Origin of the sequence: Pseudomonas sp. 2,4-D (genome assembly GCF_030418155.1) — a bacterium.
Taxonomy (GTDB): Bacteria; Pseudomonadota; Gammaproteobacteria; order Pseudomonadales; family Pseudomonadaceae; genus Aquipseudomonas; species Aquipseudomonas alloputida.
Genome location: NZ_JAUHUI010000007.1, coordinates 57,118 through 114,788, shown reverse-complemented (window position 1 = coordinate 114,788; position 57,671 = coordinate 57,118). Strand labels below are relative to the sequence as shown.

The window sequence follows — 57,671 nt, the reverse complement described above, 5'->3', positions numbered from 1 at the left end:
CTGCATGCACGCCGCAAACCCGCGTCGCGGGTACATACTGGGCTTGAGCGCCTACATCATCTGGGGCCTTTTCCCCCTCTACTTCAAGGCAATCCAGAGCGTCCCGGCGGTGGAGATCATTGTCCACCGGGTGCTCTGGTCAGCACTGTTCGGCTCGCTGCTGCTACTGGTGTGGAAACACCCCGGCTGGTGGCGTGAACTGCGCAACAACCCGCGCCGGCTGGGCATCCTGGCACTGAGCGGGGCACTGATCGCCGGTAACTGGCTGACCTACGTGTGGTCGGTGAACAACGGCCGTATGCTCGAGGCCAGCCTGGGCTATTACATCAACCCGCTGATCAATGTACTGCTGGGCATGCTGATTCTTGGTGAGCGCCTGCGCCGCCTGCAATGGCTGGCGGTGGGCATGGCTGCCGTGGGTGTGGCGCAGCAGGTGTGGCAAGTGGGCAGCCTGCCGTGGGTGTCGCTGGTGCTGGCGTTGAGCTTCGGCTTCTATGGGCTGATCCGTAAGCAGGCGCCGGTGGCTGCGCTGCCCGGCCTGGTGGTGGAAACCTGGATGCTGGTACCGCTGGCCATTGGCTGGCTGCTACTGCACCCGGCAGCGATGAGTGCCCAGGGCGCGTTCTATACCAGCAGCGAGGCGCTGTGGCTGATGGCGGCCGGGCCGGTGACGCTGGTGCCGCTGGTATGCTTCAACGCCGCCGCACGGCACCTGCCGTACACCACGCTGGGCTTCCTGCAGTACCTGGCGCCGACCTTGGTGCTGTTGCAGGCCGTAGTGCTGTTCGACGAGCATTTGTCGTCGAGCACCCTGGCGGCCTTCATGTTCATTTGGGCAGGTTTGGCGATTTACAGCGTCGATGCATGGCTGAACTTGCGCAAACGTAGCTGATCAGAAAACGATCAAAACTCTGCAGGTCATGTAGCGCCTGGCCTGCAGAGACATCTCCATAGGTTATCCACACCCTCGTCCCCGCGCTTTGTGCACAAGCCGCTGATAATTGGGCATTTTTTGAGCAAAACAGTACAGGACACGTGATACCTGGGCTGGAGAGGTACACCCCCAGGTTATCCACAGGGCCTTCCCCGTGATATCGGGATAACCGCAGATGGCCGCTTCGCGACACAAGACCGACATTTGTCCGGTGTACACAGGACCCTGAGGGAGCGGCCTTGTGTCGCGATTGGGCCGCAAAGCGGCCCCGGCAGCCTCTGTTCAATCCTCTGCCCGCAGCTTCAACTCCACCATCAAGTCATCCGCCAAGCTCTCTAGCTTCTGCTGCAGTTCATCCAGCGGCAAGGTCAGCGGCAGCGCCAGCAACGCGTCAGCGTGGAACAACGGCTCACTGCTCATCGGCGCCGGCCGCACTTCTGTGGAAAACCGCTCGACGTTTACCTGCAACTCGGCCAGCAAGCGGGTAATGTCCCGCACGATACCCGGCCGGTCGTTACCCACCAGCTCCATGGCAATTGGCCTCCAGGTGCACGACGGCTCGATCCCGCTCTCGGCAATCAGCACGCGAATGTCATACCTGGCCAGCCCCTGCAGCGAGGCCACAAGCTCGGCGTAATTCTCTGCCGGCACCGCCACCCGCAGAATCCCAGCAAACTGCCCGGCCATACGCGACATGCGGCTTTCCAGCCAGTTACCACTGTGGTCGGCAATGCACTGGGCAATACGTTCGACCTGGCCGGCCTTGTCAGGGGCAATTACAGTCAGTACAAGATGATCCACAAGCCCTTCCTCGTGTCGGACCGCGCCGGGCGGCAGAAAATCAGGGGATCGAGTCAGTATAGGCAAGGCGCGGCAACCTGCCGCAGGGCAATCTGCACAGCCAATCGTGTACTGTTTCAAGATTTATCTGGAACAATCCACCTGTTTTTTGCGAACATACCTACTCCCAGCGTGACCATACGCGACCAACGGGTCGCATAACGGCGCTTTTAGTCTGATTTTGCCCCGCCTACTGCTTCATGTAGTATCCCGTGGCGCGGACTACAAAACGTCGTTTGGATGTCTGCCAAGGCGCCTGTGAAAATACGCACACTGCCCGCCAGCCTGTCTGGCAGGCCGCACCCAGCCGCCCCCGAGCAACCCCGGAGGCATGCACTGGTGCCGTGTTTAGAGAAGCGCTACAGGCTTAATACAGAAGAGCGAAATAGCTGAGCAGAGTGAGGCAAGCAATGACTGGATACGTTCAAGTCGGTGGCCTTCAGGTCGCCAAGGTCCTGTACGACTTCGTGAACAACGAAGCCATCCCCGGGACCGGCATCGTCGCCGAGCAGTTCTGGGCGGGTGCAGAGAAGATCATCAATGACCTCGCTCCAAAGAACAAAGCCCTGCTCGCCAAGCGCGACGAGCTGCAAGCCAAGATCGACGCCTGGCACCAGGCACGCAAAGGCCAGGCCCACGACGCCGCAGCCTACAAAGCATTCCTCCAGGAAATCGGCTACCTGCTGCCACAAGCCGACGATTTCCAGGCCACCACCCAGAATGTGGACGAAGAAATCGCCCACATGGCCGGTCCACAACTGGTCGTGCCGGTGATGAACGCCCGCTTCGCCCTGAACGCCGCCAACGCCCGCTGGGGTTCGCTGTACGATGCCCTGTACGGCACCGACGCCATCAGCGATGAAGGCGGCGCCGAAAAAGGCCAGGGTTACAACAAGATACGCGGCGACAAGGTCATCGCCTTCGCCCGCGCCTTCCTCGACGAAGCCGCGCCACTGGCCGCCGGCTCGCACGTCGACTCCACGGGCTATCGCATCGAAGGCGGCAAGCTGGTTGTTGCCCTGAAAGGCGGCAGCAACACTGGCCTACGCGACGATGCGCAACTGATTGGCTTCCACGGCGACGCCGCCGCGCCCACTGCTGTGCTGCTCAAGCACAACGGCCTGCACTTCGAAATCCAGGTCGATGCCAGCACCCCGGTCGGCAGCACCGACGCCGCTGGCGTCAAAGACATCCTGATGGAGTCGGCACTGACCACCATCATGGACTGCGAAGACTCGGTTGCAGCCGTCGACGCTGACGACAAAGTCATCGTCTACCGCAACTGGCTGGGCTTGATGAAAGGCGACCTGGCCGAAAGCGTGAGCAAGGGTGGCAAAACCTTCACCCGCACCATGAACCCGGACCGCGAGTACGCTGCGCCTAACGGCGGCAGCGTGACCCTGCACGGTCGTTCGTTGCTGTTCGTGCGCAACGTTGGCCACCTGATGACCAACCCGGCGATCCTCGATGCCCAGGGCAACGAAATCCCCGAAGGTATCCAGGACGGGCTGTTCACCAACCTGATCGCCCTGCACAATCTCAACGGTAACACTAGCCGCAAGAATACCCGCAGCGGCAGCGTGTACATCGTCAAGCCGAAGATGCACGGCCCTGAGGAAGTGGCCTTCGCCGCCGAGATCTTCAGCCAGGTCGAAGACCTGCTGGGCATGCCGCGCAACACCGTCAAGGTCGGCATCATGGACGAGGAACGCCGTACCACGGTCAACCTCAAATCCTGCATCAAGGCAGCCGCCGAGCGCGTGGCGTTCATCAATACCGGCTTCCTTGACCGCACTGGCGATGAAATCCACACCTCGATGGAAGCCGGCGCCGTGGTGCGCAAAGGTGCCATGAAGAACGAGAAGTGGATCGGCGCCTACGAAAACAACAACGTCGACGTTGGCCTGGCCACCGGCCTGCAAGGCCGTGCGCAGATCGGCAAAGGCATGTGGGCCATGCCTGACCTGATGGCCGCCATGCTCGAGCAGAAGATCGCCCACCCACTGGCCGGTGCCAACACCGCCTGGGTACCGTCGCCAACTGCCGCCACCCTGCACGCCCTGCACTACCACAAGGTGGACGTACAGGCGCGCCAGCGTGAACTGGCTTCACGTACCCCGGCGTCGGTGGATGACATTCTGGCCATTCCGCTGGCTGCCGACACCAACTGGTCGGCCGAAGAGATCCGCAACGAGCTGGACAACAACGCCCAGGGCATTCTCGGCTACGTGGTGCGCTGGATCGACCAGGGCGTGGGTTGCTCGAAGGTGCCGGACATCAACAACGTCGGCCTGATGGAAGACCGTGCCACCCTGCGCATCTCCGCCCAGCTGCTGGCCAACTGGCTGCGCCACGGCGTGGTCAGCCAGGAACAGGTGCTGGAAAGCCTCAAGCGCATGGCCGTGGTGGTCGATCAGCAGAACGCTGGCGACCCCCTGTACCGCCCGATGGAGCCGAATTTCGACGACAACGTGGCGTTCCAGGCGGCTGTGGAACTGGTAGTGGAAGGTGGCAAGCAACCGAACGGTTATACCGAGCCGGTACTGCACCGCCGTCGCCGCGAGTTCAAGGCGCGTAACGGGTTGTAAGCAGCATCTGCGCCAGGGGGGCCGTTTTACGGTCCCCCCTGCGCATCATCCAATTTTCAGTTCTTTGTTCACCAGCTCCAACAGCTTGCCCAGATCCACCGGCTTGAGCAGGAAGTCCACCACCCCCAGGTGCATCACATCCACTGCCTCTTCCACATCGGTGTCGCCCGACACCACAATGATCGACAACGCCGCCCGCTCCGACGCACGAATCGTCCTGATCAAGTCCAATCCACTTTCAGGCTGCATGCGTAAATCGGTAATCATCAAACCAATACGCTTCTGATAGTGCAGGTACAACCTGGCTTCCTCGGCCCCATCCGCCCCCACCGCATCGATGCCCCGGCTTTTCAGGTACAGAATCAGCGCCTCGCGGTTAACCGCGTTGTCATCCACCACCAGCACCAACGGTCTGGCTGCCACAGGCGCATTTTGGTTTATCACAGCCAAGGCCTCGCGCTCGGCGTCGCTCAGGATGTCGGTGTGCTCAGGCATGCTCATCTCGTCAAAAAAATTCCGCTTCAGCATTAGGACCGCATTACTCGCGTAACCCGTTTCGCCTTTCGTCGGGTCTTTGACAAGGGCGCTCATAGACTTACGTCCAATGGGCACCACCCCGCCGCAAGCCGACCATGGAGGCAGAGAACAACATGGCCGGTACCTATATATAGATATATATAGTTCGGCATAGCGATACGGTCAGTTTCATGAGCAAAAAGGACGCCTACAGCCAGGCGGGCAAGACAGCGGTACTGCAAAACATTCAAGGCACATTGCAGTTCCTGCAGCGCTTTCCGCCGTTCAACCAGATGGAGCACAGCCACCTGGCCTTCTTGGTCGAGCAGTGCCAGCTGCGCTTCTACGCCTGCGGTGAAAGCATCGTCAAACCTGCCGACGGGCCGGTCGAGCACTTCTACATCGTCAAGCAGGGCCGCGTGGTTGGCGAGCGCCAGCACCTGGCCAAACCAGGTGTCGAGACCACGTTCGAGATCACCAGCGGCGAGTGCTTCCCGCTGGCAGCCCTGCTGGGTGAGCGAGCAACCCGCACCGAGCACCTGGCCGGGGAAGACACCTTCTGCCTGCAACTGAACAAGGCCGCATTCATCCGCGTGTTCTCGATGTCTGAAGTGTTTCGGGATTTTGCCCTGCGCGGTGTCAGCAGCCTGCTTGATCAGGTCAATCAGCAAGTACGCCAGCGCGCTGTGGAAACCCTCGGCACCCAATACTCGCTGAACACCCCCCTGGGTGAACTGGCCATGCGTCACCCGGTGGTGTGCAGCGCCAATACGCCCCTGCGCGAAGCCGTGCGGCTGATGCACGAGCAACAGGTGGGCAGCATCGTGGTGGTCGACCCGCAGCGCTACCCCATCGGTATCTTCACCTTGCGCGACCTGCGCCAGGTGGTGGCGACAATAGATGCAGACCTGGGCGCCGCCATCGACCGGCACATGACGGCCAAACCGTTCTACCTCCCACCCCAGGCCAGCGCCTTCGATGCCGCCATGGCCATGACCGAGCGGCATATTGCCCATGTATGCCTGGTGGAGAACCGGCGCCTGTGCGGGGTGGTTTCCGAGCGCGACCTGTTTTCCCTGCAACGGGTCGATCTGGTTCACCTGGCACGCACCATACGCCATGCGCCCCGCCTGGATACGCTGGTTTCACTGCGGGGCGAAATCAGCCAGCTTGTAGAACGCATGCTGGCCCATGGCGCATCGTCGACGCAGATCACCCAGATCATTACCTTGCTCAACGACCATACCGTGTGCCGAGTCATCGAACTGGCCCTGGCCGAACGTGGCGACCCGGGCGTGCCGTTCAGCTGGCTGTGCTTTGGCAGCGAAGGACGACGCGAGCAGACCCTGCACACGGACCAGGACAACGGCATCCTCTTCGAAGCAGTCGACAGCGCCGAGGCCGACGCCATCCGCGCTCGCCTGCTGCCGCTGGCGCAATACATCAACCAGTGCCTGGCCCAGTGCGGTTTTACCCTGTGCATGGGTAACGTCATGGCCGGCAACCCAGAACTGTGCCTGTCGCGCAGCGAGTGGGCGCGACGCTTTGCCGGGTTTGTTCGCGAAGCCAGCCCGGAGAACCTGCTGGGCTCGAGCATCTACTTCGACCTACGGGTAGTGTGGGGCGACGAGCAAGGCTGCGAGCAACTGCGCCAGGGCCTGCTGGCACAGGTAGCCGACAACCGCATCTTCCAGCGCATGATGGCTGACAACGCCCTGCGCCAACGCCCGCCAGTGGGCCGGTTGCGCGAGTTCGTGCTGACACGCCAGGGCAACGACAAGGCGGCGACTCTCGACCTCAAGGTCCAGGGCCTGACGCCCTTCGTGGATGGTGCCCGTTTGCTCGCTCTGGCCAATGGCATAGCTGCCTGCAATACCCTGGAGCGCCTGCGCCAACTGGTAGCCAAGGGCGTGATCGAACCGTTGGACGGCGCCGCCTATGAAGAGGCCTACCACTTCATCCAGCAAACCCGCATGCAGCAGCACCAGCGCCAGATACGCGACAACCTGCCTTACTCCAACCGGCTCGACCCGGACAGCCTCAACCACCTGGACCGGCGCATCCTGCGCGAGTCGCTGCGCCAGGCCCAGCGCCTGCAAAGCAGCCTGGCCTTGAGGTACCAGTTGTGAGCCTGTTCGCCTGGCTGCGCCCCAGCGCGCCCGAGCTGGACCACACCACACGCCAGCGCCTGGCCCGGTTGCCCAAGCCCGTGCCGCTGGGGGTATGTACCCTGCGCGAGCAGCGCTGGGTGGTGCTGGACCTGGAAACCAGCGGGCTCAACCCCAACCGTGATCAGGTACTGTCGATCGGGGCGGTGGCCATCGAAGACGGTGCCATCGACTTTGCCCAGCAGTTCGAACGCACATTGCACCGCCCTTTGCAGAAGACCAACGCCAGCGTACTGATCCACGGCTTGGGCCCCAGCGCCCTGGCTGCCGGTTGCGACCCGGCCGAGGCCCTGCTGGATTTGCTCGATTTCATTGGCAACAGCCCGGTGCTGGCGTTTCACGCGCCATTCGACCAGCGCATGCTGGCCCGTGCGCTGAAAGAGAGCCTGGGTTACCGCTTGCAGTCGCCGTTTCTCGATATTGCCGAACTGGCGCCGATGCTCAACCCCGACACAGTGCTGCGCGAGGCCGGGCTGGATGACTGGGTAGCGCGGTTTGGCTTGCAGGTTGAAGAACGCCATCATGCCAGTGCCGATGCCCAGGTGACCGCAGAACTGGCGCTGATCCTTTTCAGCCAGGCCCGGCGCCAGCAACTGGACAGCCCGCTGCAGCTGGAGCAACGGTTGCGCGGGTGGCGACGGCGCAAGATGCAGAGTCATGGTTTGTAGGGATAGGCACTGAAAATTCCAAGGCATACCCTTCAGCCTTTTCCATGATGGCAATCCGATAAGCGTCCATTGCACCCACCCCCTCCCCTCTGCAACAATCGCGAATAATTATCGTTAGTTAATGCATTCGTTCCGGGGGGACGCTGCTTGTCTTCTGCACAAAGCCCACACGCCGATCTGGTCGGTGCGCTGTACCGCGACCACCGCGGCTGGCTGCTCGCCTGGCTGCAACGCAGCATGGCCTGCCGCCAACGTGCTGAAGACCTGAGCCAGGACACCTTCGTGCGCCTGCTTGGTCGTGAGCAACTGGACACCCCCCGCGAACCCCGCGCGTTTCTGGCCGCCGTGGCCAAGGGGCTGATGTTCGACCACTTCCGCCGCGCTGCGCTGGAGCAGGCCTACCTGGCCGAGCTGGCACTGATCCCTGAAGCTGAACAGCCCTCGCCAGAAATGCAGCACCTGATCCTTGAAGACCTCAAAGCCATTGACCGCCTGCTCGGCAAGCTGTCGAGCAAGGCTCGCGCGGCGTTTCTGCACAGCCGTCTGGACGGCATGGGCCATGCCGAAATTGCCGAGCGCCTTGGCGTTTCGGTATCGCGGGTGCGCCAGTACATCGCCCAAGGGATGCGCCAGTGCTACGTGGCCTTGTACGGGGAGCCGACGTGAGCAACCTCCCGGTTTCGTCCCGGGTCCTGGAAGCCGCGATTGCCTGGAAACTCAGCCTCGGCGACAGCAGCGGCACGCCTGATGAACGCAGTGAATTCATGCGCTGGCATGCCGCCAGCGAAGAGCACGCACGTGCCTGGCGCCAGCTCGGCGCCATGGACCAGCGCGTTAGCGCGGCGGCTGGCCCGGCACGCCAGGCGCTGCTGCAATCGCGCGCCAGCCTGCGGCGACGCATTGGCAAGGTTGGCGGCGGGCTGGCCGGTACGTTTCTGCTCGGCGCGCTGCTGGCATGGGTCGGCGCCCCGTCGCTGGCACCCAGCTACTGGTTGGCCGACCAGCGCACCGCCACGGGAGAGTTGCGTACCTTGCGCCTGGAAGACGGCACACTGCTGAGCCTGAACACCCACACCGCCGTGGACATCGACTACGCCGGCGCGCAACGGGTGATCGTGCTGCACCAGGGCGAAATCTCGGTCGAAACCGGCCACCAGGACCCGCGCCCGCTGCTGGTACGCACTGAAGACGGTCGCTTGCGGCCACTGGGCACGCGCTTCCTGGTGCGCCGCGAAGCCGGCGGTACGCGCCTGGAAGTGCTGCAGGCCTCGGTCGCCGCCATGCCGCATGACAGCGGCGACGAACAGGTGCTGCGCGAAGGCCAGCAGGTGTTGATGAACGCCAACGGCCTCGGCGAGGTTGGCACGGTGCCTGCCGGTGCCGATGCCTGGACCCGCGGCATGCTGGTGGTCGACAACGTACGGCTGGGCGACCTGCTCGCCACATTGGGCCAGTACCGCAGCGGCTACCTCGGGGTGGATGCCAAGGTCGCCGACCTGCGCGTGACCGGCAGCTTCCCGCTGACCAACACCGACCTGGCACTCGCCTCACTGGTGCCAGCGTTGCCGGTGAAGATCGAGCGGCATACCCAGTGGTGGGTGAACGTCACTTCCAAATAGGCCGGGCCTGCTGGCCAATTTCCACCCGCCGTTCACCGTTGCCGCCACCACCGTATTCGCGGGTAAACCCGCTCCTACCACGGTGGTGGGCACACATCGGGGTCGTCGTAGGAGCGGGTTCACCCGCGAAGAGGCCGGTGCTGGCAAACCCCCTTTTAAATAATTCTCAATATTTTTCAGATTCACCCTGACACTTTTCAGATCTCGCTCGGCAAGGAAGCAGCAAGCACTTACCCGTCGAGGAACCGCCGCATGTCCCGTGCCGTTGATCATATCCTGCGCCCCAGCCTGATGGCCCTGGCCATCGGCCTGGCTGCCCCGCTGACCAGCCCTGCCTTGTTCGCCGCCGAGCAATCCACCTCGCGCGCCTACAACCTGCCCAGCGCGCCACTGGCCACCACCCTCAACCAGATCGCCAGCCAGGCCGGCATTGCCTTGGCCATCGACCCGGCACTGGTCAGCGGCCGCACCTCGGCCCCGGTCAGCGGCCAATACGACGGCCTGGGCGCCCTGCAAGCCGCCCTGAGCGGTACCGGCCTGCAGTTGCAGCAGAGCACTGCGGGCAGCTACAGCCTGGTGGCCGTGCCGGATGGCACCCTGGCCTTGCCGGAAACCACCGTGAATGCCACCAGCACCAGCGAAAGCGCCTGGGGCCCGGTTGAAGGCTACGTGGCCAAGCGCACCGCTGCTGGCACCAAGACTGACACGGCACTTGTAGAAGTCCCCCGCTCCATCTCTGTCGCCACCCGCGAGCAAATGAAAGACCGCGGTGTACACAGCCTGGATGATGCAGTGCGCTACATGCCAGGCATCGTCTCCGCCAGCTTCGGCAGCGACACCCGTTATGACTGGATGCGCGTGCGCGGCTTCGAGCCAACGCAGTTCCTCGATGGCCTGCCGCTGCCCCGCGGCGTGTACGCCAACCCGAAAGCCGAAACCTGGAACCTCGACCGCCTCGCCCTGCTGCGCGGCCCGGCCTCTTCGATCTACGGCCAGACCCCACCTGGCGGCCTGCTGGACATGGTCAGCCGCCGCCCGCAAGCGGAAAGCGCTCACGAAATCGAGCTTCAATACGGCAGCGACAACCATCGCCAGATCAACTTCGCCAGCACCGGCAAGATCGACGATGAAGGTCGCTTTCTCTATGGCGTCAGTGGCGTTATCCGTGACAGTGGCACGCAAATTGACCACATTGACAACAAGCGCTACAACATTGCCCCAAGCCTGACCTGGAACATAGACGAAGACACGACGCTGACCTTCCTGACCCAGTTCACCCGTGACGATACCGGTGCCACCAGCCAGTTCCGGCCCATCCAGGGCACCAAGATCGACATGCCGTTCGGCAAGATCTCGCACCACAAGAACCTGGGTGACCCGGATTACGAGTTCTACGACCGCACTTACTACGCGCTGGGTTACGCCTTCGAACACCGCATCAATGACGTCTGGCAATTCCGCCAGAACCTGCGCTACACCAAGTCGGACCTGTCGTTCCAGACCATCACCCCTGGCAGCTACAACAAGAGCTCGCCGCCGGTGCAGGACGATGGCACTGTCAGCCGCATGTCCACCAACACCGATGAAGACATCAGCCAGTTCGCGGTGGACAACAACTTCCAGGCGGACTTCGCTACCGGGGATATCGACCACACGCTGTTGATCGGCCTGGACCACCAGCGCATCAACACCAACTACCTGTCGATCTTCGACTTCAACGTGCCGGACAGCAACGTCAACAACCCGGTCTACGGGCTGCCGATCACTCGCCCGGATCGCTCGACCGCGTTTTACGACTACAACCAGAAAACCCGTCAGACCGGCCTGTACGTGCAGGACCAGATGGCGCTTGGTAACTGGCGCCTGACCCTGGGCGGTCGTGAAGACTGGGTGCACACCGGCACCAAGTTCTTCAACCAGGGCGATGCCACCAATACCCAGCGGGACAAGAAGTTCAGCGGCAACGCAGCCATCAGCTATGTTTTCGACTCGGGCTTTGTGCCGTACCTGTCCTATGCCGAGTCGTTCCAGCCGTCCAGCAATGCCAGTGTGTCGGCCTCGGACTCGTTCAAGCCCACCGAAGGCAAACAGTGGGAGCTGGGCGTGAAGTATCAGCCGCCGGGGTCCAACACCCTGTTGTCGGCAGCCGTGTACGACCTGACTCAGAAAAACGTCTCGGTCACCAACACGGTCGGTGGTGTGACCATCACCAGCCAGACCGGTGAAGTGAAAGTCCGCGGCCTTGAGCTGGAAGCGGTTTCCGATGTGACCGACAACCTGAAGGTCATTGCCGCCTACACCCTGGCCAAGTCCGAGGTGCAGGATGGCGATTTCAAAGGTAACCGCCTGCAACTGATGCCTAACCAGCAAGCGTCCATCTGGGGCGACTACACCTGGCACTCAGGCGTACTCGACGGCTTCGGCATCGGCCTGGGCGCGCGTTATACCGGTAATACCTACGGTGACCAAGGCAATACCTACCTGGGCAAGGCCAAGGCCTACACCGTCTTCGACGGGTCGGTGCATTACGACCTGGGTCGCCTGAACGGCAGCCTGAAGGGCGCGTCGGTAGCAGTCACCGCCACCAACTTGCTGAACAAGGACTACCTCTCTACTTGTGACTCGTACTACTGCTACTACGGCGATGAGCGCAGCGTTGTCGCCAGCGCCACTTACAAGTTCTGAGTGAGCTGGGGTCGCCTTGCGGCCCCGGGTTCCAACCGACAACAATCGGTACCGTGATGAAGAGCCCCACCATCCGCCGCTGGTCCTTGATCCACACCTGGAGCAGCCTGGTCTGTACCCTGTTCCTGCTGTTGCTGGCAGTCACCGGCCTGCCCCTTATCTTCCACCACGAACTCGAACACCTGCTAGGCGACGCCCCTGAACTGCGTGAGATGCCGGCAGGCACCCCGCACCTCGACCTGCAGCAACTGGTGCTCAAGGCCGAACAACATCGCCCCGGCGAGGTCATGCAGTACTTCGGCTACGATGAAGACGAGCCCAACGGCGTGGTCGCCATTACCGCCGCCACGGCCGGCACCGACCCCAACCTGTCGCACACCTTCATGCTCGATGCACGCACCGGCGAGGCGGTGGCCATGCCGGCCGCCAATGGTGGATTCATGATGGTGATGCTGCGCCTGCATGTGGACATGTTTGCAGGCCTGCCGGGCAAGCTGCTGCTGGCCTTCATGGGCGTATTGTTCATTGTCGCGATTGTCTCCGGCACCGTGCTCTATGCGCCATTCATGCGCCGCCTGGAATTCGGCACCGTACGCCACAAGAAATCCCGCCGCCTGCGCTGGCTCGACCTGCACAACCTGATCGGGGTGGTCACCCTGGCCTGGGCATTGACGGTGAGCGTGACCGGGGTAATCAGCGCCCTGTCCGACCTGGTCATCGCGGCCTGGCGCAACGACAGCCTGGCTGCGATGGTTGCCCCCTACCGCGACGCCCCGCCGCTCGTCGAGCGCGCCCCAGCCACTCGCCTGCTGGACATTGCCGAACAGGCCGCGCCGGGCATGCGCCCGGACTTCATCGCGTTTCCTGGCACGCGTTTCTCCAGCGAGCACCACTATGCGGTGTTCATGAACGGTGCCACCCACCTGAGTTCGCACCTGTTCACGCCGGTACTGATCGATGCTCGCACCCTTGCAGTGACTGCCGTAGGCAACCGTCCCTGGTACATGGATGCCATGGGCCTGTCGCAGCCACTGCATTTCGGCGATTACGGCGGGCGACCGATGCAGATCCTCTGGGCGTTACTGGACGTGCTGACAATCATCGTGCTCGGCAGCGGCCTCTATCTGTGGTGGGGCAAGCAGCGCAAACCCAGGGAGGCACGCGCATGAGCCACAGGTCACAAGCCACTGCACGCCTCTTCGCCTGGCCAGCGTTGATTGCCCTGCTTGGCTTCCTGGGCCTGTTCGCCGCACTGCTCGGCGACGGTGGCTGGGACGTTCTGGCATGGGCAGGCCTGGGCCTGCCGGCCCTGCTGAGCCTGCGCGGGCTGCTCTGGCGTCGGGGGCGCTAGCCCGCTACCACCCCGCAACCGCAGGTATTGCCAAGCATGGGGTTTTCCTCAACCAAGAAACCACCCCATGCGCCCCCTCGAACAACTGGAACAGATCGACCGACAAATCGGTGACCTGCTCGACGGCATTCCGACCCTCGCCCTTCAACACCCCATCAACCCCGACACACGCACCTGGCTGCACGGCGAACTGGCCAGCTTCTGGACCACGGCCGATGAGCATGGTGAAACCCCCAGACAAAAACTGCTGGCACTGCGCAAGGCGCTGATGCTGGCCGAGGTTGAACTGCGCCTGGGCGACGAGACCTTGGGCTACCGCTCAGCCGATCAACTATGGGCCTGCCTGCAACAGCCACTCCCCTCCCAGCGCAGGCATATGCCCCTGGCCAAAAGGCCACAGGTCTACCGCGTTCTGCTGGAAGGCCTAAGGCCCAACTGGCGAAGCTACCTGCCAGGCACACTGATCATCGTTGCCGGTACCGCCGAAGGCCATATGCTTACGCCTCAGGATGCCGCAGGCGCTGCCTTGCTGTGCAGCCTGTCACAAGGCATAGAGGCTTTCGACTCCCTTGGCGCACTGCACCAGGAGCTTTGCGAACGCCTGGAAGACCCACTCCAGAGCAGACCGCTGCTGCATCTGTACACTGACACGCAGGCGGACCGCGCTCGCCGGTCACAGCGCCTGCGCTATGACTGGTACGCCGACAGCCTGCTGGAGGCCCAGATCGACAGTGTGATAGAAACCCAACGCCAACGCCTGAGTGACACCAGCTTGTGGAGCAACGGCTCACCCGACCAGCACACCCGAATACATAAAGCCCTGGCGCTATGGCCCGAAGTCGGCGCCAAACCCATCCTGCAAACACGCTACTCCCAATTGCTTGAGAAGAATCTGCCCAACTGGCTGCGCAATACATCTGCGCAAGGCCTGAGCCATATGATGCAGGCCATGCAAACGCTGGTGGCAATCGCCGAGCAGGCTGCTGCCCCGGGAGTGCTGAGCCTTAACGACTTCAAGCAACGCAATAGCCTGTTGGCCTGGGCCAACGCACGCCTTCGCGAGCGCCTGAGCCATGACCTGGGGTACGACACAGATCCTCGCGAGATCAAGATCGTCGTCGTACGCGCCCGCCGCACGGGCGCCATCATGCATCCCTTCGCCCTCTCATCCTATGTCACCTATGCAGGCATGCGACGCGTGGGCCACGAGATGGTGGAAATGGTCGAGGAAATCAACACCCTCGAAGAGATCGCCCTCAAGAACTTGCCGTGGTTCGACACCGACTACTGGCTGACTGCCCGGGTAATCCATGCCCACGGCAAAGCCATGCCCGCCGGGCTCACGCCGCAGTATGTCAAGCACATGGTCCGGGAACTGAACGTGGGTGACAGCTACGCAAAGTACCTGCACACCCAACTCATCAGTTCCAGAGCGGGCAAATGGCGCCTGACTGCGCATAGCAAGGTCAACCGTGCACGCATGCACGCTGAAGCAGTCAAGGCGCGCTACGCCGGACACTTTGGCGAAGACCCTTTCGAACATGGCTACAACTGGGTGCGCGCAGTGCTGGACCAACCACACAATGCCTTGCGTGCGCCAGTAGCAGGCTACCCGGTCACTGTTCGGCAGTTGAACATCATGGGCCATACCCTGCAGGGCGTGCTTCTGCTCAACAGCCTCCCCTACAAGTCTCCGGCATGCGTGCTGTACACCCCGGATGCCCCGGATCGCAGGGCCTGGCGCCGTTTTCGCACAACCCGCGAACTACTTCGCACATTGCGCCAACAGCCCGCGTTGAGAGCATACGTAGCCCAGCGCCTGCCATTGCTCCCTGCCGCCACGGTGCAGCGGCTGCTGGACAAGGGGCGCCTGAGCACGCATTTGACCACGCCCGAGGTCAAAGACGACCTTTTCTTCGACTACTACATGGCCGAGGCCCGGGCGCTGATCGCCCAGGCCGATGCCGACAGCATGACGACCAGCGAAGTGAATGCGGAGTCGGTCATGGCGCTGAGCTGGCGTTTGCTGGATTTCATCAGCCTGCTGCTGCCCAACCGCGCGTTGCTGGTGCTGTCGATTGGCCGCATGGCAATCGATATCCTGGACGGCATCGAGGCCTTCAACCAAGAGGATGTTGAAGGGGTGATGCGGCATTCCTATCAGGCGCTTAGCCACCTCAACGATGCAGGTACCAGTTTTCTCGGTTCCAGAGTGCTACGCCGGTCCCTGCGCGGAATACCCAAACAACCGCCACTGCCGCTGCCCGCACGCTTCCAGGCTCAACCGGACAGCAGCAGCCTCCGGTATCGCATAGACGGTATCTACGGTGAGGGTGTATACGAGCAAAGCTCGGCGTTTGGTGGGCTGTCGCTGTATTTCGTCAAGGACAGCAACAACCGCTACTACCAGGTCAGCTTCGACGGCTACCGCTGGCGGGCCATCGACCCTGACCAGCCAGATGCCTATCTGCAGCAACCGCTCAAGCGCAAAGCCGACGGGCAGTGGGTCATCGACTCACCGGTGCTCTGGTACGACGGGCTGCCCGACCTGACGCAATTACTGCAGGACTGCTATCTGCAAACGCCTGTAGCCGGCTTGCCGGTAAACATCGAACAAGGGCTTTTTCAGGCTGACGAGCAGCTGTACCTGGCGCTCGAGAACGGGCAGTTGCCTGTGCGCCGCCACTTGCTGCCGGATCATTACCACTTGCAGATTGCCGTTGCCAGCAACGCCGGCGTGGTGCCGTGGGCGGTGCTGCGCCACGAAAACGGCCAGTGGCTGATACGCGTTCGCCAGGCAGGGCGCAGCAGTGACTGGCTGACACTGCCAGATCAACCACCGCCGGCCCACTGACAGCCGGAACCGGCGGCCTCAGTCGACCAGTTTTGGCAACAACCGATCCAGCCGCTGATGCAAGGCACTGCCATTGGGCCAGTTGCGCAGCAGCCGTGCCCGGTCACGGGCATAGGCCGGGGCGAAGCTGAGCTGGGTGGCGTGCTGGCACATGGCATCGAGGTCGATCAGCGACCACTGGCCGTTGTGCCAGAACAGGTTATGGCCTTTGAAGTCGCCGTGGCTGATGCGTTCGCGAATCAGCTGCTGCATCACGTGCACCAAGGCATCCACCTGCTCCTCGGGCGCATCGCCGCTTTCGACGTAGGGCGCGAAGCATGCCGTCAGGTCCGGGCCGTCGACAAACTCGGTGACCAGGTAAGCACGGCTGCGCAGGCCCAGCACCCGCTGCTCCAGCACCGCGAGGGGGCGTGGCGTGGCGATGTCGAGGAATTCCAGGCGGTGGCCTTCAATCCAGGAATGCCAGGCTCGGCTCGGGCGCCAGAAGCGCTTGAACCAATGTGCGGTGTTCTTGATGTTATAGCGCTTGATCACCAACTGGCGACCATTGACCTCGATGCGCGCCACGCTGGCAGCGCCACCGGTCTTGTACAAATGGCCCTTGTCGATCAGCGCATCGGCCTGCTCCAGTACAGGCTGCATGGCCTGGACCTCACTGCGACGGATCGCCTGCAAGCCCGAGAGGGTGCGCTGGACGCTGAACAGGCTGCACTCGCGGCCAGCCTTGTCCAGATAGTCCTTCTGGCGCCAGTTGCGCACCTTGTCCACCTGTTTCTGCAGCGCTTCCAGCGGCAACGCATGCTCGGCATTGGCCAGCAGGTAATGCACCAGCAGCTCTTCGATGAACGGCTCCAGGCGCTTGGGCAACTGGGCGAAGAACACGCCGAGGTTTTCCAGCACCCGTGGACGCGACAACTGCTGACCGGGTGTTTCCGCCCTGATGCCCGCACCGTCGATCAGGTACAGCTTGCCGGCATGGCGCAGCAGGTTGTCCAGGTGCAGGTCTTCCTGCCAAAGGCCTCGGGCGTGCATGTGCGCCACAGCCGTGAGCGCTTCGCCCAGTACCAGGTGCTGCTCGTCCGCCAGCACAGGCAGGTTTTCCACTGCGGCCCAGGCATCGGCCAGGCTTTGGGCACCGTCAAGGAACTCGAACAGCAGCCAGCCGCCCTCGCCTTCCTTGAGGCCGTCGGCCAGTAGCGTCGGTGTGGTCAGGCCTTGTTCGGCCAGCAACTTCACACCCTGCAGTTCGCGCTGGAAATGCCGCGCGGCGTTACCCCCGACCAGCAACTTCGCCAGCACCGGTGTGCCACGCCAGACACCAGCGCCCACATAACGCTGGCCCGGCAGCACGCGCAGCAGGCTGAGCAATTGCAAGTCGGCGCTGCCGGCGGCATCAACCAACGTGATACTCAGGGGCAGCGCCGGGCTGCGCCCGGCATCCTTCAGTTCAGACAAACGCATCAGCGGGCCTCTTTTTCACGACGGCGTTGCGTCAGCCGTTGCAGCCAGGTGTCGACCAGCGCGCCGTCAGCCGGCTGCCCCAGGTAGGTAGCCAGCAAAGTACGTACATCCTGCACGCGCCAGGCCTGCGCGCGGCGCAGCAGCGGTTCCAGGTCCTTGAGGCGGTCACGCATGCCGAACAGCAGCGGCCGGGTCTTTTCCAGGTCGATCAATTGCGCGTCCCAACCCTCGCGGCGTTGACGCAGGAAAATGTGCTTGGGGTAGAAGCAGCCATGCACCTGGCCGGCGCTGTGCAGGGTACGCGCCAGCTGACCACAGGCCTGCAGGATGCCAGTGCGCTCGGCTTCACCCAACCGCGGCCACTGCGCCAGCAGGCTGTCGAGGTCGGCCCACTCGTCCAGAGCGCGGGTCATCAGGATGGCCCGGTGCTTGCCGCCCTGCTTGCGCTCGCCGTAGAACACCGCCTGCAATGCCGGAATGTGCAGCCTCTGGTAGCGACTGATGTTGCGGAATTCGCGGGCGAAGGTGGGCTCGCCGAACGGCCGGTGCAAGGTACGGGTCAGGTAGTCGCTCTGGCGCTTGAGGTAGTAGCCCTTGCCTTCGAGTTCCAGACGGAAGACGCTGCTCCAGCCACCACGGCCGGTGTTGGGTTCGTCCACAGCATCAAGTTGCAGTGCCCACAGCGCCTCGAAGTTGTCCAGGCCATGGCGCTTGAGCAGCGCGAGGTCCGCGCTGGCCAGGTAATCGGTCATTCCCTTCCCTCGAAAAAGCCCAGTACCCGATGAATGCGCTTCTTGTCACGCACATTCAGGCGGTCGCGGCCACGGTATTGCAGATAGAAGCGCAGACGCTGAGTAGCTGACAGGTGGTATTTGGCCACTTTGTCCAGGCATGCCAGGTCCTTGATCATCCGGTGGCGCCACATGAAACCGCGCCAGAAGTCGCCGGTGGGGCAGTCGATGAAGAATAGCGTGCCTTGGTCATCGACCAGCAGGTTGCGCCACTTCAGGTCGTTATGGGCAAAGCGGTGTTCGTGCATGACCCGGGTATGGCGCGCCAGTTGACGGCTGACATGGTCAACCCAGGCGCGGTCGGCCAAGCGCGCATCGTTGTGTTCGGCCAGGGCCGACAGGTCTTCGGTGCGCGGCAGTTCACGGGTGATCATCGCGCCACGGCCAAAGGCCAGGCCGTTGCGCTCCAGGCCCCAGGCCACGACTTCGGCAGTGGGGATACCCCATTTGGCGAACTGCTTGAGGTTTTGCCATTCGGCCTTGATGCGTGGCCGTCCCAGGTACCGGCGCATGTGCTTGCCGGCCCCGGTGTAGCGCTTGACGTAGTAGTTGATCCCGTCACGCTCGATGCGTACCACCTCACTGAGCGGGTCGCGGGTCAGCCGTTCGCCCTGGAGGGCGAACACCGCGTCGAGGCTGCCGAAGTCCGCCGCCAGGTGTTCGTACCCCGGCGCCAGTGTCCAACTCGCCATCAGAGTGCATCCCCATAGCGTTGCTTGCGATCGTAGAGTTTCTGGGCCTTGCGCTCCAGCCAGGCGAGCAGCGCGGCTTCGTCCTTCAGCACCTGCCGCAGCGGACGCTGGAAGTAACCGCGCAGGAAGCGCAGCTTGTCGCGTTGGGTCAGGCCGATGTCCAGGGCCGAAAAGTACAGCGCAGCCAGGTCTTTGTCGCGCCAGCGGCGGCTGATTCTGGCACGGGTTTGCGCGCGGTGCAGGTCGATCACCGACAGCTTGAAGTCATCCGCCGTCACCGGTCGGTCGGTGTGCAGCAGGAAATGGCAGATGTAGCAATCGCGGTGGTTGACCCCGGCGCGGTGCATGCCGCCGGTCATCTTCGCCACCTCGGCGATAAGTGCACGCTTCAGGCGCGGCTCGGGCGGCTGTTTGACCCAGTCGATGCTGAAGTCTTCCAGGCTGATGGTCGGCGCCAGCTCTTCGGTGATGATGAACGAGTGCTGCGCGGCCGGGTTATTGCCGCGCTCGCCGTAGGCGACTGCGGTCATTGTCGGCACGCCCACTTCATGCAGGCGTTGGATCGCCCGCCATTCCTGGCCGGCTCCGAGCACCGGCAACTTGGCGGTGAACAGGTTCTTGAAGATCTCGCCCCAGCCGATGCCACGGTGGATCTTGACGAAAAAGCCCTCGCCAGCCACTTCGGTGCGCAGCGTGCGGCGCCCTTCCAGCTCGCGATAGACCTCGCCTTGCAGCGCCTCCACGGCGTCGAATGCATCACGCCCGGCCCACAGGCGTTTGAAGGGTTCGGCCAATATCAGCTTCATGCGGTTTTTTGCCCCAGGATCACGTCGGCAGCATGCTGCGGCATGCTGTACAGATCGGCGCTATCAGCAAACGCCAGGCCATTGCGCGACCAGCTGGCACGCGCCTGCGGGTCTTCGAGCATGCGCTGCAGATAGCCGTTGAGCTGGTCTTGTTCGAACGGCTCGTCCAGCACCAGGCCGCTGTCGGCCTCGGCAATGTAGTGGGCATAACCGCACACCTTGGACACCAGCACCGGCAAGCCGGCGACCAATGCTTCGAGCAGCACCGTACCGGTATTCTCGTTGTACGCCGGGTGAATCAGCAGGTCGGCGCCCAGCAGGAAGCGCGGGATGTCGCTGCGGCCCTTGAGGAACTGCACTTGGTCGCCCAGGCCCAGGGTAGCGCTTTGCAGCTGGAATACCTTGGGGTCGTCTTGGCCGATCACCATCAGCCTGGTGCGTTTGCGCAGGGCCGACGGCAGCGCAGCCAGTGCCTTGAGGCTTCGGTCCAAGCCTTTGGTCTTGAAGCCTGAACCAATCTGCACCAGCAGCAGGTCGTCATCGCCCAGGTTGAATTCCTTGCGGAACTCAGCGCGGATCTCGGCGGCATTGGCCGGCGCACGGCGATCCTGGGAAATGCCTGGCGGCAGCAGGTGGAAGCGTTCTACCGGGGTGCCGTAATGCTTGATGAACAGCGGCTGCTGCACTTCGGAAATCATCAGCACTTCGGTATGGGCGTCCTTGGCGAACACCGCACGCTCGTACTCGGCAAAGTGCCGATAGCGGCCCCAGCGACGGTACAAGCCACCGCGCAGGGTCTGCGCCTTGTCCTCGAAGCAGCCGTCGGCGGCGTAGTACACGTCCAGCCCTGGCATCTTGTTGAAGCCGATCAGGCGGTCGACCGGGCGCTTGGCCAGGTCGGCGGCCATCCAGGCGCTGAGCTTCTCGTTGCGGCGGTGGTTGAAAATCGCCTTCACCGGCGCCACCAGCACTTCGAAGCCCGGCGGAATGTCACCCTCCCAGATCAGCGTATACACACGGATCTGGTGGCCCCGCTTCTGGCATTCCAGGGCAATGCGCATGAAATCGCGCTGCAGCCCGCCGAAGGGGAAATATTTGTAAAGCACGAAAGCCAGTTGCATCAACGGACATCCTCAGCCAGCAGCAACGCGCTCAAACGGCTCGCCACATGCTCGGGATTCAGGCGAGTGAAGCACAGCGGCCACTCGCGTTTCAGATCGAACCGGGCCAGGTCATCGGCGCGCGGTTTGTAGGTGCACTTCTTCTGCAGGCAGGGAGCGCAAGGCCAGTCACTGGCCTGGTGAATCTGGGTCCGTCCGTAGGCGCCAGTCAGGCCCGGGTTGGTTGGGCCAAACAGCGAAATGGTGGGCACATCGAGTGCCGCCGCCAGGTGGCCAAGGCCGGTATCGACCGCCACGCAGGCCTTTGCCGCCGCCAGAACACGAGCGACGCCGGCAAGGTTCAATTTGGGGAGCACCTGGCAGTTGTTCAAGCCTTGGGCAATTCGCTCGGCCCGCGCCTTCTCAGCCGGATTACCCCAAGGCAGGCGCACTTCCAGCTTGCGCCGGCCCATGCGCTCGGCCAGTTCGCGCCAGTAGGCTTCGGGCCAATGCTTGGTCGCCCAGGTGGTGCCATGCAGGAACACCACATAGGGCGCGGCCGGCGGCAGTTGCAGGCGGTCGAGGTCCAGGCCGTAGTTGCCGATGCCTTCTGGCAGGTCATAGGCCAGGGCCATGGCAAACAGTTGGCGTACCCGCTCCACCGCGTGCTGGCCGGTAGCGACCGACAGAGGCCGGTCGTAGAAGCGGCTGGCCCAGCCTTCGCGCGCCGAGTAGCGGTCCAGGCCGGCTACGGGTGCCTTCACGTAACGGGTCAACCAGGCCGACTTGACCAGGCCCTGGGCGTCGATCACTAGGTCGTACTTGCGCTCGCGCACGCGCTGCTTGAACGCCTTCCACTCGCCACTCTTGATGGTTTGCCAGAGGTTCTTGCGCCAGCGACGGATCGCCACCGGGATGACCTGGTCGACCGCGGGGTGCCAACTGGGGATTTCAGCGAAGCCTTCTTCCACCACCCAATCGAAACGGATGCCGGGAATGGCATGGGCGGCATCGGTAAGCGCCGGCAGGGTGTGGATGACATCCCCCAGCGACGAGGTCTTGATGATCAGTACCCGCACTTAGTCGACCTCGGCCACGGTATCGATCAGGTCCGGTCCGCTGAGGCTGTGCAGGGCGGCAATCACTTTGCCCGGTTCCAGCAGACGCAGGCAATTGTAATGGCCGAAGCGACAGGTGCGGTCAAAGCACGGGCTGCACTCGATACCGGTGCGCACCACTTCCACCTGTTCAGCCAACGGTGGGGTAAAGCCGGGTGAAGTCGAGCCGTACACCGCCACCAACGGACGGTTCAGCGCAGCGGCCACGTGCATCAGGCCGGAGTCGTTGGACACCACGGCATGGGCGCAGGACATCAGGTCGATGGCCTCGGCCAGCGAGGTCTCACCGGCCAGGTTGGACGACTCTTCACGGAGCCCCGGAATCAGCCGGTCGCGGATCTGCTCACCGACCGGGTGATCGTTCTTCGAGCCAAAAAGCCACACTTGCCAGCCTTGGCGAATCATCGCATCGGCCACAGCGGCATAGTGCTCTGCCGGCCAGCGCTTGGCTTCGCCAAACTCGGCGCCAGGGCACAGCGCCAGTACCGGACGGTCCAGTTCCAGGCCGAACTTGGCCAGGGCGGCGTCACGGCTTTGCGCTTCGATCTGCAGGTTGGGGCGCGGGTATGGCTGCGGCAGCTCGGCGCCGGGTGCGTAAGCGAGGGCCATGAAGCGCTCGATCATCAGCGGATAGCGGGCCTTGTCCAGCTTGCGCACATCGTTCAGCAGGCCGAAGCGCATTTCACCACGCCAGCCGGTGCGTTTGGGAATGCCGGCAAAAAAGGGCACCAGCGCCGACTTGAGCGAGTTGGGCAGCAGGATGGCCTGGTCGTACTGGCCGGCCAGGGACTTGCCGATGCGCCGCCGCGTGGCCAGCTCCAGCGCGCCGTGGCCGAGCGGGAAGCTCAAGGCCTGACGCACCTCAGGCATGCGCTCGAGGATCGGCCGGCTCCATTCAGGGGCCAGCACGTCGATCACGCAGTCGGGGTGCTGCTGTTTCAGGCACTGGAACAGAGTCTGCGCCATCACCATGTCGCCGACCCAGCTGGGGCCAATGATCAGTATTCTCATGCTTAGTCCAGAAACGCTCGGGGAGGCTACAGGCTGCGGTACAGCCTGGCCTCCCCTCTTTATATTCAGGCTATGTGGCGGACAGTGTACCACTCACATGGCCTATTCGCGGGCAAGCCCGCTCCCACAGGGATTGCACACTGCTCAGGGCCTTTGCAGTACCTGTGGGAGCGGGCTTGCCCGCGAATAAGCCAACACGGTATCAGCTTAAACCCAACTCACCCCAGATCCGCCGCACTTCACGGCGTTCATCGGCAAACTGCGCCGCATCGATCACCCCGGCCTCCTTCTGCAGGGCCTGGCGGTGGGAGGCCGAGCGGAACGCCTTGTACACTTCACGCAACAGCACCGCGTCACTGGCCGGCATCAAGTTCGCCTGCTCCAGCTCTTCCAGAATGCGGATGTTATCGGTCCATCGAAGTATGGCCGGATGGTCATGGGACCAGGCCAAAGCGGCGTATTGCACCATAAATTCGATATCGACGATACCGCCGGCATCCTGCTTGATATCGAAGGGTACGCCGGCGTCGAAGGCGTTCGCCGCGGTACCGGCAGCCGTAGCCTTGGTACCGAGGTTGTCACGCATCTTGGCGCGCATTTCACTCACCTCGGCGCGCAGTTTTTCCAGGTCGCGGGCCTGGCCCAGTACCTTGGCACGCACACCTTCGAATGCCGCACCCACCTGCTTGCAACCCACCAGCACACGGGCCCGCACCAGCGCCTGGTGCTCCCATGTCCAGGCTTCGTTCTGCTGGTAGCGCTCGAAGGCGCCCAGCGAGCTGACCAGCAGGCCCGAGGCGCCGGACGGGCGCAGGCGCATATCCACGTCGTACAGTTGGCCCGAGTTGGTCTGGGTGGTCAGCAGGTGGATGATGCGCTGCCCCAGACGCGTGAAGAACTGCGCGCTGTCGATAGGCTTCGCACCGTCGGTTTCCGCCTGCGGATCGCCATCATGGATGAAGACCAGGTCCAGGTCCGAACCGTGGCCTAGCTCCAGGCCGCCCATCTTGCCGTAACCGATGATGATGAAACCCGGGTCGCACAGGCTGCCGTCGCTGCGCTTGGGTTGGCCGTGGCGAGCCACGGTCTGGCGCCAGGCCAAGGCCAGCACCTGATCGAGGATGGCTTCCGCCAGCCAGGTCAGGTAGTCGCTGACTTTCATCAACGGCAGGTTGCCGCTGATTTCCGAGGCGGCCACGCGCAGGCTGTGGGCCAGCTTGAAATGGCGCAGCGCCTCCATCTGCTGCTCCAGGTCGTCCTCGGGGATGCGCGTGAGGCGCTCGCGCAGCTCGCTGGCCAATTCTGGCGCCAAGGGCGGGCTGAACAAGCGGCCCTCATTGAGCAGTTCGTCGAGCAGCAGCGGGTAAAGGGCAATCTGCTCGGCAATCCACGGGCTGGCGGCGCACAGTGTCAGCAAACGGCGCAAGGCACCGGGGTTTTCGGTCAGCAGTACCAGATAGGCAGAACGCCTTGCCACAGCCTCGACCAATGGCAACACCCGCTCAAGCACCAGGTCAGGGTTGTCATGCTCCACCGCCTGGGCTAGCAGCCGTGGGATGAATGCGTCAAGTCGCTCACGGCCGATGCGCTGCATCGAGCGCAACTGCGGGCTGGAGCGCAGCCCGGCCAGGCGCCTCAAGGCTTCAGCGGGTTGCTTGAAGCCAGCCTCTTGCAATTGCCGGCCGGCGGCTTCTTCATCCTGCGCCTGCTCCCACAACGGCGACCACTCACCACCCACCACCAGTTCGCCTTCGCCGTCTTCATCATCCGGGTCGGCAATGACCTGGCGGAAATGCCAGTCGATACGGCCACGCCAGTACATCAACTGGTCGTGGAAGCTCTGCCAGTCGGCAAAACCGAGCACATAGGCCACACGTGCCTGATCGGTCTCACCTTCCGGCAACATTTGCGTCTGGCGGTCGGCAATGGCCTGGATGGCGTGCTCGGTATAGCGCAGGAACTCATAACCCTCGCGCAGCTCGGCGACCACTGCCGGCGGCAGGTAACCCTGGCCTTCGAGGGTGGCCAACACCTTGAGCAACGGCCGCTGCTGCAGGCTGAGGTCACGCCCGCCGTGGATCAGCTGGAAGGCTTGGGCGATGAACTCCACTTCGCGAATACCACCGGCACCCAGCTTGATGTTCTCGGCCATGCCCTTGCGCCGCACTTCCTGCTGGATCAGCTGCTTCATGGTGCGCAGCGCTTCGATTGCGGAAAAGTCCAGGTAGCGGCGGTACACGAACGGGCGCAGCATCTCCTGCAACTGCGCGCCGGCCGCCTGGTCGCCGGCCACCACCCGCGCCTTGATCATCGCGTAACGTTCCCAGTCACGGCCCTGGTCCTGGTAGTACTGCTCCAGTGCATTGAAGCTGAGCACCAGGGCACCCGCCGAACCATAGGGACGCAGGCGCATGTCTACGCGGAACACAAAGCCGTCGACGGTAACCGGGTCCAGTGCCTTGATCAGCCTTTGGCCCAGGCGCGTGAAGAACTCCTGGTTGTCCAGCGAGCGCTTCACCCCTTCGGTTTCACCGCCCTCGGGGAAACCGAAGATCAGGTCGATGTCCGACGACAGATTAAGCTCTACCGCTCCCAGCTTGCCCATGCCCAGCACCACCATGTGCTGCGGCTGGCCGCTGCGGTTGCCGATGGGCGTGCCAAATTGCTGGCAATGGCGCGGGTACAGCCATTGGTAGGCTTCGTCGATGGCCGCATCGGCAAGGTCCGACAGGTCACGGCAGGTTTCGCCAAGTTCCGCCTGACGGGTAATGTCGCGCCAGATAATGCGCAGCTGCTGGCGGTTGCGCGCGCGGCGCAGATTGCGCGCCAACTCGTCCTCGCTCTGTGCCGCCTGCGCTGTTGCGGCGATTTGCCCGCGCAGCTCGCCCGGGGCGTAACGCCGCTCCAGCTCGCCGCTGGCCAGCAGGGCGAACAGCATGGCGGGCTCGCGCTGGGCCAAACTGAGCACGAATTCACTGGCAGCAGCCACCTGGTCGAACTGCTGCCGGTGCAGCGGGCTCCAGGCCTGCAGGTCGAGTTCGGGGTGGCCGGCCACGGCGTCGCTGATGAACTGCTGGTTGCGAGTGACCAGCGGCTGCAAGGTGGCAGGCAGATCGGAGGGCAAAGGTAGGCGCATGGTCTATCCTTGATCGGCGTGAAATAGAGGGGAAAAAGCGGCCAAGGGGAAGCCGGACCACGGTTGGACTGTCGTACAAAAGTTGGAAATAGCTGAAAAAAACGAAAACTTGGCAACAAACATCAAGAACCACCCGTTCGCGACACAATGCCAACCAACATGAACGTTTTTCCTCACAAGCCAAGGTGCGACTAAACGTCGCAGAAATGTAGTTTTACTACTACTCGTGTCGTGTAAAAGCATGAAATGCGAAAGCAAATGTAGTAAAACTACAACGCGCCGGAAGACACCCCGGTAATCCAAGAATTCACGACGTCTGCCCATAAGGCCAGTCGCAATCTCAGGCAATCGATTCTGGTTGCCTTTCCGCCCTGGAGCAAGCCATGCAAGACCTCGATCCAATCGAAACCCAGGAATGGCTGGATGCCCTGGAGTCGGTCCTCGACAAAGAAGGCGAAGACCGCGCTCATTACCTGATGACCCGTATGGGCGAGCTGGCCACCCGTAGTGGCTCCCAGCTGCCATATGCGATCACCACGCCATACCGCAACACCATCCCTGTCACCCACGAAGCACGCATGCCTGGCGACCTGTTCATGGAACGCCGCATTCGCTCGATGGTGCGTTGGAACGCGCTGGCCATGGTCATGCGTACCAACCTGAAAGACTCGGACCTGGGCGGACACATCTCTAGCTTCGCCTCCAGTGCCACCCTGTACGACATCGGCTTCAACTACTTCTTCCAGGCCCCTACCGAAGAACACGGCGGCGACCTGATCTTCTTCCAGGGCCACGCATCGCCAGGCGTCTACGCCCGTGCCTTCATGGAAGGCCGTATCAACGAAGACCAGATGAACAACTTCCGTCAGGAAGTGGACGGCAACGGCCTGTCTTCGTACCCGCACCCATGGTTGATGCCTGACTTCTGGCAGTTCCCGACCGTTTCGATGGGTCTGGGCCCGATCCAGGCGATCTACCAGGCACGCTTCATGAAGTACCTGGAAGCCCGTGGCTTCATCCCGGCCGGCAAGCAGAAGGTCTGGTGCTTCATGGGCGACGGTGAGTGCGACGAGCCGGAATCCCTGGGTGCAATCGCCCTGGCCGGCCGCGAGAAGCTGGACAACCTGATCTTCGTCATCAACTGCAACCTGCAGCGCCTCGACGGCCCGGTTCGCGGCAACGGCAAGATCATCCAGGAGCTCGAAGGCGTGTTCCGTGGCGGTGGCTGGAACGTCAACAAAGTCGTCTGGGGCCGCTTCTGGGACCCACTGCTGGCCAAGGACACCAACGGTGCCCTGCAGCGCCGCATGGACGAAGTCATCGACGGCGAATACCAGAACTACAAAGCCAAAGACGGCGCGTACGTTCGCGAGCACTTCTTCAACACCCCGGAACTCAAGGCCATGGTCGAAGACCTGTCCGACGAAGAGATCTGGAAGCTCAACCGTGGCGGTCACGACCCGTACAAGGTCTACGCGGCGTATCACCAGGCTGTTAACCACAAAGAGCAGCCGACCGTCATCCTGGCCAAGACCATCAAGGGTTACGGCACCGGTGCTGGCGAAGCCAAGAACACCGCGCACAACACCAAGAAGGTCGACGTCGACAGCCTGCGTCACTTCCGTGACCGCTTCGACATCCCGGTCAAGGATGCCGACCTGGAGAACCTGCCGTTCTTCAAGCCGGAAGAAGGTTCTGCCGAAGCCAAGTACCTGGCCGAGCGCCGTGCCGCCCTGGGCGGTTTCGTGCCACAGCGCCGTGCCAAGAGCTTCAGCGTGCCGACCCCGCCACTGGAAACGCTGAAAGCGATCCTGGACGGCTCGGGCGACCGCGAAATCTCCACCACCATGGCCTTCGTGCGTATTCTGGCGCAGCTGGTCAAGGACAAGGACATTGGCCAGCGCATCGTTCCGATCATCCCGGACGAAGCCCGTACCTTCGGTATGGAAGGCATGTTCCGCCAGTTGGGCATCTACTCGTCGGTCGGCCAGCTCTACGAGCCAGTCGATAAAGACCAGGTGATGTTCTACCGCGAAGACAAGAAGGGCCAGATCCTCGAGGAAGGCATCAACGAAGCCGGCGCCATGTCGTCGTTCATCGCTGCCGGCACCTCGTACAGCTGCCACAACCAGCCGATGCTGCCGTTCTACATCTTCTACTCGATGTTCGGTTTCCAGCGTATTGGCGACCTGGCCTGGGCCGCTGGCGACAGCCGCACCCGTGGCTTCCTGATCGGCGGTACCGCCGGCCGTACCACCCTCAACGGTGAAGGCCTGCAGCACGAAGACGGTCACAGCCACATGATGGCGGGCACCATCCCGAACTGCCGCACCTACGATCCGACCTACGGCTACGAGCTGGCGGTGATCATCCAGGACGGCATGAAGAAGATGACCGAAGAGCAACAGGACATCTTCTACTACATCACCGTGATGAACGAATCCTACCAGCAGCCAGCCATGCCGGCCGGTGTCGAGGAAGGCATCATCAAGGGCATGTACCTGCTGGAAGAGGACACCCGCGAAGCCGCACACCACGTACAGCTGATGGGCTCCGGCACCATCCTGCGCGAAGTCCGCGAAGCTGCGAAGATCCTGCGTGAAGAGTTCAACGTCGGAGCCGACGTGTGGAGCGTCACCAGCTTCAACGAACTGCGCCGCGACGGCCTGGCCGTGGAACGCGCCAACCGCCTGAAGCCTGGCCAGAAGCCACAGCAGACCTACGTCGAGCAGTGCCTGAACGGTCGCAAAGGCCCGGTCATCGCCTCTACCGACTACATGAAGCTGTTCGCCGAGCAGATTCGCCAGTGGGTACCGAGCAAAGAGTTCAAAGTCCTGGGTACCGACGGTTACGGTCGCAGCGACAGCCGCAAGAAGCTGCGTCACTTCTTCGAAGTCGACCGCCACTTCGTGGTGCTGGCTGCCCTGGAAGCCCTGGCTGACCGTGGCGAGATCGAACCCAAGGTTGTCGCAGACGCTATCGTCAAGTTCGGTATCGACCCGGACAAGCGCAACCCACTGGACTGCTGAGGAGTATTTTTAAGTGAGCGAACTCATTCGCGTACCTGACATCGGCAGCGGTGAAGGTGAAATCATCGAGCTGTTCGTCAAGGTCGGTGATCGTATCGAGGCTGACCAGAGCCTGCTGACCCTGGAGTCCGACAAGGCCTCCATGGAGATCCCGGCGCCCAAGGCCGGCGTCATCAAGGAGCTGAAGGTCAAGCTGGGCGACCGCCTGAAAGAAGGCGACGAGCTGCTGGTCCTGGAAGCCGAGGGCGCCGCTGCTGCAGCCCCTGAGGCACCGGCCGCTGCCGCAGCTCCGGCTGCGGCGCCAGCGCCAGCCGCTGAAGCCGCTCCTGCTGCTCCAGCCGCAGCCCCGGCTGCCGCCAGCGTGCAGGACATCCATGTGCCGGACATCGGTTCGTCGGGCAAGGCCAAGATCATCGAAGTGCTGGTCAAAGTCGGCGACACCGTCGAAGCCGACCAGTCGCTGATTACCCTGGAGTCCGACAAGGCCTCCATGGAAATCCCGTCGCCGGCCGCCGGCGTGGTCGAAGAAGTGCTGTGCAAGCTGGAAGACGAAGTCGGCACTGGCGACCTGATCTTCAAGCTGAAAGTGGCGGGTGCCGCCCCGGCTGCCGCGCCGGCACCGGCTGCTGCTCCTGCACCAGCCAAGGCTGAGGCTGCTCCGGCTGCCGCACCTGCCGCTGCCGCCCCGGCTGCTGCCCCTGCACCGGCTGCTACCGCACCGGCCGCTGGCAGCAATGCCAAGGTTCACGCAGGCCCTGCTGTTCGTCAGCTGGCCCGTGAATTCGGTGTCGAGCTGGGCGCAGTTGCTGCCACCGGTCCGCACGGTCGCATCCTGAAAGAAGACGTGCAGGTCTACGTCAAGGCCATGATGCAGAAGGCCAAGGAAGCGCCGGCAGCCGCCGGTGCGACCGGTGGTGCCGGCATCCCGCCAATCCCTGCCGTGGACTTCAGCAAGTTCGGTGAAGTGGAAGAAGTGGCCCTGACCCGCCTGATGCAGGTCGGTGCTGCCAACCTGCACCGCAGCTGGCTCAACGTGCCGCACGTGACCCAGTTCGACTCTGCCGACATCACCGAGCTGGAAGCCTTCCGCGTTGCGCAGAAGGCCGTGGCCGAGAAGGCGGGGGTGAAGCTGACCGTGCTGCCACTGCTGCTCAAGGCCTGCGCCTTCCTGCTCAAGGAACTGCCGGACTTCAACAGCTCGCTGGCACCAAGCGGCAAGGCCATCATCCGCAAGAAGTACGTGCACATCGGCTTCGCCGTGGACACCCCGGACGGCCTGCTGGTCCCTGTGATCAAGAACGTCGACCAGAAGAGCCTGCTGCAACTGGCTGCCGAAGCCGCTGCACTGGCCGAGAAGGCGCGCACCAAGAAGCTGTCGGCTGACGAGATGCAAGGCGCTTGCTTCACCATCTCCAGCCTCGGCCACATTGGCGGCACCGGCTTCACGCCGATCGTCAATGCGCCGGAAGTGGCTATCCTGGGCGTCTCCAAGGCGACCATGCAGCCAGTCTGGGATGGCAAGGCCTTCCAGCCAAAGCTGATGCTGCCGCTGTCGCTGTCCTACGATCACCGTGTGATCAACGGCGCTGCCGCCGCGCGCTTCACCAAGCGCCTGGGCGACGTGCTGGGCGATATCCGCACCATGCTGCTGTAAGCCAGCACACTGCCCCTCCTTGCGAGGGGCAGTACCCTTTTCGAGCTGCCACGCTCGTACCTCAACCCCGTCGAATGGCGGGGCTTTTTTTTGCCTGGAAAAAGCTCGGAGGGCTTCGCCCTCCTTTCGCGACACAAGGCCGCCCCCCAGGCAATCGCAGTCTATTGTGGGAGCGGCCTTGTGTCGCGATGGGCCGCAAAGCGGCCCCAAAAGCTCCAGCCAAACTACAGAATCGGCCACGTCAGCCGATAACCTGTCCACAGCATCAAGCATGGCCGCTTGCCAGCCCTCGGGACATGATGCAACCTTGCCAAATCCGCCGCAGCCACAAGGCAGCGTTCCCTCTTCAAGCGAGTCTTCGATGAAAAGCCAACCCGATGCCGCCAGCCGTGTGGCGGCCGAGGTCGTGACACAGTTACCCGTGCCCTCGCGGCTCGGCATGCTGCGTTTCGAAAGGCTCAACGAAGCCAGCTGGGCCATGCTCTACCTTGACCCAGCCTGTGAGCGCCAGTTCGGCCTGCAAACCGGCGAGCTGTGTGCCCTGATTGACGCGCCCTACGCCAGCCTGATGGAACCCGAAGCACGCTACCGGCTGCACGACGAAATCCAGTTGCAACTGGCCCAGCGCGGCTACTACCGCGTGCGCTACACCCTGCACACACCGAGCACCTCGCTGCGCCTGCTGGAAGCGGGTGAAGCCTACAAGCAACACAACCGTCAGCTGTTGCGCGGCTACCTGAGCGTGCTCGACGACCAGCAGGAAGAGACCGGCGAAACCGGCGCCAGCGACCTGGAGTCACGCAACAACCGCCTGCAGCTGGCCCTGCAGCTGAACCAGCGCACGCAGCAAGAACAGTTGGAGCACCTGGAGCGGGTGCGCGGCCAGCAGGACCTTATCCTGCGCCTCGCCCGCCATCGCTACAGCGCGGACAACTCGCTACTCGAAGCGGCCCAGCTGATCACCCAGAGCGCCTGCGAAATCTACAAGGTCGACTGCGCCAGCATCTGGCACCTGGAAGACCAACGCCTGGAACCGATCATCGCCTGGTACCGCGACGCACAGGAGCACCGCCAGCCCGAAGCCATTGATGCCAGCCGCTTCCCCGACTACCTGGATGCACTGCACGCAAGTCGCGCCATCGACGCTCACAACGCCGGCCACGACCCGCGCACCCGCGCCCTGGCGCAAAGCATGCGCCCGGAAAACAAGGCCATGCTCGACGCCAGCATCCGCGTCGATGGCCAGGTGATCGGCGTGTTGTGCCTGGAGCAAAGCGGCCAGCCAAGGGCCTGGCAGTCGGACGAGATTGCCTTTGCCGGTGAGCTGGCCGACCAGTTCGCCCAAGTGATCACAAACCACAAACGACGGGCCGCGGCCAGCGCCCTGCACCTGTTCCAGCGTGCGGTCGAGCAGAGCGCCAGTGCCTTCCTGCTGGTGAACCGCGACGGCCGGGTGGAGTACGTCAACCCCAGCTTCACTGCCATCACCCAGTACAGTACCGACGAAGTGCAGGGCCGCCAGTTGGGTGAGCTACCGGCACTGGAGAATCTCAGCGAACTGCTGTTCGACTCGCCGTCGAGCCTGGCCATGGGCAACAGTTGGCAGGGCGAATTCAAGAGCCGGCGCAAGAACCTGGAGCCGTACTGGGGCCAGTTGTCGATTTCCAAGGTGTACGGTGACAACCGTGAGCTGACCCACTACATCGGCATCTACGAAGACGTCACCCAGACCAAGCTGGCCCAGCAACGCATCGAGCGCCTGGCTTACACCGACAACCTCACCAACCTGGGCAACCGCCCGGCGTTCATCCGCAGCCTGGACGAGCGCTTCGCCCGCGATGGCGAAAGCTCCATGTGCCTGCTGCTGGTGGACATCGACAACTTCAAGCGCATCAACGACAGCCTTGGCCACCAGACCGGCGACAAGCTGTTGATCAGCCTGGCCAGGCGTCTGCGCAACAGCCTGCACAGCGGTGGCATCCTGGCGCGCTTTGCCAGTAACGAGTTCGCCGTGCTGCTCGACGACACCAGCCTTGAAGATGGCCAAGGCGTCGCCCAGCAGTTGCTGTGCACCCTCGACAAACCGATGTTCGTCGACAACCAGCTGATCAACGTCACCGCCTCGGTAGGCCTGGCCTGTGCACCGTTGCACGGTGTCGACCCGGCCAGCCTGATGAAGAATGCCGGCCTTGCATTGCACAAGGCCAAGGCCAACGGTAAACACCAGGTACAGGTGTTTACCGAAGTGCTCAATGCCGAAGCCAGCTACAAGCTGTTCGTCGAAAACAACCTGCGCCGTGCCCTGACCCAGAATGAGCTGGACGTGTTCTACCAGCCCAAGCTGTGCCTGCGCAGCGGTCGCCTGCTGGGCCTGGAAGCGCTGCTGCGCTGGAACCACCCCGAACGCGGCATGATCCGCCCGGACCAGTTCATCAGCGTGGCCGAGGAAACCGGCCTGATCATCCCTATCGGCAAATGGGTGGTGCGCCAGGCGTGCTGCATGAGCCAGCAACTGCGCAAGGCCGGCCTGGGCAACCTGCATGTAGCCATCAACCTGTCGCCCAAACAGTTCTCCGACCCGGACCTGGTGGCATCAATCAGCACCATCCTCAAGGAAGAAGCCCTGCCCCCGCACCTGCTGGAGCTGGAGCTGACCGAAGGCCTGCTGCTGGAAGCCAGCGAAGACACCCACCGCCAGCTGGATGAACTGAAGGCCCTGGGCCTGACCTTGGCCATGGACGACTTCGGCACCGGTTATTCGTCGCTGAGCTACCTGAAGAAGTTTCCGATCGACATCCTCAAGATCGATCGCAGCTTCATCAACGAAATCCCCGACAACCAGGACGACATGGAAATCACCTCGGCGGTGGTGGCCATGGCCCACAACCTGAAGCTGAAGGTGGTGGCCGAAGGGATCGAGACGCCGGAGCAGCTGGCATTCCTGCGCCGTCACCGCTGCGACGTGGGCCAGGGCTACCTGTTCGACCGGCCGATTCCCGGGCGCGAACTGGCCGAGCGGCTGAAGCGCTATCCGCGTGGCCCGGTGGCCTGACAGCTGCGTAATCCTCGGGCACTATAGAAGCCATTCGGGCCCTTTCGCGGGCACGCCCGCTCCCACAGAAACACCACAACCTTTGAAACCTGTGCTGTACCTGTGGGAGCGGGCATGCCCGCGAAGGCCCAAACCCCTACCCCACTGAATAAACACAGAGGAACGGCCATGGTCCTGCGTTCGGAAATCCTGGTGAACAAAAACGTCATGCCCACTGCGGAACAGGCACTGCCTGGCCGCGACACGCCAATGAGCCTGCCCGAGTTCCACTACGTCTTCAAAGACACCCCACTGCTCGGCCCGTTCTTCGAAGGCGCCATCGACTTCGCCATCTTCGGCCTGGGCTGTTTCTGGGGCGCGGAGCGCCGCTTCTGGCAGCGTGAAGGTGTGGTCAGCACCGTGGTCGGCTACGCCGGCGGCTTCACCCCGCATCCTACTTACGAAGAAGTCTGCTCGGGCCTGACCGGCCACACCGAAGTGGTGCTGGTGGTGTTCGACAAGGACAAGGTCAGCTACCGCGAACTGCTGGCAATGTTCTGGGAGCTGCACAACCCCACCCAAGGCATGCGCCAGGGCAACGACATCGGCACCCAGTACCGCTCGGCCATCTACTGCACCAGCCCGGAACAGCTGGAACAGGCCAAGGCCAGCCGCGACGCCTACCAGGCCGAGCTGAGCAAGGCCGGCTTCGGTGAGATCACCACCGAAATCGACCAGGCACCGACCGTATATTTCGCCGAGGCCTACCACCAGCAGTACCTGGCCAAGAACCCGGACGGCTACTGCGGCATCGGCGGCACCGGCGTGTGCCTGCCACCCAGCCTGCAAGGTAACTGAAGCATGAGCACGATGACCCTGTTCCACTCGCCGTTGTCGCCTTTCGTGCGCAAGGTCATGGTGGTGTTGCACGAGACCGGCCAGCTTGAGCGTGTGCAGCTGCAGCCGGTGAACATCAGCCCGGTGAGCGGCGACCCGCAGCTCAACCTGGACAACCCGATCGGCAAGATCCCAGCCTTGCGCCTGGAAGACGGCACCGTGCTGCATGACAGCCGGGTAATCTGCGAGTACCTCGACATGCAGCACGTTGGCTTGCCGCTGCTGCCACGAGAAGGCTCGGCGCGCTGGCGGCGCATGACCTTGGTCTCACAGGCCGATGCGATCATGGATGCGGCGGTGTCGAGCCGTTATGAGAGCTTCCTGCGGCCAGAAGACAAGCGCTGGGATGGCTGGCTGCAGGCGCAGGGTGACAAGATCCGCCGGAGCCTGGCCAACCTTGAGCAGGAGCACTTGCCGGAGCTGATTTCCGGCTTCGACCTGGCGGCGATTGGCGTGGCCTGTGCGCTGGGCTATCTGGATTTGCGTCAGCCCGGGTTTGGCTGGCGTGAGCGCCAGCCTGGGTTGGCGGCGTGGTATGCCGAGGTGGTCAAGCGGCCATCGATGGTCGCTACAGCGCCAGTGGCCTGACAGGGCCCCTTCGCGGGTAAACCCGCTCCTACAGTTTCTCCACAGTGTTCGCTATCTGTGGTGGGCTTGTGGGAGCGGGCGTGCCCGCGAAGGCCTCACCTCGGTATCACAGGAAACAACAGCCCGATCCTGAGCGCCAACCAGCGCCCGATCTCTCTATCCTCCCTCATGCCGCCCTCCCCACACGCGCCCAGTCCAGCCGCCGGGTCATCACCATGAACACCCCAAGCAAACCGAAACACAACAGCGACCCCATCAGCAGCGCATAGTCTTCGGCACTCAGCAGCCCGTAGAGCAGCGCGTACAACGCCGCCAAACCCGCAGCAAAACCCACCCCTCGCCCCCGGCTGCGCAACACATGGCTCAGGTAGAAGCCGATCAGCAGCACACACGCCGAAGCTGACAACCCATAGGCCAGGCCAAAGCCAATGTGCTCGGACAACGACAACAGCAGCAGATAGAAGAACGCCAGCGCCACGCCCACCAGGATGTACTGCACCGGGTGCACACTCAGGTTCTTCATTACCTCGAACAGGAAAAAGCCGGCAAAGGTCAGGGCAATGAACAACAACGCGTATTTGATTGCCCGCTCACTCTTCAGATATTGGTCCACCGGGTCAACGAAGCTCACGCCGAAGGTGCGTTCACTGAAGTCTGCACACTGCCCACCGACAGCGCACTGGCGCAGGGCGTCTTCAAGGTTGGTAGCAAAGAACGAGGTCTGCCAGTGGGCGCTGAAGCCTTGAGCATCGATCTCGCGGCGGTTGGGCAGGTAACTGCCAACGAAGCTCGGGTGCGGCCAGTTGGCGCGCATGTTCACGCTGCTGGTACGGCCCACGGGTACCACGTGCAACTGGCCGGTACCTTGCAGCGCCAGGTCAAAGCCATAGCTGAACGCTCGCGCCTGTAGCCCGTCCAGCCCCGGCAGGCTGGCGTGCACGCCGCCGCGCATCCAGTCGAGCTGGGTGCCGGGCTCAAACGGCACTTTTTGCTCGTCCATGCTCAGCTCCAGAGCACTTTTGATACCGCGGATATCACTGATGCCCACCACCAGGAACGGCTTGTCGAAGCGGTAGTCGTCAAAGTCCTTGTCGATGCCCCAATGCGCCGGGAGCTTGAAGCGGCCGCTGATACGGCCTTTGGCGTGGAACAACCGCGCCTGGTAGATGCCGCGGGCGCGCAGTTCGGTGTCCACACCCAGGTCGGCGTCGAAGGTTTCCGGCAGGAAGTACAAGTGGCCGGTGATGGTGCTGGTTTCCTGGGTACGCGCACCGTCCTTTTCGATCCAGCGGCGCTGGTACTTGCGGTACGGTACCACCAGCAACGGGCCGCTGAGTTGCTGATCGAAGCTGGTGCTCTGGGCGATATCACGCAGCACGCCGTCGCGCATGGCCTGGCGGTCGTCAATCAGGCCGTTGATCAGCAGTAACGGGATGAGCAACAGCAACATCAGCATGGCGATCATGCCGAGTTTGAAACCGAGGGTCTTGTTCATGTGGCCTCCTGTGGCAGTGGGCGCAGTGTCTGCGCCTTGCGTGGAGGCTTTGTGGAGCGCGTGTGTGATTTACGTGTATTTGGGGTTGCTGTGCAGCCCCGGCTATCTCAGCTAATGCGCCGCAGCGGCAGCCATAACCGCACCCGTACCCCGCCATCGACGTTGTCCACCGCCAAGGCCCCGCCGTGCAGCTGCATCACCTCGGCCACGAAGTTCAGCCCCAGCCCGGTGCTCTTGCGCCCGCTCCCGGGCCGCGGCAGCGAGTAAAACCGCTCGCTGACCCGCCCGATGGCATAGGCCGGTATCGCTTGCCCCTGGTTGAACACACTCAACGCCACGCGTTCGCCAGCGCGCTCCAGGTCGAACAGCAGCGTGCCCCCTTCCGGGGTGAAGTCCAGTGCGTTGTCGAGCAGGTTGGCCAACGCCTGGCGCATCAGGAACGGATCGCAAAGCAAACGCAAAGTGGCAGGCACCCGCTGACGTACCTGCAAACCGGCGCCTTCGATACGCGCCGCATGGGCCAGCAGCAACTCATCGACCAACGCCGCCAGCGCCACCTGCTGCTCGTCCTCCAGCGCCTGCATCTGTTCGACCCTGGCCAGGTTGAGCAGCCGCTCGATCATCTGCTGCAAACGCTCGCTCTCGCGCTCGATATTGCCGGCAAAGCGCGCCCGCTGATCAGCGGGCATGTCCTCGCCCTGCAACAGCTCGGAAGCACCACGGATGGCCGCCAGCGGGCTTTTCAGCTCGTGAGTCAGGGTGTGCACGTAGCGCTCGACATAGGCCTTGCCTTCCAGCTGGGTGCGCATGCGCTCCACTGCCTGTGCCAGGTTCGCCAGCTCGCCGCCCTTGTAATGCGGAAGCTCCGCACGCTCACCTTCGCTGACCGCCTGCGCATAACCTGCCAACTTGCGCAGCGAGCGCGCAAGCCACCACGACAGAGCCGCGCCGATCAGCAAGCCCAGGCCGATCAGCCCCAGCCCCAGGGTGAGCAGGCGTCGCTCGGAGCGGTCGATGTAGGGTTGCAATGAGCTATTGGGCTTGGCGACGGTGACAACGCCGATGATCTTGCCGTTGTCGATGATCGGCGCGCCAACGTGCATCACCGAGGTGCTTTCGTCGTTGGGGTCGCTGCGGGTAGAGCGGGCGCCATACTGGCCACGCAGGGTCAGCAGCACGTCATTCCACTGCGAGTAATCCTTGCCCAGGGCCTCGCCGCTGGAGTCCAGCAACACGATGCCCTTGGCGTCAGTGACGTAGATGCGGTGGCTGACCTGGTTCTTGGCCAGCCCCCAGATCTGTGCGCCCGGGCTGCGCGAGCCGTAGGCCTCGAGCACCTCGGGCAGGCGGCCCTGGTTCAGGGTGCCGGCCTTGACGTCATCCCGCAGGATTTCTGCCAGCAGGTTGGCAGTGTCTACCAATGTTTCTTCGGAAGATTGGCGCACTACCGGGCGAATCTGTTCGCGTACGGTATTGAGCAAGAAGTAACCGGCCAAACCGACGAACAGGAAGTACACCAGGAAGATGCGAATACCCAAGCGCATCAGGCGTGCTCCGGGCTATAGCTGTAACCGAGGCCGCGATGGGTCTGGATCGGCTCGGCATCACCCGCTACCTGGCGCAGTTTGGCGCGCAGGCTCTTGATATGGCTGTCGATGGTGCGCTCATAGCCCACGTCGGAGGCCACGCCCAAAGCGTCGAGCAGCTGTTCGCGGCTGAACACCCGCTGCGGTTGTTCGAGCAGGCATTGCAGCAGGCGGAACTCATGCCGGGTCAGCGTGAGCGGCTGGCTGCGGTAGGTAATCTGCATGCGCAGGGTGTCGAGCTGGAACAAGGTGGTTCCGCCGGCAGCCTCGGCCCTCGGGGCCATGCGTTTGAGGATCGCCCGAACGCGCGCTGCCACTTCACGAGGGCTGAAAGGTTTTACTACGTAGTCGTCGGCACCGATTTCCAGGCCCACTACGCGGTCGATTTCACCGTCCCGGGCGCTGAGAAACATCACCGGCACCTCGGTGAACCGTCGCAGCTGGCGACAGGTTTCGAAGCCGCTGATGTCGGGCAGGCCGATGTCGAGGATGACCAGGTCGGCCGGGCGCTGGCGCTGCTGGTCGAGGGCGGCACTGCCCAGGGTTACCCACTCGGTGCTGTGACCGTCGGCCTGCAGGGCGTAGACCAGGGTGTCGGCGATGGCAGCTTCGTCTTCGACGATGAGGATATGGGGCATGGCGTCCGGCCTTGCGGTTTTGAAGGTTGGCACATCTCAGTGTAGGAGCGGGCTTGCCCGCGAACACCGGCGAAGCCGGTGCCTGACACCACATTATGTGTGTTCGCGGGCAAGCCCGCTCCTACATTGTATGGCGCACGCTTCAGATCAGCAGCCTGGCTTGCCAGCAGTGAACTTCTTCGCCGGGTTGACCGCCGCCTTGAACTCGCGCAGCGCCTTGGAACCCACCAGCAGCGGGTAATTGAAGCTGCTGCGGTCCACCAGATTCACCTCGACGGTGCGCTTCACATCCCCCAGGCACAACTCCAGGTCGACCACCGGGCGCTTGGAGACCTCTGGCGCATCCCCTTCGTCCTCTTCATCGGCACGGCCCTTGATCTTGCTGATGCGCGAGACCTTGTGCTCGTACACCTTGCCGTCCGAGTCCTTGGTCGCCAGGCGGAAGCGCACCCACTCGTCGCCATCGCGGGTGAACAGCTCGATATCCTTGGCCGACAGCGACGCGGTGAAGGCGCCGGTGTCCATCTTGGCTTTCAGGGTTTCGCCCAGCTCGGGCAGGGCGATGTTTTCGTAACGGCCGTAGAGGGTGGGCTCGGCGGCCATTACCGGCAGCGCCAACAATGACAACAGGGCTAGCAGTGGTTTCACAGGCAGGCTTCCTTGAAAAGGGTCAGTGCTTAGACTGCACTGGCAAGATAGGTTCGCTTTCACAAGACTAAACAACATAACGTGAAACATTTGTTCCCGCCGCCGGGCATTGGACATTTGGCGTAGACGACCGCCCTGCTTATCATTGCCAACCGTTTATCTCCCACAACAAGAGTCTTTTTATGCGTCGCCTGCTGACCGGCATTCTCACTACCACCCTGCTGCTGCTCAACACCGTGGTGTTGATCTGCCCGCTGCTGGTCTTCGCCCTGCTCAAGCTGGTGTTGCCGGGCCGTGGCCGCGACTACGCGTCGTGGGCGGTGATGTGGGTGGCCGAAACCTGGTCGGAAATCGACAAAGCCATCTTCGCCCTGTGCATCCCTACCCAGTGGGACATCCGCGGTGTGGAAAACCTGCGCAAGGACACCTCGTACCTGGCCGTGAGCAACCACCAGACCTGGGTCGACATCCCGGCGTTGATCGAAAGCCTCAACCGCCGTACACCGTTCTTCAAGTTCTTCCTGAAAAAGGAACTGATCTGGGTACCGTTGCTGGGCCTGGCCTGGTGGGGGCTGGATTACCCGTTCATGAAGCGCTACAGCAAGGCGTTTCTGGAAAAGCACCCGGAGCTCAAGGGCAAGGACCTGGAAATCACCAAGGCGGCCTGCGAGCTGTTCAAGCGCCAGCCGGTGACCGTGGTCAATTACCTGGAGGGCACCCGGTTTACCGAAGCCAAGCGCCAGGAGCAGCAGTCGCCGTATCGCTACCTGCTCAAGCCCAAGGCGGGTGGTGTGGCGTTTGTGCTCGCGGCATTGGGCGAACAGCTGGATGCCCTGCTGGATGTGACCATCGTGTACCCCGGTAATAAGGCGCCGGGGTTCTGGGACCTGCTCAATGGCAGCATTAGCCGGGTGATTATCGACATTCAGGTGCGGGAGCTGGACCCGGCGTTGTGGGCGGGGGATTACGAGAATGATCCTGAGTTCAGGCAGACGGTACAGGCCTGGGTGAACCAGTTGTGGGTGGCGAAGGACCAGCGGATCGAGCAGCTGCGGGCGGAGATGGGCTAACACCTCTGCCGCCTGAACTGGCCCATTCGCGGGTGAACCCGCTCCTACAACCGCTACATTCAGGCATGCGCTGCCCCTTGTAGGAGCGGGTTCACCCGCGAAGAGGCCGGACCTGCCATAGCCAGAATCCGATCAAAACCCAGGCTAATAATCAGCATAAGGATTACTTTTTTGTCTTCCACCACCTAAGTGGATAAAAATCGACCACAGCACAACTACAAAAATGCCTGGATCGATCAATGGCCAACCCACCCAGCTCTAACCCCGCCCAGCTTCGCCGTGTTCTCGGCCTCCCCGCCCTGGTGTTCTTCGGCCTGGTGTACATGGTCCCGCTGACCATTTTCACCACCTACGGCATCGTCACCGAACTTACCGGTGGCCGCACCGCCGGCGCCTACCTGGTCACCCTGGTGGCCATGCTGTTCACCGCCGCGTCCTACAGCTTCATGGTCAAGCGCTTCCCGGTCGCGGGCTCGGCCTATTCCTACACCAACATGGCCTTCGGCCCCAATGTCGGCTTCCTGGCCGGCTGGTCGCTGTTGCTGGATTACCTGTTCCTGCCGATGATCAACTACCTGCTGATCGGCCTGTTTCTCAACATTGCGTTCCCCGCAGTGCCTGCCTGGGCCTTCGTGCTCGCATGCATCGCTTTGGTGACAGTGCTGAACGTGGTCGGTATCAACTCGGTGGCCAAGACCAGCAACCTGATCGTCGGCGCGCAGATCGTGTTCATTGGCGTGTTTGTCGCGCTGTCCTGCCAGACATTGGCTGGCCAGCCGCTCGACCTGCTGTCGCCGCTAATCGGCGATGGCAGCAAACCTGGCTTTGGCCACCTGATGGCTGGTGCAGCGGTGTTGTGCTTGTCGTTCCTGGGCTTCGACGCCGTATCGACCCTGGCCGAAGAATGCCGCGACGCACGCCGCGACGTGCCACGGGCGATCATCCTCACCACCCTGTTCGCCGGGTTGCTGTTCACCGTGCTGGCTTACGTCAGCCAGTTGGTGCTGCCAGGCAGCAGCTTCGCCAATGCCGATGCAGCGGCCAACGAAGTGATGTTCAAGGCTGGCGGGCAGTTTCTCACCAACTTCTTCACCGCTGCTTATGTGGCGGGCAGCCTGGGTTCGGCGCTGGCCTCGCAGGCCGCGGTGTCGCGTATCCTGTTCACCATGGGGCGTGACAACGTGCTGCCACGGCGCAGCTTTGGTTACCTGTCGCCGCGCTTTGGTACGCCGGTGTTCGCCATTGCGCTGGTGTCGGCGTTCTCGCTGCTGGCGTTGGTCATCGACCTGTCTACCCTCGCCTCGCTGATCAGCTTTGGTGCGCTGGTGGCGTTTTCGGCGGTGAACCTGACGGTGGTGAAAACGCACCTGATGGATGATGCCTCGCAGCGCAACTTCATAGGCCTGCTGAGCTATGGTCTGGTGCCGCTGGTAGGGCTGGGGTTGACCTTGTGGCTGTGGACCAGCCTGTCGGCGCTGACGCTGGTGATTGGCCTGTGCTGGTTTGCCTTGGGCCTTGCGTACCTGGCAGTTCTGACAGCAGGCTTCCGCCGCCCCGTCCGCCTGGTGGATTTCTCCGAAGCTGTCTGACCAGATGCAATTTCGCTTTTGTGGGGGCAGCCCTTTCGCGACGCAGGGCCGCCCCTACAGCGCTCAGCTCATGGCTTGAGGGCTGTCGCTAGAATCCTCAGACCGAAGGCTGGGCCAATGGCGCTGGGGTAGTCCACAAACTCCCCAGATTCTGCAACAACGACCCGGCAATGCCCTGCTGCCCCAGATACTGCAGAATCAGTGGCGCAAACTGCCCGATCATCCCGGTATCCATCCCCAGCGCCTTGAACGCATTGTCCAGGTCGCTACGGTTTTCCACGTTGTTGCCCAGTGCGTTGCTCAGCGCTGACTGGCTCTCGCTGTTCTTGCCGAGCAAATCCCCCAAACCACTCAACCCGCCCAGCGCATTTGCACCGGCCAGCAGGTCCAGGCCCGGCACCGCCTTGGTCAGTTGCCCATAGTCATCGCTGCTAAGGTTGTTGCGCGCCAGCCCCAGCATGGCTCCTGCTCCGCCTACCGCCTGTTCGGGGGTGATGTTCAGCTGGCTGCCCAGGGTGTTGAGCAGATTGGCCTGCGCTTCGGGTGCCTGTACCTGGCCCTGCTGTTGCTGGTTCTGCATGGCGGACACGGCATTGGCGGCGTCGCTGAGGTTGAAGGCGAACACCGGGCTTGCAGCCAGGGTCATCAGGGTTGCCAGGGTGAATGCTTTCATCGGGAGGGACCTCGTTGGCCGGGATGGCCGGGAAACAAGGCATTCGACTGAATGTTTGGAGATTCGTTCCAAGCCTCCTGCTCTTGTCCCTCCTGGAAACCGCACGTTAATGCTCCGCTGCACCCAGCAATCTGGGAGTGTTCAAAGCACCATCTGCGACCTATATACCTATTCTGCATACCTATCATTTTTGCCAGTAGCCTGGCTATTGATTCTTGGTTAATCCTGTTGCGGTAGCGACCAGCAATGCTCGACTAACGGGAGTGACCCGTGAAAAGCACATATAAGCCTCTTTTCTATTTTATCCGGACGGCAGGATCTTCATCGTGATCCTAGGAGTAAAGCATGCATAAGACGGCGGCTGTACGTTTATTCCTCACGCTCCAGTACTCCAATCGAGGTGAGGACACCTGCTATTTTCACTACTAGCCGCACAGACAATCATCGAGATGCTACCACTGAAACAGGTAAACCGGCGCTCGAAAAAGGAGCCACCACATGAAACAACAAACACCCACTCAATTTTTTTACAACAAACAAAATCTAAGCACTTTAACAACTGAACCTCACACAACTACCCTTTTCCGCACGACGGACTTAGCGCTAGGCGAACTAGGCCCTGAAAAAAAGGTGTTCTTGGCAGTGAATGATAGCAGCTCCGTGCTAGAAGCTGGCAAGATCAACGAAACCCAAAAAAACTCTTATTCAGCTTATGGCTACAATTCCGCCCCAGCCTCAGCGCTAGGATTTAATGGTGAATACCTGGATCATTTTCTTGAGAACTATATACTGGGGAGCTATCGAACATTTAGCCCGGGTTTGATGCGCTTCTGCTCACCGGATAGTTATAGCCCATTTGATAAAGGTGGAATTAACGCTTATGTATACTGCCTAGGCGACCCTATAAACAGAATCGATCCATCAGGCCACATGGGGCTTATAAAGTTTTTAACGGGAGGTTACAGTCGCAAGACTTTAATATCACGTTTTTCCTCCGTGGTGAGACCCCTCAAAACGCTTGGGCAGGCGAAAGATCTATCACTAAGCCAAAACGAATATAGCGCCGCTAAAAAGATGGTCAACGCCGAAGTGGACTTTTTCACCGGGAAGGTCGAAAAGTACAAAGCAAAGACTGCGGCCAACTACGATAGAAAGACAGTTGCCCAGAACTCTTACGAAGACGAATTAAAGTATGCGCAATATACAGAACACCTGGAAAACATCACGATAATTAGAGATGACTTATATAGCTTCACCGAAGGGACAGTTGATGGTAAAACTCGACTCTTCACAAAAGCTAACCAGACAAAATATCTGGAACTACTTTTCAATGAGCCTAACACTACGTCCTCTCCAGATACCCTCTCCAAGGGAGGCACTCGAAGGTAATGCAGAGACGTGCAATAGTAAATTAAATTCTGAGCCTATAATGCGGCTCCGCCCCCTTTCCAATTGCCTGCATCCGTTACCGGTTGTACTTAATGGTTAGAGCCTGGCCGGTTTGCAAGCTTTGCGAGTTGGCGGAGCTCAAGCCAAAGCGGATATCGGCTCCAGGTAGGAGCAGAGGCTTTGAAATCTGACATTCAGCCTAGAAAAAGCCCCTCAAATTGAGGGGCTCTTGTCAGACAACTGCTTTTTACGCCGCACCCCACATCTTGTGCGGGTCAATCACAAACTTCTTAGGCACACCCGCATCAAACTCGCCATACCCTTCCGGCGCCTGATCCAGGTTGATCACCTGCACACCCACCACTTCAGCAATGTTGATGCGATCCCACATGATCGCCTGCATCAGCTGGCGGTTGTATTTCATGGTCGGGGTCTGGCCGGTGTGGAAGCTGTGCGACTTGGCCCAGCCCAGGCCAAAGCGGATGCTCAGCGCGCCGATCTTGGCTGCAGCATCCACCGCGCCTGGGTCTTCGGTTACGTACAGGCCCGGGATACCGATGTTGCCGGCCACGCGGGTCACTTGCATCAGCGAGTTAAGCACGGTGGCCGGGGCCTCGTGCTTGGCACCTTCATGGCCGTGGCCACGGGCCTCGAAGCCTACGGCGTCGACAGCGCAGTCCACTTCCGGCTCGCCGAGGATGTCGACGATCTGCTCGTGCAGCGGGGTGTCCTTGGACAGGTCGACCACTTCGAAGCCTTGCGACTTGGCGTGGGCCAGGCGGGCCGGGTTGAGGTCACCGACGATTACGCAGGCGGCGCCCAGCAGGCGCGCCGAGGCAGCGGCGGCCAGGCCGACCGGGCCGGCACCGGCAACGTAGACAGTGCTGCCTGGGCCTACGCCTGCCGTTACGGCACCGTGGTAGCCGGTGGGCAGGATGTCGGACAGGCAGGTCAGGTCACGGATCTTTTCCATGGCCTTGTCGCGCTCAGGCAGCTTCAGCAGGTTGAAGTCGGCGTATGGCACCAGCACGTATTCGGCCTGGCCACCGGTCCAGTCGCCCATGTCGACGTAGCCGTAGGCACCGCCGGCGCGGGCCGGGTTGACGGTGAGGCAGACACCAGTATGCATCTCTTTGCAGGAACGGCAGCGGCCGCAGGCGACGTTGAACGGTACCGATACCAGGTCGCCGATCTGCATGCGCTCGACGTCGCGGCCCTTCTCGACGATTTCACCGGTGATTTCGTGGCCCAGGACCAGGCCGACCTGGGCAGTGGTGCGGCCACGGACCATGTGCTGGTCAGAACCGCAGATGTTGGTGGAGACCACCTTCAGGATGACGCCGTGTTCGATTTTCTTGCCGCGCGGGTCCTGCATTTTCGGGTAGTCGATGTGTTGCACTTCGACCTTGCCGGCGCCGAGATATACCACTCCACGATTGCCAGACATTGCTTGTACCTCGCTTGATTATTATTTATGCAGCGTTGGTTGAAGCGCCGCCATCCGTGGGCGGCATGTACTACTGGAATGCAGGGAATTGTGGGCCGGATAGGGCCGGACGCACTGACTGGAAGCGACAGGGAGATGCCTTTTAGCGGCAGGGTTGTCGTTGGGGAATATGGGCAAACAGAGGGGCGGCCTGTGCGGGCCTCTTCGCGGCTAAAGCCGCTCCTACGGGGACCGCACCCATCCAAGGGCTGTGCAGTACCTGTAGGAGCGGCTTTAGCCGCGAAGAGGCCGGTACCGGTTATTACAGAACGACAGTCCGGTTGGCGTTCAGGAACACCCGCCGCTCGATGTGATAACCCACCGCGCGCGCCAATGTCAGGCATTCGATATCCCGCCCTTTGGCAATCAGGTCTTCGGGATAGTGGCTGTGATCCACCACCTCGACACCCTGGGCAATGATCGGCCCTTCATCCAGGTCGTTGTTGATGTAGTGCGCCGTGGCACCGACCATTTTCACGCCCTTGTTGTACGCCTGGTGATAAGGCTTGGCGCCCTTGAAACCCGGCAACAGCGAGTGGTGAATATTGATCGCCCAACCATCCAGACGGCGGCAAAGCTCGGGCGACAGTACCTGCATATAGCGGGCAAGAATGACCAGCTCAGCACCAGTCTCCTCGATCACCTGCAGCACCTTGCGCTCTTGCCCGGGCTTGTCCTTGGGGTCGAGGGCGAAGTGGTAATAAGGAATCTTGTGCCAATGCGCCAAGGGTTCGAGGTCCGGGTGGTTCGACACCACCGCGACCACATCCATACCCAGTTGCCCAATACGCTGGCGATACAGCAGGTCATTCAGGCAATGGTCGGCCTTGGACACCATTATCACCACCTTGGGGCGGTGGTTGGGTGCGGTCAGCTCGAAAGCCATGCCGAACGCTTCGCTGCGCTCGGCGAGGCCGGCCCGGAAGCCCGCCTCGTCGAAATCGTCCGGCTGACGGAACTCGACGCGAATGAAGAAGCGTCCCGACTGCCGGTCATCGAAGGAGTGGTGCTCCGTCACGTAGCAGCGTTGCTCGAAGAGGTAACGCGTCACCACGTCGACGGTGCCGAGCATGCTCGGGCAGTCGGCGGTGAGAATCCAGGTATCCGGTGCCCGACTCATGTTCTTGCTCCTTAGGCTTCGATGCTCAGGCCGTATTCGGCAGAAGCGTCCTGCAGCCACAGCCACCAGTAATCGGCGAAGCTGCGGCGAATCACCAGCTCCCAGGTGTCTTCTGCAGTGCGGCGGATCACCAGTTGCGACTTGGCGAACACGGTGCCCACGGCCTTGCCCACCGGGAAGTTGTTTGGGTGAACATCATAGCTGGTGGACTTCATCAGCACGTCGCGCACGTTCGGGCCGCGCAGTTCCAGCAGGCTTTGCCCGCCACTGACATTGACGACCTGAATGTGCTGGCCTTCAAGGGCCGCGCGCAGCTTTTGCTCGACTGCCAGCTCCTGACCGCCGGGCACGATCAGCAACCACTCGTCGGGGCCGACCCATTGCAGCGACATGTCCTTGTTGGCGACCACGGTCAGCGCCACGGGCAGCTCCAGGCCAAGGGCCTTGTGCACGCCGGCGGCGAATTCCGGGTTGTGGCCATCACCGCGCAGGGTGAGGTGGCCGAGGAACTTGCGTTCACGCAGGGTCACGCCTGCGTTCTTGCGGCCTTTGCCTACCAGGCTGGCCAGGTCGGCATGGTGCAGTGGCGACTGGGCTTTGGCCTCGGCGCCGGGGTTTTGCTGGAAGACGTTGATAGCGCTCATTTCTTACCTGCCTTGAATTCTGGATTCGACCACGATGCCTGCGGGAGGCGGCCATCCTGTGGGAGCGGGCATGCCCGCGAATGCGATGTTGAATTCACCGCCCTCTTCGCGGGCACGCCCGCTCCCACAGAGACCTCATTCCACGCCTGACACCGGTTGGACCGGGGCCTTAGACGTTCTGCCGCTCACCCTTCGGATCGAAGAACACCGAAGACACGATTTCCGCCTCGATCACGCTGCCATCCGCCTGCGGCGAGTAGACACGCTCGCCCATGCGCTTGAGGCCGCCTTTGACCACACCCATGGCGAACGAGTAGCCCAGGGAGTTGGACGCGTAGCTGGAGGTGACGTGGCCGACCATGTCCATCGGGATCGGCTGTTTCGGGTCGAACACCAGTTGGGCGCCTTCCGGCAGCCACTGGGTCGGGTCGACCGGCTTCAGGCCCACCAGCTGCTTGCGGTTCTCACGTACGCAGTCTTCGCGGTTCATGCCACGCAGGCCGATCCACGAGAACGGCTTGTTGCGGCCAACGCACCAGCTCATGTTCAGGTCGTCCGGGTTCATCGAACCATCGGTGTCCTGGCCAACGATGATGAAGCCCTTCTCTGCACGCAGTACGTGCATGGTCTCGGTGCCGTACGGGGTCAGGTTGTACTTCTTGCCGGCCTCGATGATCTGTTCCAGCACGCCCATGGCGTAGTTGGCCTGCACGTTCACTTCGTACGACAGCTCGCCGGTGAACGAGATACGGAACACGCGGGCCGGCACGCCACCGACGTTGCCTTCCTTCCAGGTCATGAACGGGAAGGCTTCCTTGTCCATGTCGATGTCGGTCAGCTCGCTCAGCAGCTTGCGGCTGTTAGGGCCGGACAGGGTCATGGTGGCCCAGTGGTCGGTGACCGAAGTGAAGTACACCTTCAGCTCTGGCCATTCGGTCTGGTGATACAGCTCCATCCACTGCAGCACGCGAGCAGCGCCGCCGGTGGTGGTGGTCATGATGAAGTGGTTGTCGCCGACGCAGGCGGTTACGCCGTCGTCGAAGACCATGCCGTCTTCCTTGCACATCAGGCCGTAGCGGGCCTTGCCCACGTCGAGCTTGGTCCAGGCGTTGGTGTAGATGCGGTTGAGGAATTCGCGCGCGTCCGGGCCCTGGATATCGATCTTGCCCAGGGTCGAGGCGTCCAGCAGGCCCACGCTGTCGCGCACGGCCTTGCATTCACGCGTGACGGCAGCATGGATGTCTTCGCCGGCTTTCGGGAAGTACCACGGGCGCTTCCACTGGCCGACGTCTTCGAACTCGGCGCCGTTCTTCACGTGCCAGGCATGCAGGGCAGTGAAGCGCACGGGCTCGAACAGGTGACCACAGTGACGGCCCGCTACCGCGCCGAAAGTGACCGGCGTGTAGTTGGGGCGGAACATGGTGGTGCCCATTTCCGGGATGGTGATGCCGATCGAACGGGCGGCGATGGCCAGGCCGTTGATGTTGCCCAATTTGCCCTGGTCGGTACCGAAGCCCAGTGCGGTGTAGCGCTTCACGTGCTCGACCGACTCGAAGCCTTCACGGGTGGCCAGCTCGATGCCGGCGGCGGTCACGTCGTTCTGCTGGTCGACGAACTGTTTCGGCCCCTTGGTGCCTTTGTCGTGCGGCACCAGGAACAGTGCCACGGTGGCCTCTTCCTTGCGCGCCACGGTTTTTGGCAGGGTGCCGACAGTGGCCTTGAAACCGGCCTCGGTGGCTGCGCGAACGCCGCCTTCGAAGCCATCGGCAATCACATCGCCCAAGGCATACACGCCGTTGATACCACCGACGCACTCGCGCTTTTGCGGGGCATCGCCCGGCACGAAGCCAAGGATATCGTCACGCCATACCGGGCGACCGCCCAGGTGCGAAGCCAAGTGCACGATCGGGCTGTAACCGCCCGAGGACGCGATCAGGTCGCACTCGAGGATTTCGCCTGGGCTAGTGACTTTGTGCGCCTGCACATCGATCGCTGCCACACGGGCACCCGTGACGTGCTTGCTGCCTTTTGCCTCGATCACGGCGCTGGAGGTGAGGATGCGAATACCTTTGGCACGCGCTTCTTCAACCAGCGAGCCACGTGGGTTGTGGCGGGCGTCGGCGATGGCGACCACTTGCAGGCCTGCGTCGTGCCAGTCCAGCGCGGCGCGATAAGCATGGTCGTTGTTGGTAGACAGTACCAGCTTGCGACCCGGCGCCACGCCATAGCGGCGAACATAGGTGGAAACAGCACCGGCCAGCATGTTGCCCGGCACGTCGTTGTTGCCATACACCAGCGGGCGCTCGTGGGCGCCAGCAGCCAGTACCACGCGCTTGGCGCGAACGCGGTGCACGCGGTGGCGAACCTGGCCAATCGGGGCGCGGTCGCCGAGGTGGTCGGTGAGGCGCTCGTGAATGGTCAGGAAGTTATGGTCGTGGTAGCCGTTGACCGTGGCACGTGGCAGCAGGGTCACTTCCGGCAGGCCTTCCAGCTCTTTGACCACGGCGTTGACCCAGTCGGCAGCAGGCTTGCCGTCGAGGGTTTCGCGGGTGTCGAGCAGGCTGCCGCCGAACTCTTCCTGCTCGTCAGCCAGGATCACGCGGGCACCGCTGCGCGCAGCAGCCAGTGCGGCAGCCAGGCCAGCAGGGCCGGCGCCGACGATCAGCACGTCGCAGTGCCGGTTCATGTAGTCGTAGCTGTCAGGGTCGTTCTGCAGCGGCGCACGGCCCAGGCCGGCGGCTTTACGGATGTACTTCTCGTAAGTCATCCAGAACGATTTGGGGTACATGAAGGTTTTGTAGTAGAAGCCCGGCGGCATCATGCTGCCGCCAACCTTGCCGAGGATGCCCATGACGTCGTTGTTGACGTTCGGCCAGCCGTTGGTGCTGGTGGCGACAAGGCCCGCGTACAGTGCCTGTTGGGTGGCGCGCACGTTGGGGATCTGGGTAGCTTCGCTGGAGCCGATCTGCAGGATGGCGTTCGGCTCTTCGGTACCGGCGGCGATGATGCCGCGCGGGCGCGAGTACTTGAAGCTACGGCCGACAATGTCGACGCCGTTGGCCAGCAACGCGGCGGCCAGGCTGTCACCGGCATAACCCTGGTAGGTTTTGCCGTTGAAGGTGAAGTTCAGGACCTTGCTGCGGTCGATACGGCCGCCGCTGGCGAGGCGATAGGTCTGGCTCATACTTTTTCCCCTTGGCCTTTGACGGTCGACGCGGCGCTGGTGGCTTTGCCGCTGGCGGTCACTTGCGGCTTCTCGCCAATCTTGTAGGTTTCCAGAATTTCGTAGGTCACGGTGTCACGGGTGACGTTGAAGTACTGGCGGCAGCCGGCAACGTGGTCCCACAGTTCATGGTGAATACCGCGCGGGTTGTCACGGTAGAACATGTAGGTACCCCACTCTTCGTCGGAGCAGGCGTTAGGGTCCAGCGGGCGGGCGATGTGCGCCTGGCCAGAGGCGTGGAACTCTTCTTCGGAGCGCAGCTCGCCGCAGTGGGGACAGAAAATATGCAACATGACGGTGTCTCCGGTTAGTGGGCGACGGCGGCGGCGCCGTGTTCGTCGATCAGTGCGCCGTTGTAGAAACGGTCCATGGAGAACGGCGCGGCCAGTGGGTGCATTTCGCCCTTGGCCAGGCTCGCGGCAAAGACGTTGCCCGAGCCCGGGGTCGCCTTGAAGCCGCCAGTACCCCAACCGCAGTTGAAGAACATGTTCTTGACCGGGGTTTTGGTGATGATCGGGCAGGCGTCCGGCGAGGTGTCTACGATGCCGCCCCACTGGCGGTTCATGCGAACACGCGACAGGTTGGGGAACATCTCGACGATGGCCTGCAGGGTGTGCTCGATCACCGGGTACGAACCGCGCTGGCCGTAGCCGACCCAGCCGTCGATACCGGCACCGATCACCAGGTCGCCCTTGTCGGACTGGCTGATGTAGCCGTGTACGGCGTTGGACATGATCACGCTGTCGATGATCGGCTTGATCGGCTCGGATACCAGTGCTTGCAGCGGGTGCGATTCCAGCGGCAGGCGGAAGCCGGCCAGCTTGGCCATGTGCCCGGAGTTACCGGCGGTGACCACGCCGACGCGCTTGGCGCCGATGAAGCCCTTGTTGGTTTCCACACCGATGACCGCGCCGTTTTCCTTGCGGAAGCCGATCACTTCGGTTTGCTGGATCAGGTCGACGCCCAGGGCGTCGGCAGCGCGGGCGAAGCCCCAGGCCACGGCATCGTGACGGGCAACGCCGCCACGGCGCTGTACGGTGGCGCCGAGGATCGGGTAGCGGGTGTTCTTCGAGCAGTCCAGGTACGGGATTTCGGCCGCAACCTGGGCAGTGTTCAGCAGCTCGCCATCCACGCCGTTGAGGCGGTTGGCGCTGACCCGACGCTCGGAGTCACGCATGTCCTGCAGGGTGTGGCACAGGTTGTAAACACCGCGCTGGGAGAACATCACGTTGTAGTTGAGGTCCTGGGACAGGCCCTCCCACAGCTTCATGGCGTGCTCGTACAGGTGCGCCGACTCGTCCCACAGGTAGTTGGAACGCACGATGGTGGTGTTACGGGCGGTGTTGCCGCCGCCCAGGTAGCCCTTCTCGATCACGGCAACGTTGGTGATGCCGTGCTCTTTGGCCAGGTAGTAGGCCGTGGCCAGGCCATGGCCGCCACCGCCGACAATGACCACGTCGTAAACCTTTTTAGGGGTTGGCGTGCGCCACATGCGCTGCCAGTTTTCGTGGTGGCTGAGGGAGTGCTTGAAAAGGCCGAAGCCCGAGTAACGTTGCATGGTGTGTGACTCCACTCAGCGGTAGACAGGGAAATCTGCGCACAGGGCCGCGACGTTCTTCGCCACATCGGCTTCGACGTCTGCGTCACCGAGGTTGTCGAGGATGTCGCAAATCCAGCCAGCCAAGGCCACGCACTGGGCGACCTTGAAGCCGCGGGTGGTGACGGCCGGAGTGCCGATACGCAGGCCCGAAGTGACGAACGGCGACTGCGGGTCGTTCGGCACGGCGTTCTTGTTGACGGTGATATGCGCACGACCCAGGGCGGCGTCGGCGTCTTTGCCAGTCAGGCCCTGACGGATCAGGCTGACCAGGAACAGGTGGTTGTCGGTGCCACCGGAAACCACATCGTAGCCACGGTCAATGAACACCTGGGCCATGGCCTGGGCGTTCTCGATCACTTGCTGCTGGTATGCCTTGAATCCAGGCTCCAGCGCTTCCTTGAAGCACACCGCCTTGGCAGCGATCACGTGCATCAGCGGGCCACCCTGGGCACCCGGGAATACAGCGGCGTTCAGCTTTTTCTCGATCTCTTCGTTCGACTTGGCCAGGATCAGGCCGCCACGCGGACCGCGCAGGGTCTTGTGGGTAGTGGTGGTGACCACGTCGGCGAACGGGATCGGGTTCGGGTACAGGCCAGCGGCAACCAGGCCGGCAACGTGGGCCATGTCGACGAACAGCAGTGCGCCCACCTTGTCGGCGATGGCGCGGAAGCGTGGGAAGTCGAGGGTCTTGGAGTAGGCCGAGAAACCGGCAACGATCATTTTCGGCTTGTGCTCGACCGCCAGGCGCTCGACTTCGTCATAGTCGATCAGGCCGGTGTTGGTGTCGATGCCGTACTGGACTGCGTTGTACAGTTTGCCCGAGGACGACACTTTGGCGCCGTGGGTCAGGTGGCCACCGTGGGCCAGGCTCATGCCCAGGATGGTGTCACCGGCTTGCAGCAGGGCCAGGTAGACCGCGCCGTTGGCCGACGAGCCGGAGTGCGGCTGGACGTTTGCGTAGTCGGCACCGAACAGCTGCTTGGCGCGCTCGATGGCCAGGGCTTCTACCTTGTCTACGTGCTCGCAGCCACCGTAGTAACGCTTGCCAGGGTAGCCTTCGGCGTACTTGTTGGTCAGGCCGCTGCCTTGGGCCTGCATGACGCGCTTGCTGGTGTAGTTCTCCGAGGCGATCAGCTCGATGTGATCTTCCTGGCGCTGTTCTTCGGCATTCATCGCCGCCAGCAGTGCATCGTCGTAACCCTGGATCTGGTCTTGCTTGCTGAACATTGTGTATCTCCCGGCAGCGATCGTTTTTTGTCGTGGGGCACTGTGGCCCTTTGTGGCGATGTTATGACTGGCGGGGTCAGGTCAGATGCCTGCGCACGCCTTGCAATGGCGCGTTTACGACATTCTCTTTGTGCCGCCCATGCGGGCCACTTCGCGGGCGCGCCCGCTCCCACAGTGATTGGCGTTTGCAGGACCATTGTGGGAACGGGCGTGCCCGCGAAGAGGCCGGCACAGTAATGAACAGAAATCGCTGCACGGGTTGTATAGGCAAGTGCTGAATCGATGGTTTAGAGTGCTGATCTGCGTCGTTCACAGGACCGTGCCATGACAGACAAGAGCCAACAATTCGCCAGCGACAATTATTCCGGCATCTGCCCCGAAGCCTGGGCGGCGATGGAGAAAGCCAACCGCGGCCACGACCGCGCCTACGGCGACGACCAGTGGACCGAGCGTGCATCGGAGTACTTCCGCAATCTGTTCGAAACCGACTGCGAAGTGTTCTTCGCCTTCAACGGCACCGCGGCCAACTCCCTGGCCCTGGCATCGCTGTGCCAGAGCTATCACAGCGTGATCTGCTCCGAGACCGCCCACGTCGAAACCGACGAATGCGGTGCACCGGAGTTTTTCTCCAACGGCTCCAAGCTGCTGACCGCGGCCAGCGTCAACGGCAAGCTGACGCCACAGTCGATCCGCGAAGTGGCGCTCAAACGCCAGGATATCCACTACCCCAAGCCGCGGGTGGTGACCATTACCCAGGCTACCGAAGTGGGCACGGTGTACCGCCCCGACGAGCTGAAGGCGATCAGCGCCACCTGCAAGGAGCTGGGCCTGAACCTGCACATGGACGGCGCACGCTTTACCAATGCCTGTGCGTTCCTGGGCTGCAGCCCGGCAGAACTGACCTGGAAGGCCGGTGTGGATGTGCTGTGCTTTGGCGGCACCAAGAACGGCATGGCGGTGGGCGAGGCGATTCTGTTCTTCAACCGCCAGCTGGCCGAAGACTTCGATTATCGCTGCAAGCAGGCCGGGCAACTGGCGTCGAAAATGCGCTTTCTGTCGGCGCCATGGGTCGGGCTGCTGGAAGATGGCGCCTGGTTACGCCATGGCAACCACGCCAATCATTGCGCGCAACTGCTGGCATCGCTGGTCAGTGACCTGCCGGGAGTAGAGCTGATGTTCCCGGTGGAGGCCAACGGGGTGTTCCTGCAAATGCCAGAGCACGCCATCGAGGCGCTGCGGGGCAAGGGCTGGCGCTTCTATACCTTTATCGGCAGCGGTGGCGCGCGCTTCATGTGCTCTTGGGATACCGAAGAAGCGCGGGTGCGTGAGCTGGCGGCGGATATCCGCACGATCATTGGGGGCTGAGCGAGTGCCGGGCCGCCTTGCGGCCCGGCGATCTAGAGCCTGAACCCACCCATCTGCCGCGCCAGGTCATCAGCCAACCCACGCAACGCCTGGCACTCCTCGCGGCACCCTCGAACCTCCGCCGCCGTCTCACGCGCCAAATCGGAAATCCCCTGCACCGTGCGGTTGATTTCCTCGGTCACCGCCGACTGCTCCTCGGTAGCCGTGGCCACCTGATGGTTCATGTCGCTGATGTGCTCCACCTGGTCAGTAATCGCGCTCAGCGATGCCCCGGTGCGCTGGCTCGACTCCACGCCACTGCCGGTCGCCTGCTGCCCTGCCTGCATTGAACTCACCGCCGAACCTGCACCCAGCTTCAGGCGCTGGATCATCTGCTGCACTTCATCGGTGGACAGTTGTGTGCGCCGGGCCAGCGTACGTACTTCATCGGCCACCACAGCAAACCCGCGCCCCATCTCCCCTGCCCGCGCGGCCTCGATGGCAGCGTTCAGAGCGAGCAGGTTGGTTTGCTCGGAAATGCTGCGGATTACCGCGAGCACTTCATCGACCGAGGCGACTTCGTCGGCCAGCTGGCTGACCGCATCGGCCGCCTTGCCAATGTCGCCCGACATGCCCTCGATGCCACGAATGGATCGTTGCACCACCTCGCGGGCCTGCAACGCCTCGTCTCGTGCCGACTGGGACGCCTGGGCCGCATCGCCGGCATTGCGGGCGATGTCCTGCACGGTCAGGCCCATCTCGTGTACAGCAGTGGCGACCATCTCGGTCATCTCCTGCTGGCGCCCTGAACGCTCGGCGGTGTTGTCCACCACCTGGGTTACCTGCTCCACGGCCCGCCGCAGCCGCTCGGAGGTACTCAACACCTCGCCGATCAGGCTGCGTTGGCTGTCCAGAAAGCGGTTGAAACCACGTGCCAGGTCACCCAGCTCATCCTGACGCGTATCGTCCAGCCGATGGCTGAGATCACCCGCCCCACCGCCAATCTGAACCAATGCGGCGGTAACGCGGCGGATCGGCCGCACCAGGCCACGCGCCAGCAGTACCACCAACAGCAGTGACACCAACGCTACGGCGCCACCGATCAGGCTGGTCAGCCAGACGGCCTGATGCATTTGCGCGTAAATTTCTGACTCTGGCACTTCGGCCACAAGGGTCCAGTTGAGGTCGCGCAGCGGCAGGCCGAGCGCCAGGTAGCGCTCACCGTCACGGCTAAAGCGGCTGCTACGCAGGCTCTCGTCTCCGGTCATGACGCCTTTGGCTGCGTCCGCGCCAAGCTGCTCGGCAAGCTGGCGCTTGCCACTGAAAGCAGCATCGGGATGCACCTGGATCAGGCCATCGTTGCGCACCAGGAATACCTTGCCGTGCTCGCCAAAGCTGAAGTCGTGGATCAGCTTCGATAACTCGGTCATGCGCAAGCCCATGCCGGCCACACCCACCAGCTTGCCTTCCTTTTCCACGCGATAGTCGATGAACAGAGCCAGTTCGCCGGTGGCACCATCGATGTCGATGTTGATGAACCGTTCGGCGCCGCTGTCGATGTAACCGTAAAACCACTTGTCCTTGGGGTTGCTGCGGCTGAGGGTGCGGTCCAGGCCGTTCTCGTTGTAGTAGTGGCCGGTTTCAGTCGAGGCAAACAGCGTAGTAAAGGCGTGGTTGCGTTGTTTGGCGGCGGTCAGGTATTCGATGAATTGGGGTACCTGTGCGGGATCTTCACCGGCAGCAAGCCAGTCGCGCAGCAGGGTGTTACCGGCAATGTCCGCGGCAGCGACCAACGGTTGGCCCAGCATGCGCTCGATGTCGTTGCGGATAGCCTCGATGCTGGCTGGCAGGGCAGTGTCGACCAGGTAGCGGTCGGTGAGGCGATTGAGCGCCACGGTGAAGATAATGACCACCACCAGGATGCTCGCCAGCAGGGCAGCGCCCATGCTGGTGATCAATTGCAACTGGATGCTCTTACGCCAGATACGCATGCCCCTACTCCCCGCACATTATTGTTTTGCGGAAAGTGTATACACTTGCGTATCCAGTTAATCCAGTGATCTGAAGCAATCAGATGCACCGTGTAGGAGCGGGTTTACCCGCGAATGCGGTGTTCAAGCCACTGACGCATTCGCGGGTGAACCCGCTCCTACGGGGGGGCGGTGTACGGGCTTATTGTTGAGCGATGGCCGCACGATGGCATCCACCGTGGCGTCGATCTGCGCTTGAGTTCGCGCAAGGGTCTGCTGATGCTCTTTCTGCAGTTCGACCTGTTTGGAGCACAGGTTAAGGGCAGCCAGCACCAGCAGTTTGTCACCGATCAAGGTCGGGTACTGACGCTTGGTCTCGTTAAGGGCTTTGTTGAGCATCCGTACCGCCTGGGCCAGGGTTTCTTCCTGGCC

The 57,671-nt window shown here is 62.4% G+C and carries 43 protein-coding genes (1 of these 43 running past the window's edge); 19 read left to right on the top strand and 24 right to left on the bottom strand.

The features are described from left to right. Positions 1-4: 4 nt before the first annotated feature. On the top strand, positions 5-892 hold the full coding sequence (gene rarD, locus QYE47_RS08030) for an EamA family transporter RarD (RefSeq protein ID WP_014589418.1): 888 nt from the start codon (positions 5-7) through the stop codon (positions 890-892). A 324-nt stretch (positions 893-1,216) separates the two neighbouring features. On the opposite strand, the gene QYE47_RS08025 is transcribed toward rarD, so the two are convergent. Next, positions 1,217-1,735: an ACT domain-containing protein gene (locus QYE47_RS08025; RefSeq protein ID WP_070383366.1), complete on the bottom strand. Its 519-nt coding sequence runs from the start codon at positions 1,733-1,735 to the stop codon at positions 1,217-1,219. A gap of 449 nt (positions 1,736-2,184) precedes the next feature. Here QYE47_RS08025 and QYE47_RS08020 point away from each other — a divergent pair, with 449 nt between their 5' ends. Then, on the top strand, positions 2,185-4,362 hold the full coding sequence (locus QYE47_RS08020) for a malate synthase G (protein ID WP_070383365.1): 2,178 nt from the start codon (positions 2,185-2,187) through the stop codon (positions 4,360-4,362). Between the two features lie 45 nt (positions 4,363-4,407). Here QYE47_RS08020 and QYE47_RS08015 read toward each other — a convergent pair whose 3' ends face one another. After that, positions 4,408-4,953: a response regulator gene (locus QYE47_RS08015; protein ID WP_019437059.1), complete on the bottom strand. Its 546-nt coding sequence runs from the start codon at positions 4,951-4,953 to the stop codon at positions 4,408-4,410. Between the two features lie 116 nt (positions 4,954-5,069). Here QYE47_RS08015 and QYE47_RS08010 point away from each other — a divergent pair, with 116 nt between their 5' ends. The 8 genes from QYE47_RS08010 to QYE47_RS07975 all read left to right on the top strand — a co-directional run bounded on the left by QYE47_RS08010 (position 5,070) and on the right by QYE47_RS07975 (position 16,223). Continuing rightward, entirely contained in the window at positions 5,070-7,007 is a 1,938-nt protein-coding gene (locus tag QYE47_RS08010) for a putative nucleotidyltransferase substrate binding domain-containing protein (protein WP_014589414.1), read from the top strand. Beyond that, positions 7,004-7,714, top strand: a complete 711-nt coding sequence (locus QYE47_RS08005; protein WP_010951705.1) for a PolC-type DNA polymerase III — start codon at positions 7,004-7,006, stop codon at positions 7,712-7,714. The genes QYE47_RS08010 and QYE47_RS08005 overlap by 4 nt, the downstream gene beginning before the upstream one ends. A gap of 147 nt (positions 7,715-7,861) precedes the next feature. Next, entirely contained in the window at positions 7,862-8,380 is a 519-nt protein-coding gene (locus tag QYE47_RS08000) for an RNA polymerase sigma factor (protein ID WP_010951704.1), read from the top strand. Then, a complete protein-coding gene (locus tag QYE47_RS07995) occupies positions 8,377-9,333 on the top strand; it encodes a FecR domain-containing protein (protein ID WP_014589412.1) in 957 nt (318 codons plus the stop codon). Before QYE47_RS08000 ends, QYE47_RS07995 begins: the two co-directional genes overlap by 4 nt. Positions 9,334-9,585: 252 nt before the next feature. Further along, the gene (locus QYE47_RS07990; RefSeq protein ID WP_070383364.1) at positions 9,586-12,018 is read left to right on the top strand and encodes a TonB-dependent siderophore receptor; all 2,433 of its coding nucleotides are present in this window, start codon (positions 9,586-9,588) and stop codon (positions 12,016-12,018) included. A 56-nt stretch (positions 12,019-12,074) separates the two neighbouring features. Then, complete coding sequence (locus tag QYE47_RS07985) at positions 12,075-13,187, top strand: PepSY domain-containing protein (protein WP_014589410.1); 1,113 nt, start codon at positions 12,075-12,077, stop codon at positions 13,185-13,187. Then, the gene (locus QYE47_RS07980; RefSeq protein WP_011953272.1) at positions 13,184-13,369 is read left to right on the top strand and encodes a hypothetical protein; all 186 of its coding nucleotides are present in this window, start codon (positions 13,184-13,186) and stop codon (positions 13,367-13,369) included. The genes QYE47_RS07985 and QYE47_RS07980 overlap by 4 nt, the downstream gene beginning before the upstream one ends. A gap of 67 nt (positions 13,370-13,436) precedes the next feature. Next, positions 13,437-16,223, top strand: coding sequence for a DUF6543 domain-containing protein (locus QYE47_RS07975; RefSeq protein ID WP_014589409.1), 2,787 nt, complete (start codon positions 13,437-13,439; stop codon positions 16,221-16,223). Between the two features lie 18 nt (positions 16,224-16,241). Here QYE47_RS07975 and QYE47_RS07970 read toward each other — a convergent pair whose 3' ends face one another. From QYE47_RS07970 to glnE, 8 genes are all read right to left on the bottom strand, one after another. Then, entirely contained in the window at positions 16,242-17,684 is a 1,443-nt protein-coding gene (locus tag QYE47_RS07970) for a lipopolysaccharide kinase InaA family protein (RefSeq protein ID WP_014589408.1), read from the bottom strand. After that, entirely contained in the window at positions 17,684-18,436 is a 753-nt protein-coding gene (locus QYE47_RS07965) for a lipopolysaccharide kinase InaA family protein (protein ID WP_070383363.1), read from the bottom strand. The genes QYE47_RS07970 and QYE47_RS07965 overlap by 1 nt, the downstream gene beginning before the upstream one ends. Further along, positions 18,433-19,167 carry a lipopolysaccharide kinase InaA family protein gene (locus QYE47_RS07960; protein ID WP_014589406.1) on the bottom strand — a complete coding sequence of 245 codons (735 nt, stop codon included), beginning with the start codon at positions 19,165-19,167 and terminating at the stop codon, positions 18,433-18,435. Before QYE47_RS07960 ends, QYE47_RS07965 begins: the two co-directional genes overlap by 4 nt. Beyond that, entirely contained in the window at positions 19,167-19,973 is an 807-nt protein-coding gene (gene rfaP / locus QYE47_RS07955) for a lipopolysaccharide core heptose(I) kinase RfaP (RefSeq protein ID WP_014589405.1), read from the bottom strand. The genes QYE47_RS07960 and rfaP overlap by 1 nt, the downstream gene beginning before the upstream one ends. Then, positions 19,970-21,094, bottom strand: a complete 1,125-nt coding sequence (locus QYE47_RS07950; RefSeq protein WP_070383362.1) for a glycosyltransferase family 4 protein — start codon at positions 21,092-21,094, stop codon at positions 19,970-19,972. Before QYE47_RS07950 ends, rfaP begins: the two co-directional genes overlap by 4 nt. Continuing rightward, on the bottom strand, positions 21,094-22,152 hold the full coding sequence (gene waaC / locus QYE47_RS07945) for a lipopolysaccharide heptosyltransferase I (RefSeq protein WP_014589404.1): 1,059 nt from the start codon (positions 22,150-22,152) through the stop codon (positions 21,094-21,096). The genes QYE47_RS07950 and waaC overlap by 1 nt, the downstream gene beginning before the upstream one ends. Further along, positions 22,153-23,202, bottom strand: coding sequence for a lipopolysaccharide heptosyltransferase II (gene waaF, locus QYE47_RS07940; RefSeq protein WP_010951695.1), 1,050 nt, complete (start codon positions 23,200-23,202; stop codon positions 22,153-22,155). Between the two features lie 202 nt (positions 23,203-23,404). Then, a complete protein-coding gene (gene glnE / locus QYE47_RS07935; RefSeq protein WP_014589403.1) occupies positions 23,405-26,338 on the bottom strand; it encodes a bifunctional [glutamate--ammonia ligase]-adenylyl-L-tyrosine phosphorylase/[glutamate--ammonia-ligase] adenylyltransferase in 2,934 nt (977 codons plus the stop codon). 383 nt (positions 26,339-26,721) lie between these two features. On the opposite strand from glnE, the gene aceE reads away from it, so the two are divergent. The 5 genes from aceE to QYE47_RS07910 all read left to right on the top strand — a co-directional run bounded on the left by aceE (position 26,722) and on the right by QYE47_RS07910 (position 35,537). Next, positions 26,722-29,367, top strand: coding sequence for a pyruvate dehydrogenase (acetyl-transferring), homodimeric type (gene aceE / locus QYE47_RS07930; RefSeq protein WP_019437055.1), 2,646 nt, complete (start codon positions 26,722-26,724; stop codon positions 29,365-29,367). A 13-nt stretch (positions 29,368-29,380) separates the two neighbouring features. Beyond that, entirely contained in the window at positions 29,381-31,021 is a 1,641-nt protein-coding gene (gene aceF, locus QYE47_RS07925; RefSeq protein WP_003255652.1) for a dihydrolipoyllysine-residue acetyltransferase, read from the top strand. A gap of 361 nt (positions 31,022-31,382) precedes the next feature. Then, positions 31,383-34,073 carry a bifunctional diguanylate cyclase/phosphodiesterase gene (locus QYE47_RS07920; RefSeq protein ID WP_014589401.1) on the top strand — a complete coding sequence of 897 codons (2,691 nt, stop codon included), beginning with the start codon at positions 31,383-31,385 and terminating at the stop codon, positions 34,071-34,073. 168 nt (positions 34,074-34,241) lie between these two features. Next, positions 34,242-34,910: a peptide-methionine (S)-S-oxide reductase MsrA gene (gene msrA, locus QYE47_RS07915; protein WP_014589400.1), complete on the top strand. Its 669-nt coding sequence runs from the start codon at positions 34,242-34,244 to the stop codon at positions 34,908-34,910. A gap of 3 nt (positions 34,911-34,913) precedes the next feature. Continuing rightward, complete coding sequence (locus QYE47_RS07910; RefSeq protein ID WP_019437095.1) at positions 34,914-35,537, top strand: glutathione S-transferase; 624 nt, start codon at positions 34,914-34,916, stop codon at positions 35,535-35,537. A gap of 166 nt (positions 35,538-35,703) precedes the next feature. On the opposite strand, the gene creD is transcribed toward QYE47_RS07910, so the two are convergent. The 4 genes from creD to QYE47_RS07890 all read right to left on the bottom strand — a co-directional run bounded on the left by creD (position 35,704) and on the right by QYE47_RS07890 (position 39,904). Continuing rightward, the gene (gene creD / locus QYE47_RS07905) at positions 35,704-37,032 is read right to left on the bottom strand and encodes a cell envelope integrity protein CreD (RefSeq protein WP_014589398.1); all 1,329 of its coding nucleotides are present in this window, start codon (positions 37,030-37,032) and stop codon (positions 35,704-35,706) included. Positions 37,033-37,139: 107 nt separating this feature from the next. Next, positions 37,140-38,576, bottom strand: a complete 1,437-nt coding sequence (gene creC / locus QYE47_RS07900; protein WP_014589397.1) for a two-component system sensor histidine kinase CreC — start codon at positions 38,574-38,576, stop codon at positions 37,140-37,142. Continuing rightward, complete coding sequence (gene creB / locus QYE47_RS07895) at positions 38,576-39,256, bottom strand: two-component system response regulator CreB (RefSeq protein WP_019437093.1); 681 nt, start codon at positions 39,254-39,256, stop codon at positions 38,576-38,578. Before creB ends, creC begins: the two co-directional genes overlap by 1 nt. A 147-nt stretch (positions 39,257-39,403) precedes the next feature. Then, positions 39,404-39,904, bottom strand: a complete 501-nt coding sequence (locus QYE47_RS07890; RefSeq protein WP_070383361.1) for an ATP-dependent zinc protease — start codon at positions 39,902-39,904, stop codon at positions 39,404-39,406. 182 nt (positions 39,905-40,086) lie between these two features. Between QYE47_RS07890 and QYE47_RS07885 the strand changes: the two genes are divergently transcribed. Both QYE47_RS07885 and QYE47_RS07880 read left to right on the top strand, forming a co-directional pair. Further along, on the top strand, positions 40,087-40,974 hold the full coding sequence (locus QYE47_RS07885) for an acyltransferase (RefSeq protein WP_014589394.1): 888 nt from the start codon (positions 40,087-40,089) through the stop codon (positions 40,972-40,974). A gap of 239 nt (positions 40,975-41,213) precedes the next feature. Beyond that, a complete protein-coding gene (locus QYE47_RS07880) occupies positions 41,214-42,563 on the top strand; it encodes an APC family permease (RefSeq protein WP_014589393.1) in 1,350 nt (449 codons plus the stop codon). A gap of 97 nt (positions 42,564-42,660) precedes the next feature. Here QYE47_RS07880 and QYE47_RS07875 read toward each other — a convergent pair whose 3' ends face one another. Then, complete coding sequence (locus tag QYE47_RS07875; RefSeq protein ID WP_014589392.1) at positions 42,661-43,236, bottom strand: DUF2780 domain-containing protein; 576 nt, start codon at positions 43,234-43,236, stop codon at positions 42,661-42,663. A 498-nt stretch (positions 43,237-43,734) separates the two neighbouring features. On the opposite strand from QYE47_RS07875, the gene QYE47_RS07870 reads away from it, so the two are divergent. Further along, positions 43,735-44,625 carry an RHS repeat-associated core domain-containing protein gene (locus QYE47_RS07870; RefSeq protein WP_081343565.1) on the top strand — a complete coding sequence of 297 codons (891 nt, stop codon included), beginning with the start codon at positions 43,735-43,737 and terminating at the stop codon, positions 44,623-44,625. A gap of 247 nt (positions 44,626-44,872) precedes the next feature. Here QYE47_RS07870 and fdhA read toward each other — a convergent pair whose 3' ends face one another. The 7 genes from fdhA to QYE47_RS07835 all read right to left on the bottom strand — a co-directional run bounded on the left by fdhA (position 44,873) and on the right by QYE47_RS07835 (position 53,925). Continuing rightward, on the bottom strand, positions 44,873-46,072 hold the full coding sequence (fdhA, locus tag QYE47_RS07865) for a formaldehyde dehydrogenase, glutathione-independent (protein ID WP_011953256.1): 1,200 nt from the start codon (positions 46,070-46,072) through the stop codon (positions 44,873-44,875). Positions 46,073-46,373: 301 nt separating this feature from the next. Next, complete coding sequence (gene purU, locus QYE47_RS07860) at positions 46,374-47,231, bottom strand: formyltetrahydrofolate deformylase (protein ID WP_003255675.1); 858 nt, start codon at positions 47,229-47,231, stop codon at positions 46,374-46,376. Positions 47,232-47,242: 11 nt separating this feature from the next. Then, positions 47,243-47,875: a sarcosine oxidase subunit gamma gene (locus QYE47_RS07855; protein ID WP_014589391.1), complete on the bottom strand. Its 633-nt coding sequence runs from the start codon at positions 47,873-47,875 to the stop codon at positions 47,243-47,245. Between the two features lie 169 nt (positions 47,876-48,044). Beyond that, a complete protein-coding gene (locus tag QYE47_RS07850) occupies positions 48,045-51,059 on the bottom strand; it encodes a sarcosine oxidase subunit alpha (RefSeq protein WP_014589390.1) in 3,015 nt (1,004 codons plus the stop codon). Beyond that, positions 51,056-51,391: a sarcosine oxidase subunit delta gene (locus QYE47_RS07845; RefSeq protein WP_010951682.1), complete on the bottom strand. Its 336-nt coding sequence runs from the start codon at positions 51,389-51,391 to the stop codon at positions 51,056-51,058. The genes QYE47_RS07850 and QYE47_RS07845 overlap by 4 nt, the downstream gene beginning before the upstream one ends. A 14-nt stretch (positions 51,392-51,405) precedes the next feature. Then, positions 51,406-52,656: a sarcosine oxidase subunit beta family protein gene (locus QYE47_RS07840; protein WP_003255680.1), complete on the bottom strand. Its 1,251-nt coding sequence runs from the start codon at positions 52,654-52,656 to the stop codon at positions 51,406-51,408. A 15-nt stretch (positions 52,657-52,671) separates the two neighbouring features. Further along, entirely contained in the window at positions 52,672-53,925 is a 1,254-nt protein-coding gene (locus QYE47_RS07835) for a serine hydroxymethyltransferase (RefSeq protein ID WP_003255681.1), read from the bottom strand. 324 nt (positions 53,926-54,249) lie between these two features. On the opposite strand from QYE47_RS07835, the gene QYE47_RS07830 reads away from it, so the two are divergent. After that, positions 54,250-55,290, top strand: coding sequence for a low specificity L-threonine aldolase (locus QYE47_RS07830; RefSeq protein ID WP_014589389.1), 1,041 nt, complete (start codon positions 54,250-54,252; stop codon positions 55,288-55,290). A gap of 32 nt (positions 55,291-55,322) precedes the next feature. On the opposite strand, the gene mcpH is transcribed toward QYE47_RS07830, so the two are convergent. Together mcpH and QYE47_RS07820 are read right to left on the bottom strand one after the other, a co-directional pair. Then, a complete protein-coding gene (gene mcpH / locus QYE47_RS07825) occupies positions 55,323-57,260 on the bottom strand; it encodes a methyl-accepting chemotaxis protein McpH (RefSeq protein ID WP_014589388.1) in 1,938 nt (645 codons plus the stop codon). A 123-nt stretch (positions 57,261-57,383) separates the two neighbouring features. Beyond that, positions 57,384-57,671: the 3' portion of a cell division protein ZapA gene (locus QYE47_RS07820; RefSeq protein WP_301158931.1), read on the bottom strand. The gene runs 72 nt beyond the window's last position; only the last 288 of its 360 coding nucleotides appear in the window; the start codon falls outside the window, past its right edge; it ends in the stop codon at positions 57,384-57,386.

What these genes read in the sequence shown, in the direction of transcription:
- rarD (WP_014589418.1), top strand. Translation starts at nt 5, where the DNA reads ATGCACGCCGCAAACCCGCGTCGCGGGTACATACTGGGCTTGAGCGCC.
- QYE47_RS08020 (WP_070383365.1), top strand. Translation starts at nt 2,185, where the DNA reads ATGACTGGATACGTTCAAGTCGGTGGCCTTCAGGTCGCCAAGGTCCTG.
- QYE47_RS08015 (WP_019437059.1), bottom strand. Translation starts at nt 4,953, where the DNA reads ATGAGCGCCCTTGTCAAAGACCCGACGAAAGGCGAAACGGGTTACGCG.
- QYE47_RS08010 (WP_014589414.1), top strand. Translation starts at nt 5,070, where the DNA reads ATGAGCAAAAAGGACGCCTACAGCCAGGCGGGCAAGACAGCGGTACTG.
- QYE47_RS07990 (WP_070383364.1), top strand. Translation starts at nt 9,586, where the DNA reads ATGTCCCGTGCCGTTGATCATATCCTGCGCCCCAGCCTGATGGCCCTG.
- QYE47_RS07985 (WP_014589410.1), top strand. Translation starts at nt 12,075, where the DNA reads ATGAAGAGCCCCACCATCCGCCGCTGGTCCTTGATCCACACCTGGAGC.
- QYE47_RS07980 (WP_011953272.1), top strand. Translation starts at nt 13,184, where the DNA reads ATGAGCCACAGGTCACAAGCCACTGCACGCCTCTTCGCCTGGCCAGCG.
- QYE47_RS07975 (WP_014589409.1), top strand. Translation starts at nt 13,437, where the DNA reads ATGCGCCCCCTCGAACAACTGGAACAGATCGACCGACAAATCGGTGAC.
- QYE47_RS07970 (WP_014589408.1), bottom strand. Translation starts at nt 17,684, where the DNA reads ATGCGTTTGTCTGAACTGAAGGATGCCGGGCGCAGCCCGGCGCTGCCC.
- QYE47_RS07965 (WP_070383363.1), bottom strand. Translation starts at nt 18,436, where the DNA reads ATGACCGATTACCTGGCCAGCGCGGACCTCGCGCTGCTCAAGCGCCAT.
- QYE47_RS07960 (WP_014589406.1), bottom strand. Translation starts at nt 19,167, where the DNA reads ATGGCGAGTTGGACACTGGCGCCGGGGTACGAACACCTGGCGGCGGAC.
- rfaP (WP_014589405.1), bottom strand. Translation starts at nt 19,973, where the DNA reads ATGAAGCTGATATTGGCCGAACCCTTCAAACGCCTGTGGGCCGGGCGT.
- QYE47_RS07950 (WP_070383362.1), bottom strand. Translation starts at nt 21,094, where the DNA reads ATGCAACTGGCTTTCGTGCTTTACAAATATTTCCCCTTCGGCGGGCTG.
- waaF (WP_010951695.1), bottom strand. Translation starts at nt 23,202, where the DNA reads ATGAGAATACTGATCATTGGCCCCAGCTGGGTCGGCGACATGGTGATG.
- glnE (WP_014589403.1), bottom strand. Translation starts at nt 26,338, where the DNA reads ATGCGCCTACCTTTGCCCTCCGATCTGCCTGCCACCTTGCAGCCGCTG.
- aceE (WP_019437055.1), top strand. Translation starts at nt 26,722, where the DNA reads ATGCAAGACCTCGATCCAATCGAAACCCAGGAATGGCTGGATGCCCTG.
- QYE47_RS07920 (WP_014589401.1), top strand. Translation starts at nt 31,383, where the DNA reads ATGAAAAGCCAACCCGATGCCGCCAGCCGTGTGGCGGCCGAGGTCGTG.
- msrA (WP_014589400.1), top strand. Translation starts at nt 34,242, where the DNA reads ATGGTCCTGCGTTCGGAAATCCTGGTGAACAAAAACGTCATGCCCACT.
- QYE47_RS07910 (WP_019437095.1), top strand. Translation starts at nt 34,914, where the DNA reads ATGAGCACGATGACCCTGTTCCACTCGCCGTTGTCGCCTTTCGTGCGC.
- creD (WP_014589398.1), bottom strand. Translation starts at nt 37,032, where the DNA reads ATGAACAAGACCCTCGGTTTCAAACTCGGCATGATCGCCATGCTGATG.
- creC (WP_014589397.1), bottom strand. Translation starts at nt 38,576, where the DNA reads ATGCGCTTGGGTATTCGCATCTTCCTGGTGTACTTCCTGTTCGTCGGT.
- creB (WP_019437093.1), bottom strand. Translation starts at nt 39,256, where the DNA reads ATGCCCCATATCCTCATCGTCGAAGACGAAGCTGCCATCGCCGACACC.
- QYE47_RS07885 (WP_014589394.1), top strand. Translation starts at nt 40,087, where the DNA reads ATGCGTCGCCTGCTGACCGGCATTCTCACTACCACCCTGCTGCTGCTC.
- QYE47_RS07880 (WP_014589393.1), top strand. Translation starts at nt 41,214, where the DNA reads ATGGCCAACCCACCCAGCTCTAACCCCGCCCAGCTTCGCCGTGTTCTC.
- QYE47_RS07875 (WP_014589392.1), bottom strand. Translation starts at nt 43,236, where the DNA reads ATGAAAGCATTCACCCTGGCAACCCTGATGACCCTGGCTGCAAGCCCG.
- QYE47_RS07870 (WP_081343565.1), top strand. Translation starts at nt 43,735, where the DNA reads ATGAAACAACAAACACCCACTCAATTTTTTTACAACAAACAAAATCTA.
- fdhA (WP_011953256.1), bottom strand. Translation starts at nt 46,072, where the DNA reads ATGTCTGGCAATCGTGGAGTGGTATATCTCGGCGCCGGCAAGGTCGAA.
- purU (WP_003255675.1), bottom strand. Translation starts at nt 47,231, where the DNA reads ATGAGTCGGGCACCGGATACCTGGATTCTCACCGCCGACTGCCCGAGC.
- QYE47_RS07855 (WP_014589391.1), bottom strand. Translation starts at nt 47,875, where the DNA reads ATGAGCGCTATCAACGTCTTCCAGCAAAACCCCGGCGCCGAGGCCAAA.
- QYE47_RS07850 (WP_014589390.1), bottom strand. Translation starts at nt 51,059, where the DNA reads ATGAGCCAGACCTATCGCCTCGCCAGCGGCGGCCGTATCGACCGCAGC.
- QYE47_RS07845 (WP_010951682.1), bottom strand. Translation starts at nt 51,391, where the DNA reads ATGTTGCATATTTTCTGTCCCCACTGCGGCGAGCTGCGCTCCGAAGAA.
- QYE47_RS07840 (WP_003255680.1), bottom strand. Translation starts at nt 52,656, where the DNA reads ATGCAACGTTACTCGGGCTTCGGCCTTTTCAAGCACTCCCTCAGCCAC.
- QYE47_RS07835 (WP_003255681.1), bottom strand. Translation starts at nt 53,925, where the DNA reads ATGTTCAGCAAGCAAGACCAGATCCAGGGTTACGACGATGCACTGCTG.
- QYE47_RS07830 (WP_014589389.1), top strand. Translation starts at nt 54,250, where the DNA reads ATGACAGACAAGAGCCAACAATTCGCCAGCGACAATTATTCCGGCATC.
- mcpH (WP_014589388.1), bottom strand. Translation starts at nt 57,260, where the DNA reads ATGCGTATCTGGCGTAAGAGCATCCAGTTGCAATTGATCACCAGCATG.